59 protein-coding genes (2 of these 59 running past the window's edge) are annotated in these 56230 nt (G+C 64.2%); 17 read left to right on the top strand and 42 right to left on the bottom strand.

What is annotated here, in order from left to right:
• Positions 1-411: the 5' portion of an adenine phosphoribosyltransferase gene (locus tag K323_RS0103305; protein ID WP_022883864.1), read on the bottom strand. The gene continues 117 nt to the left of window position 1, outside the view; 411 of the gene's 528 nt are visible here — the first part of the coding sequence; the start codon lies at positions 409-411; its stop codon lies beyond the left edge, outside the window.
• 88 nt (positions 412-499) lie between these two features.
• Between K323_RS0103305 and K323_RS0103300 the strand changes: the two genes are divergently transcribed.
• Complete coding sequence (locus K323_RS0103300) at positions 500-886, top strand: RNA-binding S4 domain-containing protein (protein WP_026851167.1); 387 nt, start codon at positions 500-502, stop codon at positions 884-886.
• 132 nt (positions 887-1018) lie between these two features.
• On the opposite strand, the gene K323_RS0103295 is transcribed toward K323_RS0103300, so the two are convergent.
• The 34 genes from K323_RS0103295 to K323_RS24005 form a co-directional block, all read right to left on the bottom strand.
• Positions 1019-2413 carry a lipase maturation factor family protein gene (locus K323_RS0103295; protein WP_425402258.1) on the bottom strand — a complete coding sequence of 465 codons (1395 nt, stop codon included), beginning with the start codon at positions 2411-2413 and terminating at the stop codon, positions 1019-1021.
• Entirely contained in the window at positions 2334-2960 is a 627-nt protein-coding gene (locus tag K323_RS30815) for a DUF1877 family protein (protein WP_157509329.1), read from the bottom strand. The genes K323_RS0103295 and K323_RS30815 overlap by 80 nt, the downstream gene beginning before the upstream one ends.
• Before the next feature lie 146 nt (positions 2961-3106).
• On the bottom strand, positions 3107-3898 hold the full coding sequence (locus K323_RS0103285; protein WP_022883861.1) for an HNH endonuclease signature motif containing protein: 792 nt from the start codon (positions 3896-3898) through the stop codon (positions 3107-3109).
• 103 nt (positions 3899-4001) lie between these two features.
• Positions 4002-4472, bottom strand: a complete 471-nt coding sequence (locus K323_RS29995; protein WP_022883860.1) for a hypothetical protein — start codon at positions 4470-4472, stop codon at positions 4002-4004.
• Between the two features lie 255 nt (positions 4473-4727).
• A complete protein-coding gene (gene csrA, locus K323_RS0103275) occupies positions 4728-4964 on the bottom strand; it encodes a carbon storage regulator CsrA (RefSeq protein ID WP_022883859.1) in 237 nt (78 codons plus the stop codon).
• Positions 4964-5959, bottom strand: coding sequence for a hypothetical protein (locus tag K323_RS0103270; protein WP_157509327.1), 996 nt, complete (start codon positions 5957-5959; stop codon positions 4964-4966). Before K323_RS0103270 ends, csrA begins: the two co-directional genes overlap by 1 nt.
• The gene (locus K323_RS0103265; protein ID WP_022883857.1) at positions 5934-7979 is read right to left on the bottom strand and encodes a flagellar biosynthesis protein FlhA; all 2046 of its coding nucleotides are present in this window, start codon (positions 7977-7979) and stop codon (positions 5934-5936) included. Before K323_RS0103265 ends, K323_RS0103270 begins: the two co-directional genes overlap by 26 nt.
• 1 nt (position 7980) lies before the next feature.
• Positions 7981-9084 (bottom strand): EscU/YscU/HrcU family type III secretion system export apparatus switch protein, encoded by a 1104-nt coding sequence (locus K323_RS0103260; RefSeq protein ID WP_022883856.1) that lies wholly within the window; start codon positions 9082-9084, stop codon positions 7981-7983.
• Positions 9085-9843 (bottom strand): flagellar biosynthetic protein FliR, encoded by a 759-nt coding sequence (locus tag K323_RS0103255; protein WP_022883855.1) that lies wholly within the window; start codon positions 9841-9843, stop codon positions 9085-9087.
• 1 nt (position 9844) lies between these two features.
• Complete coding sequence (gene fliQ, locus K323_RS0103250) at positions 9845-10120, bottom strand: flagellar biosynthesis protein FliQ (protein ID WP_022883854.1); 276 nt, start codon at positions 10118-10120, stop codon at positions 9845-9847.
• On the bottom strand, positions 10120-10899 hold the full coding sequence (gene fliP, locus K323_RS0103245) for a flagellar type III secretion system pore protein FliP (RefSeq protein WP_084697014.1): 780 nt from the start codon (positions 10897-10899) through the stop codon (positions 10120-10122). The genes fliQ and fliP overlap by 1 nt, the downstream gene beginning before the upstream one ends.
• A 74-nt stretch (positions 10900-10973) precedes the next feature.
• Positions 10974-11411 carry a FliO/MopB family protein gene (locus K323_RS24035; RefSeq protein WP_022883852.1) on the bottom strand — a complete coding sequence of 146 codons (438 nt, stop codon included), beginning with the start codon at positions 11409-11411 and terminating at the stop codon, positions 10974-10976.
• A complete protein-coding gene (gene fliN / locus K323_RS0103235; RefSeq protein WP_022883851.1) occupies positions 11411-12115 on the bottom strand; it encodes a flagellar motor switch protein FliN in 705 nt (234 codons plus the stop codon). Before fliN ends, K323_RS24035 begins: the two co-directional genes overlap by 1 nt.
• A complete protein-coding gene (locus tag K323_RS24030; RefSeq protein WP_022883850.1) occupies positions 12115-13050 on the bottom strand; it encodes a flagellar motor switch protein FliM in 936 nt (311 codons plus the stop codon). Before K323_RS24030 ends, fliN begins: the two co-directional genes overlap by 1 nt.
• 58 nt (positions 13051-13108) lie before the next feature.
• Positions 13109-13924 carry an OmpA/MotB family protein gene (locus K323_RS0103225; protein WP_026851166.1) on the bottom strand — a complete coding sequence of 272 codons (816 nt, stop codon included), beginning with the start codon at positions 13922-13924 and terminating at the stop codon, positions 13109-13111.
• Positions 13921-14685, bottom strand: a complete 765-nt coding sequence (locus K323_RS24025) for a motility protein A (protein ID WP_022883848.1) — start codon at positions 14683-14685, stop codon at positions 13921-13923. The genes K323_RS0103225 and K323_RS24025 overlap by 4 nt, the downstream gene beginning before the upstream one ends.
• Entirely contained in the window at positions 14685-14918 is a 234-nt protein-coding gene (locus tag K323_RS0103215; RefSeq protein WP_022883847.1) for a flagellar FlbD family protein, read from the bottom strand. The genes K323_RS24025 and K323_RS0103215 overlap by 1 nt, the downstream gene beginning before the upstream one ends.
• Positions 14919-15024: 106 nt before the next feature.
• Positions 15025-16194, bottom strand: coding sequence for a flagellar hook protein FlgE (locus K323_RS0103210; RefSeq protein WP_022883846.1), 1170 nt, complete (start codon positions 16192-16194; stop codon positions 15025-15027).
• 29 nt (positions 16195-16223) lie between these two features.
• On the bottom strand, positions 16224-16682 hold the full coding sequence (locus tag K323_RS0103205; RefSeq protein ID WP_022883845.1) for a flagellar hook assembly protein FlgD: 459 nt from the start codon (positions 16680-16682) through the stop codon (positions 16224-16226).
• Between the two features lie 32 nt (positions 16683-16714).
• Complete coding sequence (locus K323_RS0103200; RefSeq protein WP_022883844.1) at positions 16715-18355, bottom strand: flagellar hook-length control protein FliK; 1641 nt, start codon at positions 18353-18355, stop codon at positions 16715-16717.
• Positions 18352-19065, bottom strand: coding sequence for a C40 family peptidase (locus K323_RS24020; RefSeq protein ID WP_051147173.1), 714 nt, complete (start codon positions 19063-19065; stop codon positions 18352-18354). Before K323_RS24020 ends, K323_RS0103200 begins: the two co-directional genes overlap by 4 nt.
• Positions 19062-19496, bottom strand: coding sequence for a flagellar export protein FliJ (locus K323_RS0103190; protein ID WP_026851165.1), 435 nt, complete (start codon positions 19494-19496; stop codon positions 19062-19064). The genes K323_RS24020 and K323_RS0103190 overlap by 4 nt, the downstream gene beginning before the upstream one ends.
• Positions 19496-20824, bottom strand: a complete 1329-nt coding sequence (locus K323_RS0103185; protein ID WP_084696996.1) for a FliI/YscN family ATPase — start codon at positions 20822-20824, stop codon at positions 19496-19498. The genes K323_RS0103190 and K323_RS0103185 overlap by 1 nt, the downstream gene beginning before the upstream one ends.
• A 2-nt stretch (positions 20825-20826) precedes the next feature.
• Positions 20827-21435 carry a FliH/SctL family protein gene (locus K323_RS28735; RefSeq protein ID WP_022883842.1) on the bottom strand — a complete coding sequence of 203 codons (609 nt, stop codon included), beginning with the start codon at positions 21433-21435 and terminating at the stop codon, positions 20827-20829.
• Positions 21425-22444, bottom strand: a complete 1020-nt coding sequence (fliG, locus tag K323_RS0103175) for a flagellar motor switch protein FliG (RefSeq protein WP_022883841.1) — start codon at positions 22442-22444, stop codon at positions 21425-21427. The genes K323_RS28735 and fliG overlap by 11 nt, the downstream gene beginning before the upstream one ends.
• Positions 22441-24036 carry a flagellar basal-body MS-ring/collar protein FliF gene (gene fliF, locus K323_RS0103170; protein WP_022883840.1) on the bottom strand — a complete coding sequence of 532 codons (1596 nt, stop codon included), beginning with the start codon at positions 24034-24036 and terminating at the stop codon, positions 22441-22443. Before fliF ends, fliG begins: the two co-directional genes overlap by 4 nt.
• Positions 24036-24341: a flagellar hook-basal body complex protein FliE gene (gene fliE / locus K323_RS0103165; RefSeq protein WP_022883839.1), complete on the bottom strand. Its 306-nt coding sequence runs from the start codon at positions 24339-24341 to the stop codon at positions 24036-24038. Before fliE ends, fliF begins: the two co-directional genes overlap by 1 nt.
• Positions 24341-24733, bottom strand: a complete 393-nt coding sequence (locus K323_RS0103160; protein WP_022883838.1) for a flagellar basal body rod protein FlgC — start codon at positions 24731-24733, stop codon at positions 24341-24343. Before K323_RS0103160 ends, fliE begins: the two co-directional genes overlap by 1 nt.
• Positions 24733-25074, bottom strand: a complete 342-nt coding sequence (locus tag K323_RS0103155; protein WP_022883837.1) for a flagellar basal body rod protein FlgB — start codon at positions 25072-25074, stop codon at positions 24733-24735. The genes K323_RS0103160 and K323_RS0103155 overlap by 1 nt, the downstream gene beginning before the upstream one ends.
• Positions 25075-25217: 143 nt before the next feature.
• Positions 25218-25538 (bottom strand): hypothetical protein, encoded by a 321-nt coding sequence (locus K323_RS28730; RefSeq protein WP_022883836.1) that lies wholly within the window; start codon positions 25536-25538, stop codon positions 25218-25220.
• The gene (gene fliS / locus K323_RS0103145) at positions 25531-25971 is read right to left on the bottom strand and encodes a flagellar export chaperone FliS (protein WP_022883835.1); all 441 of its coding nucleotides are present in this window, start codon (positions 25969-25971) and stop codon (positions 25531-25533) included. Before fliS ends, K323_RS28730 begins: the two co-directional genes overlap by 8 nt.
• Entirely contained in the window at positions 25968-27335 is a 1368-nt protein-coding gene (gene fliD, locus K323_RS0103140) for a flagellar filament capping protein FliD (RefSeq protein WP_022883834.1), read from the bottom strand. Before fliD ends, fliS begins: the two co-directional genes overlap by 4 nt.
• 138 nt (positions 27336-27473) lie before the next feature.
• Positions 27474-28637, bottom strand: a complete 1164-nt coding sequence (locus K323_RS0103135) for a flagellin N-terminal helical domain-containing protein (RefSeq protein ID WP_026851162.1) — start codon at positions 28635-28637, stop codon at positions 27474-27476.
• 125 nt (positions 28638-28762) lie between these two features.
• Positions 28763-29593, bottom strand: coding sequence for a sigma-70 family RNA polymerase sigma factor (locus K323_RS24005; protein WP_022883832.1), 831 nt, complete (start codon positions 29591-29593; stop codon positions 28763-28765).
• Between the two features lie 343 nt (positions 29594-29936).
• Between K323_RS24005 and K323_RS0103125 the strand changes: the two genes are divergently transcribed.
• The 5 genes from K323_RS0103125 to K323_RS28725 are packed head-to-tail and all read left to right on the top strand — an operon-like array spanning position 29937 to position 34454.
• Positions 29937-30422, top strand: coding sequence for a flagellar protein FlgN (locus K323_RS0103125; protein WP_022883831.1), 486 nt, complete (start codon positions 29937-29939; stop codon positions 30420-30422).
• 10 nt (positions 30423-30432) lie between these two features.
• The gene (flgK, locus tag K323_RS0103120) at positions 30433-31839 is read left to right on the top strand and encodes a flagellar hook-associated protein FlgK (RefSeq protein WP_022883830.1); all 1407 of its coding nucleotides are present in this window, start codon (positions 30433-30435) and stop codon (positions 31837-31839) included.
• Positions 31840-31842: 3 nt separating this feature from the next.
• A complete protein-coding gene (gene flgL / locus K323_RS0103115; RefSeq protein WP_022883829.1) occupies positions 31843-32742 on the top strand; it encodes a flagellar hook-associated protein FlgL in 900 nt (299 codons plus the stop codon).
• Entirely contained in the window at positions 32739-33122 is a 384-nt protein-coding gene (gene fliW / locus K323_RS0103110; protein ID WP_022883828.1) for a flagellar assembly protein FliW, read from the top strand. The genes flgL and fliW overlap by 4 nt, the downstream gene beginning before the upstream one ends.
• Before the next feature lie 45 nt (positions 33123-33167).
• Positions 33168-34454 carry a GAF domain-containing protein gene (locus K323_RS28725; RefSeq protein WP_084696994.1) on the top strand — a complete coding sequence of 429 codons (1287 nt, stop codon included), beginning with the start codon at positions 33168-33170 and terminating at the stop codon, positions 34452-34454.
• Positions 34455-34874: 420 nt separating this feature from the next.
• On the opposite strand, the gene K323_RS0103100 is transcribed toward K323_RS28725, so the two are convergent.
• The 4 genes from K323_RS0103100 to K323_RS0103080 form a co-directional block, all read right to left on the bottom strand.
• Complete coding sequence (locus K323_RS0103100) at positions 34875-37508, bottom strand: ATP-dependent Clp protease ATP-binding subunit (protein WP_022883826.1); 2634 nt, start codon at positions 37506-37508, stop codon at positions 34875-34877.
• Between the two features lie 161 nt (positions 37509-37669).
• On the bottom strand, positions 37670-37804 hold the full coding sequence (locus K323_RS30640; protein ID WP_022883825.1) for a hypothetical protein: 135 nt from the start codon (positions 37802-37804) through the stop codon (positions 37670-37672).
• Positions 37804-38157, bottom strand: coding sequence for a hypothetical protein (locus K323_RS0103090; protein ID WP_022883824.1), 354 nt, complete (start codon positions 38155-38157; stop codon positions 37804-37806). The genes K323_RS30640 and K323_RS0103090 overlap by 1 nt, the downstream gene beginning before the upstream one ends.
• Positions 38158-38514: 357 nt before the next feature.
• Positions 38515-41280 carry an AAA family ATPase gene (locus tag K323_RS0103080; protein WP_022883822.1) on the bottom strand — a complete coding sequence of 922 codons (2766 nt, stop codon included), beginning with the start codon at positions 41278-41280 and terminating at the stop codon, positions 38515-38517.
• 235 nt (positions 41281-41515) lie between these two features.
• Between K323_RS0103080 and K323_RS0103075 the strand changes: the two genes are divergently transcribed.
• The 5 genes from K323_RS0103075 (at position 41516) to K323_RS0103055 (ending at position 46260) form a co-directional block, all read left to right on the top strand.
• Complete coding sequence (locus tag K323_RS0103075; protein ID WP_026851160.1) at positions 41516-41923, top strand: hypothetical protein; 408 nt, start codon at positions 41516-41518, stop codon at positions 41921-41923.
• A gap of 99 nt (positions 41924-42022) precedes the next feature.
• Complete coding sequence (locus tag K323_RS0103070) at positions 42023-42790, top strand: ABC transporter ATP-binding protein (RefSeq protein ID WP_022883820.1); 768 nt, start codon at positions 42023-42025, stop codon at positions 42788-42790.
• Positions 42787-44607 carry a DUF6297 family protein gene (locus K323_RS0103065; protein WP_022883819.1) on the top strand — a complete coding sequence of 607 codons (1821 nt, stop codon included), beginning with the start codon at positions 42787-42789 and terminating at the stop codon, positions 44605-44607. Before K323_RS0103070 ends, K323_RS0103065 begins: the two co-directional genes overlap by 4 nt.
• 67 nt (positions 44608-44674) lie before the next feature.
• Positions 44675-45109 (top strand): hypothetical protein, encoded by a 435-nt coding sequence (locus tag K323_RS0103060; protein ID WP_022883818.1) that lies wholly within the window; start codon positions 44675-44677, stop codon positions 45107-45109.
• A gap of 98 nt (positions 45110-45207) precedes the next feature.
• Positions 45208-46260, top strand: a complete 1053-nt coding sequence (locus K323_RS0103055; protein ID WP_022883817.1) for an ATP-dependent DNA ligase — start codon at positions 45208-45210, stop codon at positions 46258-46260.
• A 67-nt stretch (positions 46261-46327) separates the two neighbouring features.
• Here the strand turns inward: K323_RS0103055 and ligD are convergent, their stop codons facing one another.
• Positions 46328-47350 (bottom strand): non-homologous end-joining DNA ligase, encoded by a 1023-nt coding sequence (gene ligD / locus K323_RS0103050; RefSeq protein ID WP_022883816.1) that lies wholly within the window; start codon positions 47348-47350, stop codon positions 46328-46330.
• Between the two features lie 136 nt (positions 47351-47486).
• On the opposite strand from ligD, the gene K323_RS23995 reads away from it, so the two are divergent.
• Both K323_RS23995 and K323_RS0103040 read left to right on the top strand, forming a co-directional pair.
• Complete coding sequence (locus K323_RS23995) at positions 47487-47813, top strand: helix-turn-helix domain-containing protein (RefSeq protein ID WP_022883815.1); 327 nt, start codon at positions 47487-47489, stop codon at positions 47811-47813.
• Between the two features lie 69 nt (positions 47814-47882).
• Positions 47883-49262 (top strand): MFS transporter, encoded by a 1380-nt coding sequence (locus K323_RS0103040; RefSeq protein WP_022883814.1) that lies wholly within the window; start codon positions 47883-47885, stop codon positions 49260-49262.
• Between the two features lie 20 nt (positions 49263-49282).
• Here the strand turns inward: K323_RS0103040 and K323_RS28720 are convergent, their stop codons facing one another.
• On the bottom strand, positions 49283-49783 hold the full coding sequence (locus tag K323_RS28720; RefSeq protein WP_022883813.1) for a cupin domain-containing protein: 501 nt from the start codon (positions 49781-49783) through the stop codon (positions 49283-49285).
• Between the two features lie 221 nt (positions 49784-50004).
• Between K323_RS28720 and K323_RS0103030 the strand changes: the two genes are divergently transcribed.
• Complete coding sequence (locus K323_RS0103030) at positions 50005-50598, top strand: PadR family transcriptional regulator (RefSeq protein ID WP_022883812.1); 594 nt, start codon at positions 50005-50007, stop codon at positions 50596-50598.
• Positions 50599-50680: 82 nt separating this feature from the next.
• Here K323_RS0103030 and K323_RS0103025 read toward each other — a convergent pair whose 3' ends face one another.
• Entirely contained in the window at positions 50681-52414 is a 1734-nt protein-coding gene (locus K323_RS0103025) for an L-aspartate oxidase (RefSeq protein ID WP_022883811.1), read from the bottom strand.
• A gap of 260 nt (positions 52415-52674) precedes the next feature.
• Between K323_RS0103025 and K323_RS0103020 the strand changes: the two genes are divergently transcribed.
• From K323_RS0103020 to K323_RS0103010, 3 genes are all read left to right on the top strand, one after another.
• A complete protein-coding gene (locus K323_RS0103020; protein ID WP_245570910.1) occupies positions 52675-53796 on the top strand; it encodes an N-acetyltransferase DgcN family protein in 1122 nt (373 codons plus the stop codon).
• The gene (locus K323_RS23985; protein ID WP_022883809.1) at positions 53793-54854 is read left to right on the top strand and encodes an alanine/ornithine racemase family PLP-dependent enzyme; all 1062 of its coding nucleotides are present in this window, start codon (positions 53793-53795) and stop codon (positions 54852-54854) included. The genes K323_RS0103020 and K323_RS23985 overlap by 4 nt, the downstream gene beginning before the upstream one ends.
• A gap of 188 nt (positions 54855-55042) precedes the next feature.
• On the top strand, positions 55043-56230 hold the 5' portion of the coding sequence (locus tag K323_RS0103010; protein WP_022883808.1) for an FAD-binding oxidoreductase. The gene runs 126 nt beyond the window's last position; the window shows 1188 of its 1314 coding nt (coding positions 1-1188); its start codon is at positions 55043-55045; its stop codon lies beyond the right edge, outside the window.

Raw genomic sequence — 56230 nt, 5'->3', positions numbered from 1 at the left:
CCGGGAGGTCGCGGCGATCGTGCCGCCCGTCGCAAGCACGTCGTCGACCACGAGCACCCGGGATCCCGGAGCCAGTTGCCCGATCTCGAGTTCGAGTCTGGCCGTGCCGTACTCCAGCTCGTATTCCTCTGCGAGCACGGCGCCAGGGAGCTTTCCGCCCTTGCGAACGGCGAGCACCGCGGCATCCGCTGAGTAGCCGATGGCTGCGGCCAGCAGGAACCCGCGCGCCTCGATGCCGGCGACAGCATCGAACCGCCCCCGGAAATGACCCGCGATGTCGTCGATGATCGCGCGGAAGGCTGCGGAATCGGCGAATACCGGGTTGAGGTCGCGGAACAGGATTCCGGGCTGCGGGAAGTCGGGATACGACGCGAGAAGGGCGTTGACCTGGGCAGCGGCGGGAGAAGTCACGGGTCAAGACTATGCGCCAGATCGGCCTGGCCGACGCACCGGGCCGCGCGCCAGCATCCAGAGAAGCAATGGGCCGTAGAGTCGAACCATGGATGCCGTCGCCACCGCCCGCGTGGACAGCTGGACCTGGGCGGTACGGCTGTTCAAGACCCGCTCGCTCGCCACCGCAGCCTGCCGGGCAGGACACGTGCGTGTCAACGGCGACCGGGCGAAGTCGGCGCAACCGGTGCACATCGGAGATGAAGTGCGGGTGCGGGTTGCCGGATTTGACCGAATCATGATCGTGTCGCGAATCGTCAGCAAGCGCGTCGGGGCGAGCGTGGCGGCCGAGTGCTTTGAAGACAACACCCCGCCTCCCCCTCCGCGCGAGGAAGTGGCCCTGCTCCCCGTGCGTGACCGCGGTGCCGGCCGCCCGACGAAGCGGGAACGCCGCGACATCGAGAAACTGCGCGGCCGCGCGGAAACCGAACACTGAAGCGGAGAGCGAACACTGAAGACGAGCACGGAAAGCGAGCAGCGCGAGCCCGTCGTGCAGGTCGCCCGCCTGCCGCGCAGTGCCGCCCAGTGCCACGCAGTGCCACGCAGTGCCACGCAGTGCCGCCCGATGCTAGCGCCGAGAGGACGAGAGAGAAGCCGGGCGCACCAGGTCGCCAACCTCGATGCGCACCCACCGGTCTCCGGTGGTGCGCTGCTCAGCACGGGTCGTGAACCGATAAAGGAAGACGCGGGCACGAATCCACTGTGGCGGCGCATCCGGGAAGGGGTTGTGCCGCAGCATCCGGAGCGTTCGCCGGTCGCCCTCGAGGAGCCGCACCAGGAAGGCTTCGAACCAGCCGGTGTCTGGTGAGCCCAGGGCGAGGAACCACATCAGCCAATCGAGTCGCAGGTGATACGGGGCAATCTGTGGCGGCATCCGTTGCACGTCGCCCGGTTTGCCCCTGAACTCGTATTCGACCCAGGCGGCTTCGCCGTTCGGTTCGTCAGCTCTGCTGCCTTCCACGATGACCTCGAAGCGTTCCTTGGTCACGGTGCCGAATGCGCCATAAGCGTTGACGAGGTGGTACCGGTTGAAGCTGGCGTTCATGAGTTGGTGCTTCGAGAACAGGTTGAGGAGCGGACGATAACTGAGTACCAGCAGGAAGGCCGTCACGGCCAGCACGAGGATCATCCACCACATCGGGTTGCTGTTGTCGGCCGCCGGGAGTGCCGGCCGACCGAAAACGGCACGAACAGTGGCGTCGTCGACGGCGGCGAATGCGAGAACGATGGTGATCCAGTTCAGCCAGGCGAAGTTGCCCGTGAACACCAGCCAAAGCTGGGTGAGGATGATCACCAGCGCGGCGACGGATGCGACCGGCTGCGGTGCGAAAAGGAAGAACGGCACCACCAATTGGGCGAAGTGGCTCCCGAGCACTTCTCCCCGGTGAAACCACGCCGGCAGTCGGTGCGCGAAGGCACTCACCGGATTCGGCATCGGCTGGGTCTCATGGTGGTACATGAGAGCGGTCAGATCGCGCCATTCGGTGCCGCCGCGCATCTTGATCATGCCGGCGCCGAACTCCAGCCGGAAGACCAGCCAGCGGATGAAGAAGATGACCACGATCGGAGGTGCGACCTCGTTCGAGCCGAGGAACGCGACGACAAAGCCGGACTCGACGAGCAGACTCTCCCAGCCGAAACCGTAGAAGGTCTGGCCGACGTTCACGATCGAGAGGTACCCGGCCCAGAGCAACAGGAAGACGACCATGGGCAGCCAGGGCGGGCCGATCTGGGGCAGGCCGACAACAACGGATGCCGCGAGCAGCGTGCCGCACCAGGCCAGTACCAGCAGCATCCGGTCTGAATATCGCCAGTGGAAGATGCTCGGCGATTGCCGGAACCTGACCCGGGAGACGAACCGCGGCACCGGGAGCAGTCCGCGTTCACCGAGCAGGGCAGGAAACTGGTTGATCGCGGAGAGGAAGGCGATCAGGTAGCAGGCGGCGATGCCGCGCTGCAGCACCTGCCGCGCCAGTTCGTACTCCCCTGCACCGAACCACTCCATCGCGTTTCCCACGGTACCCCCGCGGTGCCGATCGCGCCCAGCTGATCATGTAGATCAAGCCCCTGCCTTCGTGGGCCAGCTGCGTCACAAAGCGCTGGGCCTCTTCCAGGTACTGCTTCACATAATCGGCGGTATCGATCGATCTCGTCTCGTCGGTCCCGAAGTGTGCCAGCACGTCGTCGGCGTCGACGAGAACGAGGTCGCGCGCCACTTCGGACACCTGATCCGGATCGAGGACGCTGAGCCATGGGATCCAGCCATCGTAAGTGTGCGTAACTGATCCGTCGACAAGCATCAAAGACACGCGAGGCGGTTGTGCGTCGTGAGGGCCAAGCAGATGTTGCAATGCAGACCAACATTTGTCGAGGTAGAGCATCGGCGGTCGCAACTCTTCTGGACCCCAAGCGTCTGCAAGGGGATCAGAGGCCATGTACAACCGGGGGTCGGCTCTGGCCTGTTCGATGTCCACAGCGGCCACCGGGTATGCGTAATAGCGAATTCCCATGGTCGATAACTCTGCCGGAGAGTGAGGCTGCAGAGGCGTCAGAGCGATTCATCTGTGGAGACTCTCGCAACGTGAACGGCTGTGGAGGACCACAACTCGCGCGAACACACCAGCGATGATGCCAAAACCCTGCTGGGCGGAGTCTTTTAGGCGGCAGACCTGGGTGGTCTGATTTTGCCGCCGCGGCGGGGTTTCTGTTGGATGTCGATCGATGGTGGTGGGATGAACCAGGGCACGTTGTCGATGACTTTGATCGACCAGCCTTGGTTGTGGATCATGTGGTGATGGGACCAGCAGAGCAGTATCCCGTTGTCCAGGTCGGTGGGCCCGTTCTCGTACGTCCACCAGTGAATGTGGTGCGCTTCGGTATACACCGGCGGCCGGTCACACCCCAAATCCAACACCTCACTGTCACCACCGAGGACCACAGGGACCAGATCCGCGTCCGCCGCCAACCGGCGCGCCGTCCCGGCACTGATCGGCTGCTCCACCCCATCGATCTGTGCTTCGCCGAGCCCGGAGAGCAGGTCTTGGAGCTCCATCCGGACCACCATCGTCGAATGCGCCGACGGGCCCATGCCCTCCGGGTTGGAGAGCCCGAACCGGAGCAGGTCCACAACGGCGTCCGCGGCCATCTGGGTGATCGTGCGAGTCTCCAGGGTCTCGTGCCCGCCGTCACACCCATCCGCGTAGCCGTCGTCGTTCTCCGCGGTGCGGTTCTCCACGAACCGGGGCTTTCGCAGGTCGGCGCCGACGTGCCCATTCACCCACGCGTCCAAATACCCGGCCGTGACCGGGTCCGCATCGAGCACGTAGCGCACCATCCCGTCCCGCCGGTTGATCCGCGACAGCCCCCGCTTGGCCACCAACTCCTCTTCCCGCGGCTCCATACCATCGGTGTCGATACTGTCCCTGGTACGGATCGCGAGCTTCCGCACCAGATCCGGCGCATTCTCCCCCGCGAAACCACCAGGAACTCCTCCGCGACCATCAAATCCTCCGGGTCGGCGTTGTTCTTGGCCTGCTCCAGGTTCTACACGATCACATCCGCAGAATCCACCGGCAGTGTCCGGCGGCCAGCGCGTCGGCGACGGCCGGGTGCGGCACCGGGCGCCGCTCCCCCAGCAACGACACCGGCGCCGCCGTCGCGGTGCCCACGCGGACCAGCCGGGAAGCCTCGGCCATTGTGATCCGGCCCCGGTCAGCGAGCAACTGCGCGACATTCCGATTCCCGAACCGCTTCGCCAGACCATCTGCGCCGAGCGACGGACGAGACCGATGCTCCACCGTCGCTGCCAGCCGGGCCAGGAACGCATCCTGCTGACGACGCGCGGCGAACCCGGCCTCAATCAACCCCACCACCCGGTCATCATTCATCCCCGCCGCCTGCGCATCAGCATCTGCCTCGCCCCCATCCGCATCGGGGCCAGAGGCGATCCCGCACGCACCCTCCCACTCCTCGGCGAAGGTCCCCGTGCCGTTCAACAGCTGCTGCGTTGCGGTCGATGTCATAGCTCTAATTCTCCCACAAGTCGAACAGAACGACTAGGAAACTGCGCCTGGAATCATCGTTTGTCCGTAACAACATTCGAGAAAGTTGAATGGGTCGTGGATGGCGCCGAAAACCTGCTCTTCAGGAAGGCACGGAAGCCGGAGTGAACGTCAGCGGGCGCAGTGAACGGGGTCTCGCCCCTTCGGCAGGCTCAGGCGGGCAGGCTCAGGCGGGCAGACTCAGGCGGGCGCGCGCTCAGGCGGGCCGGCGCGCTCTCAGGAGGGCGGGAGCCCGAGTGAGGCCTTCAGCTGCTCCTCAGCGGACTGGTCGGCACGGGAAGCCGCAAGGTTGGCCTCCGCGATGGCCTGCACGACCTCTTCCCGCTGGATCCGCACCCCGCGCGGCGCCTCAACTCCGATCCGGATGCTGTCGCCGCGCGCGTCGAGAACGGTGATGACGATGTCGTCACCGAGGAGGATCTTCTCTCCCGGTTTGCGCGTGAGAACCAGCATCATCCCAGCCTACGCGACGCCGGGAAGCCGTCGTGTTGCGTCGTGGCCTGGTCGTCTTCCCAGCCGATCGGAGTGCCGATCTCGTTCACGGTCCCAGGAGAGTTGGTACTCGCGCTGCCGACAACGGCCAACGCGTCGATGTGCACGTACGCCTGCATGGCTCGCACCCAGTTCAGAGTGTCGTCTGCCTTGCGGCCGGCATCGACGACGCCCCAGATCTGATCGGCCCCTATCGTCGCGATCGCCTTGGCCCGAGCGCGCACGTCATCCCCAACGCCGGAGCCGAGCCCGAAGGCAACCAACAGCGAGTGCCCGCGCGCGACTCCTGCCGCTCGGCTGGCCAACACGCTCCTGCGGTCCCACGTGGGTTCCAGCCCTGGCCCCTCAAGAGCACCGGCCACTCGGATCTCCGCCGATCCCACGGCGGGCAGCATCGACTGCGCCAGGGTGACCGGGTCGTCATGCAGGCCGATGAGGACGATGAGGTCCCCGGCTCCGGAAAGCGGGTGCGGTGCGGCCAGGGGCGGCAAGGAACTTGTCGATTCGACAGTCCCGAACTCGAACTCGCGGTCATCACCGTGCTCTGGCCCATCCCCGTGCTCCCGCTCGCGCGGAGAAGCGACAGGCGGGAGCCCGGCGCTGAACGTCAACTCGTCCATCAAGGTCGCGAAGTCGGGTGAACTGGTGGACATCGCTTCGGTGCGCGGGCGGGCGTGGATTCGCGCTTCTGCGTCGTCCACCTCCTCGAGGAGGGCGGCGATGCCGAGCCTGGTCGGCAGATCAAGGCGCGAATGCGCCCCCCGGCGACGTTCGTCCGGGTTCGGCCCGATTTCCACCGTGACCTCGTAGTGCTGACGGGCGAAGAAGCCGCGGATGCCGCCGACCGTCACGCGTTCAGCGGCGACGATTCGTGCTTCAGTACCGTGCTCTGCGAGCACTCGGGTCTTCAGGTCGGCCAGATTGGGACCCTCAAGTTGAAATCGCGTCGGTTCCACGCACCACTCCCACCGTCTCAATGCTCACATTTGCCGAGGTGACCTCCTGATACGACAGGACGGGCAAGCCTCCGGCCTGTCCGGAGACCATGCGGCGAATGGCGGGCCGGAGCGTCGGCGCGCAGACGAGAACAGCTGTGTGATCCTGAGCCTCCACCGCGGCGACGGCCGTCCTCAGCGAGTTGAGCACGGCTTCGATCTGCGTCGGCTCGAGCAGGATCTGCATGCCCTGCTCGGACGGACGCATGGCCTCGAGCATCGATTGCTCGAGCACGGGGTCGATCATGATCACCCGCAGAAGGTTTTCGTCCAGGTATTGCGCGGTCAACGCGGGGCCGAGCGCCTGCCGCGCTGCCTCAACCAAGCCCTCTGGGTCCGTCGACACCTTCGCTCGCAACGACAGCGCCTCGTAGATTCGTGGCAGGTCGTTGATCGGGATCTGCTCGACCAGCAGCCCTTGGAGCACCCGCTGCAGTTCGGCGAGCGACAGCATCCCGGGAATGAGTTCGTCGACGGCGGCCGGGTTGACCTGTTTGACGCCCTCGGTGAGAATGCGCACATCCTCCCTGGTCAGCAGCCGTGCCGCGTGGTTCGTGATGATCGAGGAAAGGTGCGTCACGACGACCGAGATCCGGTCGATGACGGTCGCCCCGGTCATTTCAGCGCTGTGGCGCATTTCCGCCGGCACCCATTTGCCGGTCAGTCCGAAGACCGGCTCAACGGTCGCGGCGCCCGGCAGCGCGTCGAGGGCCTCGCCGAGGGCCAACACCTTCCCGCCAGGAGCCAGGCCTCGCCCAGCCTCCACTCCCGCGATACGGATGACATAGGTCGCCGGAGGCAAGTCGACGCTGTCCCTGGTACGCACCGGCGGCACCACGATCCCGAGGTCGAGGGCGATCTTGCGGCGCAGGGCCCGCACTCGTGCCAGCAGATCATCCGACGAACCGGAGACGATATCCACCAGGTCTGGGGCGAGCAGAATCTCGAGTGCGTGCACCCGCATCTGCTCGATCAGATCTTCCGGGGTGTCCGCCCGCGGAGGAGCCGCGACCTTCTCTGCGGCCTGCCCGGCGATATCCGCCGCCTTACCGGCCGCGATTCGCTGGGCGATCAACATCAGGGCCGCCCCGACGATGATGAACGGGATGATCGGCATGCCGGGGATGAGCGACATTCCGATAGCGGCGGCCCCTGCGATCATCAGAGCATTCCTGGATTGGGTGAGCTGAGCGGATGCTGTCGAGCCGATGTCGGATTCCGCGTTCGACCTGGTCACGATCATGCCGGTCGAGACCGCCATCAGGAGGGCAGGGATCTGCGTGACGAGGCCGTCGCCAATAGTCAGCAGAGCGTAGGTGTCGAGCGCTTCGCCGATCTCCATGCCGCGCTGGATCATGCCGATCGCGATCCCACCGACGATGTTGATGATGATGATGATGAGGCCGGCGATGGCGTCACCCTTGACGAACTTCGAGGCGCCGTCCATCGCACCGTAGAAGTCGGCCTCAGCCGAAACCTCCGCGCGCCGTTCCCTGGCCTGCGTGTCGGTGATCAGCCCGGAGTTCAGGTCTGCGTCGATCGCCATCTGCTTGCCGGGCATGGCGTCGAGGGTGAACCTGGCGCCGACCTCAGCAACGCGCTCAGCGCCCTTGGTGACGACGACGAACTGGATGACGACCAGGATCAGAAAGATCACGGCGCCGATGATCATCGACCCGCCGACGGCCACGTGGCCGAACGCCTCGATGACCTGGCCGGCGTAGCCTTCGCCGAGGACGAGGCGCGTCGACGCCACATTCAATCCCAGCCGGAACAGCGTTGCCACCAGCAGCAGAGAGGGGAACACCGAGAAGTCGAGCGGCTTCTTGACGAACATGGTGGTGAGCAGGATCACAAGCGCCAACAGGATGTTGACGATGATCAGCAGGTCGAGAAGGTACGCGGGCACAGGGACGACGAGGAGCAGGATGATGCCGACTACCCCGACCGGGACGGCGAATTGAAAGATTTTGCGACTCACGTCAGTGGCCTCCGGCTGTCATGGAAAGGTCTGTCATGGTGTGAACGCCCCCGGAGCTGCCGCGGGACTTCAGTGCCATCACAAAGGCGAGCACCCGTGCGACGGCGTTGTAGAGTTCGACCGGAATTTCCTGCCCGATCTCGCAGGCAGCGTGCAGCGCCCTCGCGAGTGGAACATCGCGCACAACGGGCACGCGTCCGGACTCCGCCCGTTCCCTGATGCGCACGGCGATGGCGCCTGCGCCCTTCGCGACGACGCGGGGAGCAGATTTGCCCGGTTCGTACTTCAGGGCGACGGCGAAGTGGGTGGGGTTGACCAGGACGACATCAGCGGATCCGACATTCGCGATCATCCGGTTCCTGCTCATGGCCAGTTGCCGCGAGCGGCGTTGCGACTTGATCAAAGGGTCACCGTCGGTGCTCTTGTTCTCGTCTTTGACTTCCTGCTTGGTCATCCTGGTCTTTTTCCGGTTGCGCCGCATGATGACGAACACGTCGGCGACGGCGAGGATCAATCCGGCGGCCACGGCTGATTGCAGCAGCGACGCCGAACTGGCGCCTGCCGCTTCGAGGAGAGCAGCGATCGGCAGCCCTCCAGCGGTCATCAAGACCGGTGCGAGTCCCTGCACCACAACGAAGAGGACCAGGCCGACGACCGCGGTCTTCATCAATGCTTTCGCACCCTGCCAGAGCGCCTGCACGCCGAACGTCCGCTTGGCGCCGGTGACGAGGTTGAACTGCTCGAACTTCCCGGTGAATTTCTTGAAATGGATGCCGCCTTGCGTTGCGGCGCCGAGCAGCACGACGACCAGAACCACCAGAAGGAGGGGGCCGATCGTCGTTGCGATCGATTCCAGTCCGGTGCCGAGCGCTTCGACAGCCAGCGCGGGCTCCGGGTCGGCGGCGAGGGTCTCAAACACGGCAGCCTGCACCCGACCGGCATCGGCGCCGGCCGCGATCGTAGCCGGCAGCATGGCGGCCGCCGCGCCGACACCGAGCCACGCGGTCACATCCTGAGATTTGGAGAGCTGGCCCTTGGACCTGACCTCCTTCATCCGTTTCTGAGTGGCCTGCTCTGTGCGTTCGCCCGAAGGTTCGTCTGGCACCTACCTCACCCCAGTCACGTGGTCGACGGCTTGATCGGTCAGCGAGGAGACGATCTGGGGCAATGCAACGAAAACCATGAATCCGAGAACGACAGTCAGCAGAATCTTCAGTGGAAAGCCCAGAGCGAAGGCATTCAGCGCCGGCGCCACCCTGGTGAGCAAGCCGAGGCCGGCGTCGGCCAAAAACAGGACAACGATCAGCGGACCGGCGATCTGGACGGATGCGACGAACATCTGCGTTACGCCGCCGACCATGACCTCCGCCGAGGCGCCAAGATCGATGCCCTCGCCAATCGGCAACGCTGTGAACGTGCGCATGAGGCCACCGATGATCAACTGGTACCCGCCCGACGCGAAGAGCAAAGCGATGGCCGTCATGTGGAAAAGTCGGGTGAACTGGGCGCCGTTGATCATCGACTGCGGGTCGAAACCCTGCGCGAGCTGGAATCCGCCGAACATGTCGATGAGGTTTCCAGCGGACTGCACAGCAGCGAAGACGAGCATCACCAGAAAGCCAAGCAAGCCACCGACCACGATCTCCGTGACAAGCGCGAGCAGGAAGCCGGCCGTGTCCGGCGACACATACCCGGGGACGACCTGCGGCGATACCGCGAGCGCGAATCCGATCCCGAGCATCGCCTTGATCCGCGCGGGAATGGCGTTATGCGAAAACGGGGGTGCGATCACGAGGAATGCGACCATGCGCACGGCGGCCAACATGGTTGCTTCAAGCCACTCGAAGCCCAGCGTGAGATTCATCTCAGCCCGTACCGAGGAGCGAAGGGATCATCTCGAACATATGGTGAGTGAATGAGACCATCTCCGAGATCATCCAGTGACCGCAGACCAGCAAAGCGATGGCGACGGCTGCCGCCTTCGGCACAAAGGAGAGGGTGACTTCCTGAATCTGCGTGATCGATTGCAGCAATGAAATGGCAAAACCGACGACCAGCGCCGTGATGAGCACCGGTGCCGAGAGTTTGGCCGCGATGAGTAGGCCCTGCAGCCCGATGTCGAGTACCGCGTTGGCGTCCATCAGCCGCCCCGGTAACTGGTGATCAGCGAGGTGATGATCAGGCCCCAGCCGTCGACCAGCACAAAGAGCAGGATCTTGAATGGAAGGGAGATCATCACGGGCGGCAGCATCATCATGCCCATCGACATCAGCGCGGCGGAGACCACGATGTCGATGACGAGGAACGGGATGAAAATGACGAAGCCGATGATGAACGCTGCTCTCAACTCTGAGATCATGAAGGCCGGAATCAGGGTCGTCAGTTCAACGTCTGCGGGGGTTGCGGGGTTCTCTCCTCCGCCGGCCCGTGTCATCAGGGCAATGTCTTCTTCCCTGGTGTGGGCGAGCATGAACGTTCTGAGGGGGTCTGATGCCGCTTCGAGCGCGGCGGTGAAGTCGATCTGCCCGTCGAGGTATGGCGTGACGGCGAGCAAGTTGATGTCAGTCAGCACCGGCGCCATGATGAACAGCGACAGGAACAGGGCCAGACCGGCGAGCACCTGGTTCGGGGGGATCGACGGCAGGGCGAGCGCGTTCCGCGTCATGGCGAGCACGACGAAGATCTTGGTGAACGAGGTCATCATCAGCAGCAGCGCCGGGGCCACAGAAAGGAGCGTGATCCCGATGAGCGTGACGATCGCCGAAGACGGCGAACCGTTCGGTCCGTTGATCTCGACGGTGAGCCCGCCTCCGCCAGGTGCGTTCGGGTCGGTGGGTGGCTGAGGGTCGGTTGGACCGATCGGGTCCTCCGGTGCCGCATACCCGGCTTGCGCACTCAGCATGACGAGTGCGGCGACCATCCCGAGTCCGAGAAGGATCAGGATGCCGGTCCTGGCGGCCCCCGCCAAGCGATTCGAGGATGCCGCTTCGGCGTTCACCGCCCCTGCCGCAGCACGGTTGCCGTCTGCTGCCAGGTCGTCGGAGATAGGATCGAGCCGCCCAACTTGCCTGGTGCGTGTCGTGGGCGTCTCGGGCGGAACGCGAGTGGAGGTTCGATACCGACCTGGTCCCGAGCGGCATCCTGCAATGATGCGGCGAAAGCGGAGGCGGTACTCTCATCGTCCGGCAACACGTTGCTGTGCAAAACGTTCACAGACGCTTCCGTCACGCCGAGAATGAAGCGCGATCCCTCGATGTCGACGACGACGACGGACGCCTTCTGGCCGATCCCCTGTCGGCCGACGACCGTCACGATGTTGGCCGCGGCACGCCGTCCGCCCTTCCGTGCCCATCGCCTCTGCACGTACCAGAGCAGTCCGAGCACGACGGCCAGCGATAGCGCGACCCGTAATGCGATGAAGACGACGTCCATCACACAATGCCCTCTGCAACGTCGAGAATCTTGGTGATCCGGACTGCATAGTCCTGGTCGACGACGACGATTTCACCGTGCGCGATGAGCCGGCCGTTCAGGAGGACGTCAGCGGGAGCTCCAGCCGACCTGTCGAGTTCGATGACCGCCCCGGTCTCCAACGCGAGGACATCGCGGATGGACATGCGGGTGCGGCCGATTTCAACGGTCAGAGCCATTTCGACGTTACTGATCCGACCGAGGTTGTTCGCGACGGAGTCCGAGCTCTGACGCGCCGCTGCGCCGAAGTTTCCGGCCTTTCTGAGGCGGATGGCGAACCAGCCGGCTACGGCGCTTTTGTCACTCAGTTCGAACACTGCGGTGTCCGGGTCGGCGAAGAGGGCTTCCGCGTCTTCGATGCGTGTGTCGCCGAGTACTCCGGCCCCGAGCACGGCGGTGGCAGCTTCGAGGGCTGGTTTCAGCACGTCGGCACTGGACACGAGAGGGGACTCCGTGCCGGCAGCTGCCCGCAGTATGCTCTCGTCGCGCACGACGACGGCGATGTCAGCGGACGACGAACCGACGAATGACGCGACAACGGCGGTACTGACGTGCTCCGCTCCCACGGCGGCGCTTGGCTTGGCCTTCAAAACGATGGCCGTTGGAAGCACCTGGACAAGCGCTTCAACGGCCTCGACGGGGAGAGTCTTGATCTGTGCAGGCATTACGGGGTCTCCTCGATGATGGTCTTTTCGTTCGGACAGACGACGCTGTTTGTGATGACGCAGGCCAGGCGAGAGCCGTTGGCACCCAGCGCGGCCTGAGCCAGAGATTGTCCCCCGACGGCGACATCAAGGGGACGGTGCTGCGGATGCGGGATCGGCAGGACGTCGCCGACGGCGAGATCGAGGATCGCTCTTGGCAGCACCATTGCCGGGGCAAGCTGGATGGATACCTCGACCGGCGCCCAGGCCACCTGGGCCTGAACCAGTTCCCGTGCATTGGCCGTGACGACCACGGGGTTTGCTTCACCCAATTGCGGCAGCAGAACATCAACGGGTATTGCGACGGTGGCCATTCCCGTTGCCTCGCCAACCCTCATGGCGAATGTGGCCACGATCATGAGGTCTGAGGTCGCGGCGGCCTGCGCGAATTGAGAGTTGTACTGAATCGCATTGACGGTGATGGGGACGACCAGGACCGTGCCGAGCGAGTACTTGAGATCTTCGAGGGCATCGTCCATCAGCTGCCGGACCAGGGCCTCCTCGATCTGGGTGAACTTTCGTTCGAGGGTGACCGCTGCACCGTTCCCGCCGAGCATGTAGTTCACCCAGGAGAGCGCGGACGACGTCGGGAACTGCAGGACGGCCTTTGCCTGCGATCCATCGAGGGTGCACAGCACCATGGCCGTTGTCGCTGGCAAGGACGCGGCGTACTCGTCATAGGTCTGCATGACGACGTGTTCGCAGGAGACGAGTGACACGACGCGGACCTTTGCGGTGAGCTGGGTGCCCCACTGCCTGGCAAAAGTTTCGAAGGCCAGTTCAAGCACTCTGGAGTGCTCGCGTGCCAAAGTGGTCGGCCGGCGGAAGTCATAGACTTCGATGGGCTTGGCCGATTTTGGGGGTGCACCAATGGTGCTGTGTTCCTGGACCTTCACATTCGGCACTATCGGCAGGCGGAACGGGGATGTTAGCCGGACTGGTCCACCCAGATCCCTAGTTGGGTGGCTCGTCGGCGACTATTGAAGGGATCAGGTTGCGCACATTCTCTGCTTCGTCGGAGAGTACAACGACGTCGACACGACGGTTCTTCGCCATGTCCGCCAGCGAAGAGCCGCTGGCGATCGGTCTGGCCGCACCGTAGCCCACTGCCCCTATGCGATCTGCGGCGACACCTCCGCCGTCGACCAGATGGCGCAGAACCCGTGCTGCTCGCCCTGCCGAGAGCTCCCAATCCGTTGGGAAATTCACCGTCTGCCCGTGATGATCGGCGTGTCCCTCGACGGAAACTTCTCGAGCGGTCGGAGCGAGTACAACGCTGATGGAGTCAAGAACGGCCTTGGCCATCTCGCTGAGGTCGGCCCTGTCCGGGGCGAAGTACGTCGCTGAGCCGACCAGTCCGACGGTGAGTCCCCGCTCGTCGAAGGTGAACTCAACCGTCTGAGAGAGACCGCGCTCGTGCAGGTTGGCGTCGATCGAATCTCTGAGAGCTTCGAGGTCGTCCAGCTCGAGCTCGGCGAGTTCGACGGCGCTGTACCCAGGGCCCTCAGGTTCGGCGATGGGAGGGAGCAGAACTGGTTCGACCAGTACAGCCTGCGCGGATGGCGCCCCGTCAACGATGCCAAATCCGGTGGCCAGGGATTGCCGCAAGGCTTCGAACTTCGCCTCATCGATGGAGGACATGGCGAACAGCACGATGAACATGCACATGAGTACAGTGACCATGTCCATATACGACGCCATCCAGCGTTCGTCTGGGTGTTCTTCGCCGCCGTCGTTGTTGAAGTTCCGACGACGAGGCCGAGGGCTCACGCCGCCTCTTTGATCGCCTCGGCCGGCAGCATGGCACGCAGTCGCTCACCGAGTAGTCTGGGCTGGCTTCCGGCTTGGATCGCCAGGACGCCTTCCATGAGAAGAATCATCCGCTCTGTCTCGAGTTCCGCCAGTCGACGCAGTCTGGCGCCGATCGGAAGCCACAAGAAGTTGGCGCTCAGCAACCCCCAGAGCGTCGCGACGAACGCGGTTGCGATCATCGGCCCGAGTTTTTCCGGCGAGCTGAGGTTCTCCAGCACATGGGTAAGCGAAACCACCGTGCCGATAATCCCGATCGTCGGAGCGTATCCGCCCATGCTCGTGTAGAACTTTGCGGCGTTTCGCTCCGTGCTCGCCTTCGTTGCGATTTCATCCTCAAGCAGGATGCGCAGTTCATCGCCGTCCGTGCCGTCTGCGATGTTTTGGAGTGCACGGCGCATGAACGGGTCTTCGATATCTTCGGCGGCCTGGTCCAGCGCGAGTAGTCCGTCGCGTCTGGCCGTCTCGGCCAGGGTCACGACCTGCTCGACGATCTCCGCAGGCGGAGTGCGCTTGCCGGTGAAGGCGCGCGGCAACGATTTCACAGCAACGAGGGCGTCGCGCAGGGTTCCCCCTGCAATGCCGACAGCGATCGTCGCACCGAAGACCAACAGCATCGGCGCCGGAAGCAGAATCGACGTGACATGGGCACCCTCGAGGGTGATCATGGCGAACAGTGCTCCGAAAGCGAGCAACAGTCCGATCAGGGTGGCGGGATCCATTAGGTATTCCTCGGGTGAATGGGGTGAACAGTGACCGGTAGATCGCGAGCCAGCGAGAGAACCTGCGCGCGATACGCGGCGATTTTCTCAATGACTTCCGCCATGGACTCCGTGACGATGTACTTTGCGCCATCGACCATGACCAACGTGGTGTCTGGGCTGGCGTGGATCCGTTCGATGAGATCGGGGTTGACTGCAAATTGGCTGTCGTTCAGCCGTGTCACAACGATCATCGAGTCGTCCCCTGTTCAAGCGGCTCTGCCAGCCGTCGACCGGTACTGTCGGCCAGTCAGGCCGCCCGGTAAGGAAGCGACCGGGTGGCCTGACGACTCGAGGTGACTATCGCTTCAAGTTGGTGAGCTCCTGCAGAATCTCGTCTGACGTGGTGATGATGCGGGCGTTCGCCTGGAAACCGCGCTGAGCGATGATCAGATTGGTGAACTCCTGAGAGAGGTCGACGTTCGACATCTCCAGGCTGCCGCTCGACAGCGAGCCGAACCCGCCGGTGTTGGCGGTACCGAGTTCCGCGACTCCGGAGTTGAACGTCGCGAGGTAAGAAGATCCGCCGGTCTTTTCGAGGCCGCCGGGGTTGGCGAACGTCGCCAACGCGACGCGACCGAGCGCCTCGGACGTACCGTTGCTGTACGACCCGACGAGGGTGCCGTCCTTCGCCATGCTGAATCCTTCCAGCACGCCGGCGTCGCGGCCGTTCTGACTCACGAACTCGAGGGTGGAGAGTTCGGCGTACCCCGTGAGCGACGCCACGTCGACGGTGATGGCGCCCGCAGTCAAAGGCGCCGTTGTGGTGAGCGACCCGTCCGCGGCGAATGTGATCGGTCCGATGTCGGTTGCCCCCTCGAACACATCCCATTCGCCGGCGTTTGCAGTCTTCGTGAACGTCAGTTCGAGCATGCTCGCGGTTCCGGCAGCATCGTAGACCTGGATGTCCTTGACGATCGTGTCCCCCACTGCGGCATCGTAGGGCAGGTTACCGCCGAGCGCGGCGTTGTCGGTGGCTTTCGCCGGCGCGACGGCATCGAGCGGGAGGGAGATGTTGCCGATCGTTCCCATCCCGTTGATCTCCCCATTGACGGCGTTCCAGCCCTGCACGATAGCGCCGTCCGCCGTCACCAGCCGGCCGTCGGCGTCGAAGTCGAAGGAACCGGCACGGGTGTAGCGGGTCTCCCCTGCCAGGCTGGTGACGAAGAAACCGTCGCCGTTGATCATCATGTCGGTCGCGCGACCGGTGGACTGTGCTGACCCCTGCACGAAGTTGGTCGAGATTCCGGCAACCTGCACGCCGAGGCCGACCTGGGCCGGGTTGGCGCCACCGATTCCGCCTTGTGGGGCAGCGGCGCCCTGCGACATCTGGGACAGTGTGTCTTGGAACCGCACCGCTGAACCTTTGAAGGCTGTGGTATTCACGTTGGCGATGTTGTTGCCGGTCACGTCAAGCATGGTCTGGTGGGAGCGGAGCCCGGAGATTCCGGAGTAAAGAGCACGAAGCATGGTTCTGCCTTTCGGTTGGAGGGATAGTACTAGCTGTTGGTGGGAGCTGTGGGCGTGGTCGGGTCGGTCGTGTTAGGCGGTGTGGTGACGCCTGAGATCGCGTCAAGAGGGATGTCTTCCTCACCGACAGTGACCATGGGCACCGGCCCCGCATAGGAGACCGAGGTGGCGATTCCGGTGACCGTGATGTCGTCCGGGCCCGTGTAGCTGACCTCCTGGCCGACGAGGGAAGCTGCTGCCATGCGCATTTGGAGGGAGAAGTTCTCGTTGCTGGTCATCGACATCTCGGTGAGCTTTTCCATCATGGCGAGCTGCGTCGTCTGAGAGATCATCTGATTGGTGTCCATGGGGGAACTCGGGTCCTGGTTGCGAAGCTGAGTCACCAGCAGCGACATGAAAACCTCGGAGTCCATGGTCTGTTTCGGCACCCTGGTAGGCGCCGTCGAGTACATCCCGGTCGGATTGGTGGCGACTGCGTCGATTGGCATAGTTCGTTTCTCCTCTTCGGCGGTGACGGTGTTCAGACGAGGACGTCGAGCGTCGACGCCGTCCCTGATGTGATAGTTCTGGAGGCATCCTGCACAGCAGGTTCTGGCGGGTGGCCTTCTGACGGGCCCTGTGTGTCGGCCGGCGTCCTGCCTTGCCGTTCGGTGCCAGGATCCGATGGGGTGTTCTGCGAGGACAGGCTGAGGTTGGCGTTCATTCCGGATCCGGCGAGATCGCGGCGCAGATCGGAGAGGATCGCTCTCAGCGCCTCACGCCCCACATCGTTTGGGGCGAACAACTCGACTCTGAACCCATCGGCGCCCAGGTGCGCGCGCACAGTTACAGGGCCGAGATTGTCTGGCGCGACGCTGATGGTCATCATGTGCTCGCCGGGCTTTGCGCCGGCGAGAGTGAAGATTGGTCCGGCAATCTGGGGTGTGAGCGGCAGCGATGCGGGAGGCGTGTGGTGCACGACCTGTGGAGCCGGCGTCGCAACGGTGGCCGCGACTTGGACGGAGGCGTTCTGCACGGGAACGGGCATGCCGCTTGAGCGGTCGTTTGAGCGGTCGGAGATGCCGAGCGCGGCCGGAATCGGTGTGCTGTTCTCTGCTGGGGCCACGGCGGTGGTTGCAGCAGTAGCGGCGGCGGCGGTGTGCGCGATTGGGACGGACGATGCGAACTGAGGCGAAGCAGAGGGTCCCGGGTTGGGCGCAGAAGTGGTTGCGGCTGCGGTGGCGGCTGCAGTGGCGGTAGCAGAACGTTCCGCCGATGCCGCTGGCGTCTTTGCGACGGGGGTCGGCTCAGCCTTCATAGCGTTGCTCGGCGGAAGGGTCGCCTGGGCCTGGGCCATACCTTGCGACTGAGCAGTGTTTTGCGACTGAGCAGTTGTTTGTGGCTGGGTGGCCAGTGTCGCTGCCGGAGGTCCCGATTGCGTCGTTGGCTGAATATTCGCCTGAGCCGAGGCCATCCCGGCGTGTGCGCCCGTGGAGTCCAATGATGCTGTATTCGTCGGCACAGCACCTGTCGGCACGGAACCTGTCGGCACCGCACCAGTCGCCACCGCCGTTGTCTGCACGGTCGTGCGCGGCACTCCGACTTCCAAAGCAATGGCGGCAGTACCACCGGCGCCGTTCGCCGGCGTGGGCACGGCCGCGCCGGCAGCCCCCGACCCTGCAACCGCCGTGCCTGCAACCGCCGTGCCTGCCGTGGTGTTCAGTGACGTTCCAACGGCTGCGACGTTCACCGTGGCTACCGCTGCTGGCGCAGCGGCGTTCGTGCCAGCAACGGCTGTGTGCGGCGGGAGGGGCTCCACTCCGGTTACCACTGGCTGGGTCACACCAGGCTCAGCGGCGTCGGGAGGAAGAACGTCAGCCGGAACAACATCAGTCGGAACGGCTGCGATGGCTGTCCCCGCCGAGCCGGTGTCGCATGATGCGACGGCCTGTGCTGCAGGAGAAAATCCTGTGGGAGCCGATTCGGAACCCATCGCGAACGACGGTCGTGTCGGATCCGCGGCAGCACCTGCCGGCCCGCGCCCGGAAGCAGCGCCCTGGTGCTCGTCGAGCACTTCGACCATGACTGCAGCGAATATTCCAGCTGCCTGGGCATCGCCGGAGCGGCGAACCACCCCGACCGCGGGCGTCGTCAATGCGAGAACTCCGAGCGAACTGTTCATCGCGCCACTCCCCCGTTGAAGCGAGCCAATGCCGCTGTCAGGACATCCGAGCTCGCGCCGAGATTCCCGAAACCACTGCCGCCAAAGCCACTGCCGCCCAATGCGCTGCCGCCCAAACCGGTGCCGCCGAGAATTGAAGACATCCTTGCGGCAGTGCTCGCTGCCGTGCTGCCTTCCGGGATCACCCGGCGGATCGTTACGATGTCGGCATCCGTCATATATGCGTTGACCAGGCTGACCGTCCTACCCTCGTACGGCGCGTGGATGACCTTGTTGTCTCCCGCGTAGATCAGAATGTGATCTCCTCCGGCTGTGACGATCAGATCACCAGGCTGCGCCTCGGCGAGCGAACCCACCTCGGTGCCGATGGTCATCTGACCAGAGACCAGCCGGGGAACCTCGATGCCGAGATCGGCATATACCCGCTGCACCAGGCCGGAGCAGTCCATTCCGCTGCTGTCTTCGCCCCCGAAGACGTAGGGAACGCCGAGATACTTCTTGGCTGCGGCGACCACGTCGGTTCCGCTCGCTCCACCGGGATTGGTCACGCCGGCATCCGGAATGCCGACGGTACCGACGTTGGCAAGCGCCTCAGCGAAGGCTCCGGCCGTCTTCGTGTCGGTGGCGATCACGGGCGGCTTGGGGTCTGCCATTCGGAGCAGAGTCGTTTGAATCTGCTCGATTCTCCCCAGTGCGTCGGTCATCGTCATTGCGGCGTCCCTTTCCGTTCGCGATGCCACGCGGTCGAGGCGATCTCATCGAGGACTATCTGTTCGGCGTGCAGGTCCTCGTTCACGACCGCCGCCGAATGACGGTCCTCCAGCTTCTCCAGAGCGCGTGACGTACGCAGGGCCGCGCTGAAGGCCAACTGGGCGTCGTGGGCGTTTGCCTCGTGCCGGCGCCCGAGGGAGTCGAGGTCGGAGATCATGCTTCGAGCAGATGCCCGCGCGGCCGCGATCGCGTAGATGGCTTCCGTGCTCGTCGCTTCGGTCGGTGTCCCGCCGAGTGCCCGGCGAACCCCGGATCGGCGGGCACTGTTCTCGCTCGCGCGGGCCAGAGCCTGAGCAAGTTCGCTTGCAGCCTGATCTTTTTGCAGCTGGCGGAGGCGGAGCAGCCCGGCCAACGCGAATGCACGCCCCATCAGTGACCGCCTCGCATGCCGGGCAACGCGACCAGCCGACTCAGCCGGTCCCAGGACTCTGCGGCTGGTGTCTGGTCGTCCATGCGCTGTCTCAGAAAAGAGTTGATTGCGCCATCGTGGTCGACGGCCGCATCCACTAAGGGATTGGTCCCCGGCTGATAGGCGCCAACATCGAGAAGGTCTTTCGCCGAGGCGCGCGCGGCGAGCACGGTTCGGAGGAAGTTGGCGAGGGCGGTCCGCTCCGGCGGGTTCACTCTGGAAGCGACCCGGGAGATCGATCCGAGAACGTCGATCGAGGGGAAATGCCCGACGATGGCGAGCTTCCGGTCGAGCACCACGTGTCCGTCGAGAATGGAGCGGGCGGAATCGGCGATCGGTTCGTTGTGGTCGTCACCGTCGACGAGCACCGTGTACACGCCCGTCACCGAACCGGTCCGCCCGGTGCCCGCGCGCTCGAGTAATTGCGCGAGCACGGAGAAGGTCGACGGCGGGTATCCCCGTGTTGCGGGCGGCTCCCCCACCGACAGCCCGATCTCCCGCTGCGCCATGGCAACGCGGGTGAGCGAATCCATCATCAGCATCACGTCGGCGCCGGCATCCCGGAAGGATTCCGCGATCCTGGTGGCGACGAAGGCCGCGCGCATCCGCATCAGCGCCGGTTCATCCGAGGTCGAGACCACGACAATGGAGCGGGCCAGGCCCTCTGGGCCGAGGTCGTCTTCGAGAAATTCGCGCACTTCGCGGCCGCGCTCGCCGACGAGGGCGATGACGGACACCTGCGCATCCGTGCCCCTGGCAATCATCGACAACAGCGAAGACTTACCGACCCCTGAACCGGCGAACAGCCCGAGTCGCTGCCCTTTTCCGACTGTGGTGAGCGTGTCGAGGGCTCGGACTCCGAGTTGCAATGCTGTGTCGATGCGGGCGCGGTGCATGGCCGATGGCGTTTCGTTGTGCAGCGGCACCATCGTGTCGATGTCGAGGGGTCCCTTGCCGTCGATCGGGCGCCCCAGCCCGTCCAGAACCCGGCCGAGCAGCCCACCGCCGGTTGGAACCAGCAGGGGTGCACCGGACGAACGCGCCGGCGCCCCGACGTTGACACCGGTCAGGCGTCCGAGTGGCATGCACCGGAGCCCCTCCCGCGTTGTGGCGACGACCTCGGCATCGATGCGGGGGTCGTCACCGATCGAGATGAGATCGCCGATAGCGGCGCGAACGCCGCTCACCTCGACTCCGAGGCCCACAATCGACGTCACGACGCCGACGCGCTCCGGGCGGGCGGCGGCACGCGCGGAGTCGAGTCGCAGCCGCATGCGGCTTCCCGTCATGGTCATTGGTTCGCCCCAAGCAGCGCGGCCTTTGCCCGGGCCAGGGCAGAGGCCAGGCGGGCATCGAGATAACCGTCTGGGAATTCCATGACGGCGTCTCCGCGCGCCAATGACGGGTCGGCGGACAGCTCGATGCCGGTCGTCGCACCGACGTTCGCTGCGAGCAGGCTGACGTCGTCCGGATGCATCCGCACGGTGTGCACGAGCCTTGGGTCGCCGGCGGCACACACCCGATCGAGTGCGGCGTGGGCCGCGGTTTCGTGGTCGGCCAATTCGTAACCGAGGACGGCTTCCGCCAGTTCGACGGCTGCCGCTGCAAGCTCCCGGCGCAGCTCCTCGAGTATGGGGAGCGTTCGCGAGTTGAGCGCCTCTGCCGCCCGGCCAAGTAGCGCGAGCGCGGAATCGGTTTGGCGCTGGGCCCGGACCTGACGCGCAGCATGGTCCGCTTCCAGCTCGGCTCTGCGGGCGTCGATCTCCGCCTGCGCCGCACGGAGCCCTTCGGTGTATCCGGCCGCGTGTCCCTGGGCGCGCGCGACCCGTTCGATCCGTCTCGTCTCGTCGTCGCCCAGCCGGGGAAAGGGTGTGGCGAGAAACGCGGCCTCAGTAGACATACTCGTCTTCATCTGTGCGCTGAACGGTGATCGTACCCTGGGCCTCGAGATCGCGGATGGCTCGAACGATGTCGGCACGTGCTTCCTCAACGTGGGACATGCGGACGGGTCCGATGTTCACGATCTCTTCGTCGAGAATGGTCCGGTTGCGCTCAGACAAGTTGGTCCTGATGACCTCGATGACGGATTCCGAGCTGCCCTTCATGGCGGTTGCCAGCACGAAGGTGTCAATTCCGCGCAGTACCTGCTGCACGTCACGGTGATCGAGTTTGACGATATCCGCGAAGGTCAACATGCGGGAGCGGATTTCGGCGGCAAGTTCTGGGTCTCGCAGTTCGAGTCCTTCGAGGAGGGCACGCTCTGTCGCCACGTTCGCCCGGTTGATGATCTCGACCAGGGGTTCGACCCCGCCGACAACCTCCAGCGATTCCCGGGACGAAACGACGGCTCCTGCGCGTCCCTTCAGAATCTCGGTGACTGTGCGAACTGCCTCAGGGGTTGCGCTGCCCATGGTGGCGATGCCCTGCGCCACATCGGTGCGCATGGTGTCGTCGAGCCCGGAAATCACCAGGGAGGCATGCTCTGGCCGCAGGTGCGCGAGCACCAGGGCAATGGTCTGCGGCAGTTCGCCGTCGAGAAGGGTCACCACCTGACCTGGTTCAGCTGAGTCGAGGAACTCGAAGGCCTTGCCGGCCATCGAAGAGGCGACCCGGTTCATGACCCCGGCCGCGCGGTCGGCACCGAACGACGCCTCGAGCAGGCCGACGGCGACGTCCCGGCCGCCGCGCGAGTTGATGGTCCCCGTCAGAGTGAGCTGGTGGTATTCATCGAGGGCACGCTCTGCGACGGCTGCGTCGACCCGCCGCATGCGCACGATCTCGGAAACGATCTCCTCCGCCTCGGCCTCTGTGAACTGTTTCATGACCAGCACCGCTCGTTCCTGATCCATATTCATCAGAACGACTGCCGCTTTTTGCGGTCCGGTGAGAAGGTCCAACGCGTCGGTCATACCGGCTGCCTGTCATCGGTGAGGCCGAGGAGGAACTGCGCGGCCTTTCGCGGGTCGCGCTCGGCGAGGGCGTCGATGTCCGCGCGTTTACGGTTGCCCGCGGCCGATTGGAAGTTCACGCTCGGACTCGGGTCGAGGCCGAGCGGCATTGTCGCAGCCCCGAGCTCGATCGGCATGGTGGCGGTTCCGAGAGCCGACCTGGTGCCGTTCAACTCGCCGATTTCGATGGTCTCCCTGCTCTGTCGCTTTGAGCGACGCGCGTAGAGGATCAGACCGAGCACGAACGGGACGACGATGCCTGCTGACATGATCACCGTCTGGATGATTCCGGCCGTCCGTTCGGCCGCCGCTGCCGCTTCGGCAGCGGCGAGGGCCTCCGCTGCGGTCGCCGCCCCAGTGCTATTGAACTCGACGACCTCGACGGTCACGTCGTCACCGCGGGCGATGTCGATGCCTGCGGCAGAAGCGACGAGCGCTGAGACGTCGTTGACGTTCAAGTTCGCAGCGGCTTCCTTGTCGACGGCGACGGAGATGCTTTGCCGATTGATGGCCCCGGCCGGGATGGTGCGCGACTCCGTCACCTTGTTGATGGCGTTGTTTCGGGTGGTGTCCTCAGAGGTGAAGGTTCCGTTTCCGCCGCCTGTCGCTGGGACTGCGATGTTGTCCGGGCCGAGGACTCCTGCCGCCCCTCCTCCGGTTCCCGTGTAGGTCTCGGTCTTGACAGCTTCGTTCAGAGCCGGACCCTGCTCCGGGGTCGTGAACGATTCCTCGGTGACCTGTGCGGTTTCATAACTCATGTCTGCAGCGACGGCGACCGTGGAGTTGCCGGGCCCCACGACCTTGTCGAGCATGGCCTGGACCGCTGTGGTGACCCTCTGTTCGTAGTCGGATGCTTGCTGATCCGCGCCGCCCGTGGCACCGACGCCAACGGCCGAGAGCACGATGCCCTGAGCATCGATCACAGCGACGTCCTGAGGCGACATGCCGTCGATCGACGCCGAGGTGAGGTGCACGACCGCCTGCACCTGGTCCGTGCTCAGGGTGACGCCGTTCTGGGTCTCGACGAAGACGGATGCCGTCGGGTCGCTCTTCTCAGCCGCGAAGACCGTCTCTTCGGGAATCGCCAGCCGGACCGAGGCCGCCTTGACGCCACTCATCGCCTGAATGGTCGAGGCCAATTCGCCCTCTAGGGCGCGCTTGTAGGTGACAGACTGCTGGAATTCGGAGGAGGTGACGCCCATCTTGTCCAACAGCGAATAGCCTTCGGTGCTGGAGGACGGCAGCCCGGCGGCGGCGGCCTTCAATCGCTGGTCGTAGACGACGCTTTCCGGAACCAGAATCGTCGCGCCGCCGTCACTGAGCTCATACTCCACACCGTCTGTACGCAGCTGATCCACGATGATGTTCGCGTCCGATCCGCTCAGCCCGGAGAACAATGGTGTGTACGACGGTTTCATGGCCCACATGGCAAGGGCTGCGATGCCGAGGACCAACACGGCGACGCCGATCAGAGCGACGGTGCGCTGCGCGATACTGAACTCGCGGATCGCCTGCGTGAATCGCCGCAGCGCTGAACTGACCTGTGCCGGCATTACGCCTGCATCCGCATGATGTCGTTAAAGGCTTCAATGCCCTTGTTCCGGATGGCTGCGACCACTTCCAGGGTGACCTGAGCCTGCGTTGACGCAATCGTGGCGGTGTGGATGTCCTGCAGGTCTCCCGTCACCGCCTTGATGGCCAATTCGTTTGACGTGGACTTCAGCTGCTGAACGTTGTCAACGGCACCGGTGAGAATCGACGCGAAGCCGGAGCCATCCGTTGGCTCGATGTTCTGGGGGCTGGGCAGATAACCGGTTGCGGTCGTTGCCTGCACCGGGTTGATCGCGAGGGGCGGCATTACGCACGACCAATCTGCAAAGCTGCTTCGTAGGTGGTCTTGGCACGGTCGACAACGGCAGCGTTAGCCTGGTACCCGCGTTGCGCCATGATCAGGGCGCCCATCTGCTCCGCCATGTCGATATCCGGGTACCGCACGTATCCGTTTTCGTCGGCGAGCGGGTGGTCTGGCTGGAAGGTGACTCGGCCATCCGCATCCCCCGCGGCGACGCCGGCCGCGTAGACGCCGGACGTTCCCTCGCCTTCCTGGGCGATGACGTATCTGGCTTGGAAGGCATCCCCGTCGGTCCCAGTGACGGTGTTGATGTTCGCGAGGTTGTCGGAGACGGCATCCAGCCATTTGCGGTGCAGGGTCAGGCCGGATGCCGCGATCCCGATTGCGTCGAAGGTCATCAGGTGGTCCTCAGCGCCGACCGCATGGCGGTAAACGGACCTTCAGCGGCTCGTGTCGCGAACTGGTACCGCAACACGGTGTCGATGTTGGAGAGCGTCTCTGTGTCGAGATTCACGTTGTTGCCGTTCAGCCGTGTCGGCTCCAGTGAGCGTTCGGTTGTGGCGGATACGTGGCCGTCGCCTTCTTGCACCGACTGGGCAAGGGCACCTTCGAAGATCACGCGTTTCGCGTGATAGTCGGGGGTGTTGACGTTGGCGATGTTGTTCGCAATCGTGCGTTGCCGTTCGGCAAGGCCGTCCAGGGCGCTGGAGACTGCGATAGAGGTCACGGAATCAAACACGACTACCCGATTTTCGTCGTCAAGAGGTCAGGGCGGCCCATCCGTGGCCTCTGCGTTGAGCGATCCGTGCTCGCCTGTATCTATCGGCCAATGCTCAGGATTCGTTAGCCACGATCTGCGAATCGTGGATTGTTTCGGGAGACTCAGCCCAGAACGTCGAGGTACACGGACCGGTCCGGGGAAGAACCTGATGGCACAGAGCGCAACGCGGTCAGGTGCCTGCCCGTTACCCGCTGTGCCTCTTCGAGGCGTTCACGTCGCTCACTCTGTGCGGCGAGCAACAGTCGGGCCCGCTCCTCGAGATCTTGCGGAATCGGGCCGAGCCGTCGCGGCGCCACCCAAACCGTCGTGTTTTGGTCTGCGACGTTGGAACCTGCCGCGTCTGGCGTCCGGATGCTGAGTTCAGCCTCGAGATCGGTGAGGATCCGGAGCCAGCCTTCCCTGTCTCCGGCCAGGCTAGGCAAAACCGAGTTCCCTGCCGGCAGGCACGACGGGGGGCGTCGCCTGCGCCAATTGGTCTGCGGCTTCGTGCCAGGTCGCCCGCAGCGGCTCGAGTAGAGCGATGCTCTCTCTGGTGCGGGCCACGTCACGGTGCACGTTGGCGCTGATCAGCGCGTTCGACACGTAGGCGTAGATGGCCATGAGGCCTTCGCCGCCGTCCCAGAGATCGACTTTGAGCGATGAGCTGAGTTCAGCGACTATCGCCTGGGCGTGCAGGAGGTTCTCCGAGGCGATCGACCAGTTCTCCTCCATCTGCGCTGCCTCTGCACGACCGAGATCAAGGAGTAGCCGGTCATACAGCATGGTGAGCAAGCGCACCGGGCTCGCAGAGAGCACCGCGTCGGTGTTATACCGCGAACGTGCGGCGGAAGCACCGCCCATTGGAGTGATCATCATGCACTCGGATTCAGCGAGCCGAGTTGGGAGCTCAGCCAGGAACCCTGTGACTCGAGGTTGCTCAGCTGCACTTCAAGCGATGCGTAAATGCGCTCAAGACTTGCCCTGCGCGATTCGAGACGCCGATCCCAGTCGCTGATCTGGTCGCCGAGGCTGTCGACCATTGACTCCTGGCCGGTGATGCGGCTGGTGATTTCGCCGTCGTACTTGTCCGAGATCTGCGCAGAGACGTCCGCGACTCTGGTGCCGAGTTCCTGCACGACGGTTGCCACATTGGCTGGGTCTTCGGACAACGCTTTCGCGAACTTCTCTGCGTCGAACTCGATCGTGCCCGTCTTGGTGATGCTGATGCCAATCTCGGACGGGGAATGCCCGTCGACCGGCAGGGAAGCTGCGGAGAGCACGCGCTGGTTGATGCTCTGAACGGAGGTGTCCCCCGTGAATACGCCCGAAGAGATCACAGGGTTGCCAGAGGCATCTGTGCTGTTGGTCACGGCGGACTTCGTCGAGATGATGGCGAAGACCTCGTTCAAAGCGCTGACGAAATCCTTGGCAATTTTGCTGACCGCTTCGTCGTCGCGGGCGACGGTGATGGACACCGGATCTGTCGATGCCTTCTTGACGGTGACATCGACGCCGGGGAGGAGGTTTGTGAAGGTGTTTGTCGATGAGGTGATGGTCTGCTCGGCCGTTGTCCCGGCCCACAGTGTCACAACGGCATCCGTCGCCTGCGTGATGACCGCCGCGCCGCTCGCCGGATCGAGTACGTCGGTGGCGGTGCCGGCCGTGACGTCTGCGCTGGTTCCGCGGTAAACCTCGAACGCGCCTGCCTCGCCGGTTTCGGATGCCGTGAGTTGCAGGCGGAAGGTGCCATCGCCAGCCGCGATCTTCATTGCGGTGACCCCGGCTTCTGCGCCGTTGATGGCCGCCGCCACATCGTCGAGCGAGGTTGACGTTGCCGTCACCTGCATGTGGCTGCCGTCGCTGCCGACGATCGTGAGTACCGGGGGGTCGTCCGGCCAAGCGGAGATCGCGGCAGAGACTGCGACGTGCGCCTGCGCAAGTGTGGTGACGACCACGTTGATCTGGCCGCTGCTGGCGCCGCTGGTGACGGCTGCGCTGACATCGGCAGAGCTGCTGGTCGCCTTGTACAGGTCGAGGGAGTCTGACTTGGCAGCCTTGGTCGCGAGTTCGGCAAGCGCCGCGATCTTGGTGTTGAGACCCTGCAGGGCGGTGATCCGGTCTTGTGCGCCGTCCACCCTGGTCTTCAGCAGGTTTTGCGGGATCGCCTCGAGCTGCATGAGCGAGTTGATCAGCTCAGTGGTGTTCAGGCCGCTGATCAGGCCGTCGACTGCGAGTCCCATGATCGTTCCTTCGCGATTAGTAGGGCATTACTGGTGGCCGGCCGGGAAACGCCAGGCGGCGAGGGAGAAAGAGGTCCAGATCTCGCTCCATCGCCGCCGGGCGTTGTTCTTGTGCCCAGTCCGGCTCAGAGGCCAGATCTAGCGGAGGAGCTGCAGGATTCCGCTGTTGGACTGGTTGGCCTGCGCCAGCATGGCCGTGCCGGCCTGCGAGAGCAAGTTGGCACGGGTGTAGTTGACCATCTCTTCTGCCATGTCGGTGTCGCGGATGCGCGACTCGGCAGCGGTGATGTTCTCCTTCGAGACGTTGAGCGTGTTGATCGCCGACTCGAACCGGTTCTGCACAGCACCGAGCTCGGCGCGTGCGGTGGAGATTGCCGTGATCTGCCCATCGATGAGCGTGATCGCGGCAGCAGCACCTGTTGCGCTGCTGAAGTCGAGCCCCGCGGGACCGGCTGCAGCAGCGGAGACGGAGACTCCAGTACCGGCGCTTGCGTCGGTACCGGCGGTAGCGCCACCCACGACAGAGCCGCCACTGAGTGCTGTCACCGTCAGCTCGTTGTCCGCATTCACACCGGCGACCAGCTTGCCGCTGAACGCGGTGTCGGCGTTCAGGATGTCGGCGAGCTGCTGAACCGTGGTGATGCTTCCGGCACCACCGACGGATGCGGTGGTCACGGTGCTCGTGCTCGCGTCAGCCTCGGTGATCGAGAACGTCATGGCGCCGGTGACATCGGTCGGCGTGAGAACGGCCGCCGTGGCGCCGCTGGATGCGTTGCCAAGCGTGGCCGCGACATCCGACACGTTGGCGTTGGCCAGGCTGACCTGGATCTGGCTGCTCGCATCCCCATCAGCACCGACCTGGAAGCTCAGCGAGCCTTCAGAGCCGTCGAGCAGCTGGATGCCGTTGAAGTTCGTCGACGACGAGATCCTCGAGAGCTCGGAGACCAGCGCATTCGCCTCGGTCGTGATCGCGCCGCGTGCCTCGTCGCTGTTCGAGTCGTTACCGGCCTGAACGGCGAGGTCGCGCATGCGCTGCAGGATCGAGTGAACCTCGGTGAGCGAACCTTCAACGGTCTGGATGACCGAGATGCCGTCCTGCGCGTTACGAGCGGCAACCGTGAGGCCACCGATCTGGGCGCGCAGGCCCTCCGAAATGGCGAGCCCTGCTGCGTCGTCCGCTGCACGGTTGATGCGGAGTCCACTGGAGAGCTTCTCCAGCGACTTCGACAGGTCGTTCTGCGTGCTGGACAGGTTGCGGTACGAGTTGAGTGCCGCGATGTTGGTGTTGATTTGCATACCCATGGTGTGTTCCTCCGTGATTGGGTCTGAGTTCACCGGCCCATCCATGGGCTGGCATTGTGACCTATCGGCCGGTCAGGCGTCGGCGTTAGGAAGAACCAGAGAATTGCCGGGCTAAGGACAGAAACCTAGGAGGCAGCCGTCCTGCGGAGCAGCACGCCGGCACCTTGAGGTGAGTGATGTATCCGGCTGTACGCAGGAGCATTCTCCGCGACACGCGAGAGGTACGCCTCCCGGCTCGCCTGGGCGATCCTCGACACCGGAACAACCGGGGCCGCGGCATCGTCGGCGTAGTGCGTTGCGAGTCCATCGCGAATCAAACGGATTGCCTCTGCCCGCTGCTGCGAGACAGCGGAATGCGTGGTTCCGAGTTCCTCGGCGAGTTCCTTGACGGTTCGATCACCGAAGTACACCTGATGGACGATGTACTGCATTCGCTCTGGGAGGGCCGCTACGGAGGCTCGCAGGTAGGCCAGTCGTTCCGCGGTCAGCACGGACTCCTCTGGGAGAGCGGTTTCTGCGACCAGGAATTCTGCGGTGGCATCGTCCAGATTCGACAGCGTGCGGGACGCATCAGCCATCCCGGCAGCTGCCGATTCTCTGTCAACCCCGAGCGAGGCCGCGACCTCGTCTATTGTTGGATTTCTCCCCAGCGCGGCAACGAGCGTCTCTTGCACGGCAACGGTCTCTTTGATCCGGCGGCGTGCTGAACGAGTTGCCCAGTCGCTTGAGCGCATCTCATCCGCGAACGCCCCGACGATCCTCCTGCGGGCAAAGGCGCCGAAGGGAATCCCCAAGCCAGGATTGAAGGCGTCTGCGGAGGTGACGAGCGCGAGTGCCCCTGAAGAAGCGAGATCCTCACGAGAGAGATGCCTAGCCTTCGCCCACACCTCGGAGACGAGGTAGCCGACGAGCGGTAGGTTGTCCGTGACGAGCTTGTTTCGCTCTGCACGATTCATGATGGACCCCTGTGCGACTTGAGTGCGGACCTTTTATTTGTTGCTGGGTAAGCACGGGTTCCTCTTACAAAGCTGAACGCGATCGACCGGGAACCCGACCGCATTCTGCTTCGGTTCAACGCTAACAACGCCCCGGACGCATCAAGTGATGTTGACTCCCCCATTTCGGGGCAGATGCCGTCCTCTCTTATGAGGACACGCCGCGCCTGGATGAGCGGCCGATTCCAAGCTCTCGTCACTAACATGAGGCTCGCCTAGGCCGATAGTTCTCCTCGAACAGAGCTGGAGCCCATACCCCCGGTATGAGCCCGCGCAAGATTCGGAAAGGGCGGTTGGAGGAACGATGGGGGCGAACGAACTCTCAGCTCTACTGTGGCGCGAACGGGAATTGCTCGACCTCCTGACCTTCAAGCTCGAAGAGGAGCAGCTGCTATTGACGGCAGGCAAGACCCGCTGGCTGCAGCACGCGACCAGGGAAGTCGAACAGGTCATGGTATTGCTGCGGGAGGCCGGCCTCGGGCGCACAGTTGAAGTCGCAGCCCTCGCAACGGAGTGGGGCACGGACCAGGATGCGACCCTGCGAGAACTCGTCGCCCACGCCCCAGACGGCCCGTGGGGAGAGATCTTCGACGCGCATCTCGATGCGATGACCAATCTCACCGCCGAGATCAAGAACCTGCGGGACGTGAATGAACGCTTCCTGCGTGCAGCGGCTCGTTCAACGCAGGAAACTCTGGCTGGTGTTGGTGGCGACTCCAGTACCTACGATGCCAAGGGTGTCTCTGACCGGTCGTCACAGAACGCACGACTTTTCGAAAAGAACTTGTGAGGACCGCTCCTTGAGCACATTCGGTGGATTGAACGTCGCGTATTCCGGACTGGTTGCGGCGCGCCGCGGGCTCGACGTTGTCGGGCAGAACATCGCAAACGCGAACACGCCCGGATACACCCGTCAACGGATCTCGACCTCGGCGATCAGCCCGATCGACGCTGGGCTCTTCACGACAGGTGCACGCCCCGGCGAGGGCGTTTCCATCGACGGAATCGCGCGTCTCGGCAACACCTACTTCGACGCCAGAGTACGTTCCACGGCGGCATCCGCTGGATACAGCGCCGTACGCGCCAACACCATGAGCTCGCTCGAAACATCGCTCCACGAGCCGGGCGAGAACGGGATCTCCGATCAGTTGCAGGACTTCTGGGCGGCCTGGCAGGATCTGTCGAACCGGGTCGGCGAGCCGTCATCGGCCGGCGTGCTCCTCGAAGAGGCCAGAGCGCTGACGGCGCAGATCGCCACGGGCTACGGCGAGGTCGAAAACCAGTGGTCGCAACTTCGGGTTCAGGTCGACGGCATGGCCGCCGAACTCAACTCGACAGCGGCACGCGTGGCCGAGCTCAACGCGAGCATCCGTTCAACACTCGCCGCGGGCGGTTCGGTGAATGAACTGCTTGACCAACGCGCCATGTACACCGCCACCATCGCCGCCCTCGCCGGCGGCACCGTGCAGGAACAGGCCGACGGCACGGTGAACGTTCTCATCGGCGGCAACGCGATTGTTTCCGGCGACACGTTCCGTACTGTGAAGGTCACCGGCTCCGACGACCTGGCGGGCCTCGGCGGCGGGAGCGTCACCATCGCCTGGGCAGGCGGCAGCACCGTCCCCGTCAACCTGGACGGCGGCGAGATCGCCGGTGCTCTGTCGATGCTGGCCAATGCGGACAACGGTGGGGCCCTCGCTCAGGCCGCCAAGTCGTACAACGACTTCGCTACCAACTTGGCTGAGCAAGTGAACGCAATTCATCGAGGCAGCGACCCCGCCAACCCTGGTCCCGACTTCTTCGGGCTCACACTCGGTGTTCCCCCGGTCCCCGCCGCCCAGGGCCTCACGGTCATCCCCACCGATGCAAGTGGAATCAACGCAGGGATCGGCGGAGCCGATGGCTCGATCGCCGACGCGATTTCCCAGCTCGGCGTCGGCGATGGCTCTCCGGACAGCATGTGGTCGACCATCGTCACCGGAATCGGCGTCGCCACCAGCGCCGAGATGCAGCATGCGACCCTGGCCGATCTGGCCGCCAGTTCGGCGCTGACCACTCAGTTGTCCGGCGCATCCGTTTCGCTGGACGAGGAGAACGTCAACCTGCTGATGTATCAGCATGCTTTCCAGGGTGCGGCACGGGTCATGACCGCCGTCGACGAGATGCTCGATACTCTGATCAATCGCACCGGAATCGTCGGGAGGTAGACGATGATCTCCAGAGTCACGAATCAGACGCTCATGCGCTCCGCCCAGCGCAATCTGCAGACCAACATGGCTCAGCTCGCGCAGTTGCAGGAGCAGGCATCGTCCCGCAAGGCGATCACGCGCCCCTCCGATGATCCAGGCGGCACCGCCAGCGCTTTGCGTGTTCGCGCCGAGTTGCGTGCGGCCGAACAGTACGGACGCAACATCGCCGACGGCGACGCCTGGCTGACAACTATTGACTCCGCCTTCTCCGCGACCAACGCTCTGATGAGAAAAGTGCGTGACCTCACTGTGCAGGGCGCGAACGAGGGGACGATGTCGCCGGCGGCGAAAGAAGCGATCGCTGTGGAGCTCGACGGTCTGAAGACTGAGCTGCTCGCCCAGGCGAATACCAAATACATGGGACGATCGGTGTTCGCCGGTAACTCCGACCAGCCGGCCGCTTTCACTGCCGATGCGGACGGCGATATAGTCCACGTCGGTTCCGATGGAACTGTCGAACGCCGGGTGAACGCGGAGTCCACAGTGCGCGTTGATGCGGACGGAGCAGCGGTTTTCGGCACCGGCGGAGATTCGGTGTTCGCCCTGATCGACACGATCGTCCAGGATCTGCGAGATCCTGCTGCTGAACCAATCAGTGCGCATTTGGATGCCATCGATGACCGGGTGAACGCTATCCTCGGACAACAGGCGTCTGCGGGGGCACGTCTGGCTCAGATTGAACGCGCGGAGGAAGCAAACGTGGAACAGGCAGGCGCATTGGAGATTCAGCGTTCGGGTATCGAAGACATCGATCTCGGTCGTGTCATTCTCGACTTGAAGATGCAGGAAGTGAGCTACCAGGCCGCGCTGGCGGTCACGGCTCGGGTTCTGCAACCAACGTTGATGGATTTCCTGAGATGAGAGGCCAGATCAGCTTCCTCGCTCCCCCGCCCGGACTTTCCCCACTTGTCGACTTTACGCTCCGCGAAATCGATGGCGCTGCGGGTCTCTTCGTGCTCGAGGCCGTCGAAAAGGACGGGGTCCGGCTTTTCGTTCTGGATGCCGGCACCTGTCTGCCGGACTACACGCCCGTCATTTCAGACGAGCAGAGCGCCGCGCTCGGTTTGGGCCAACCGGAGGATGCAGTTGTGCTTGTGGTCGCGAACGCTGGGCCGAGCGGCACAACAGTGAATCTGATGGCCCCGATCGTCGTGAACAAGTCAACCGGCGTCTGCGCGCAGGTTATTCTGGAGGGTCATGACTGGCCGCTCCAATTGCCTCTCGGGCAACGGGCCGCCTAGCGCGGCGCAGCAACCGTTGCAGCCGAACGGCGGACATCGGCGGACATGAGTTCAAGAAGGCAGCTGGTACTTGTGTGGGCCATCGTTCGACCCGCTCTCCGGCTGCTCGTGCGGTCCTGGCGCGCTCTCATCGAACTCCCCTTGGTCCCACGCCCGGACGACGCGCCCCACGCACACGCTTCGGGTCTTGACCCGCACCGAATTCTCGTTTTCGGCAGCGGGCCGGCCGTTGGCTATGGGGTGCGCAGTCACGAGTTGGCGCTGCCCGGCCACCTCGCTCGCGAATTATCCGCTCGCACCGGGCACGGAGCGAACGTCGACGTTCTCGCCGATCCCGGCCTGACGATCTCCTCGGCCGCCGTGTTGCTGGGCAACCGGGATCTGCGACAGTACGATGCCGTCATCGTCAGCGGCGGTGTGAACGATGTGATGCAACTCGTCGCGCCGTTGGTCTGGCGTGACGCTAGCAGCGCTCTCTTGCGCACCCTCCACGAGAGCTCCTCACCGTCGACGCTGATCGTCACACTCGGAATCCCGCCCATTCGGTCCATCCCTATTTATGACCACTGGATCGGATCTCTCGCGGATCGCCACGCCCACATCCTCAACAAGATCAGCCAACAGCTGTGCTCGAACGTGCGCGATGCACATACCAGCTTCCTTCGACTGCCGGAATTGACTGCTGTCGGCACCACTCGACATCGATCGCCAGAAGGCTACCGATTGTGGGCTGAAGCGCTCGCAGAGCACCTAAGCCCCAAGCTGAGCCGTGCACGCTCTGCGCTGGCCGGGTCGACCCAGAGCACAGCGGCTCCCCACGCTGAGGAGCTGAGCGCGAACGAGGTAGCCAGGCAAAAGGCGCTTGACGACGTGGGCATCGTCGACACGGCACCGGACGAGAGATTCGACAAAATCGTCGAACTCGCCAGATCCCTCTTCGGAACCCGGTACGCGGCCATCACGTTTATCGACAACGACCGGCAGTGGTACAAAGCGAGCGCAGGCATGAACAAAGCTGAAATTCCGCGGGTGAACTCTTTCTGTGACGTCACCATCCGTGAATCGAAGGCGCTGATCGTGCCGGATGCCGCCGCCGACGACCGGTTCGCGGGCGTGATGTCCCACGTCGATGGCGCACGCGTCCTGTTCTACGCCGGCTATCCGGTCGAATCTCCGGACGGCCAGCGGATCGGCGCGCTGTGCGTCTTCGACACTGAAGCCCGACAGGGCACGGCCATCGACGCCGCTCAGCTGCGCGATTTGGCCCTTCTCACCCAGCACGCCTTGTGGTCGCACGCTCAGGATGCCAAACGCGCGAAGAGGGACGGTTAGCCGGTTCGATCCGGTTGCGGCCGTCATGCTGGCCGTCTCGGTTCGGTTGTGTCAGCCTGGACGCATGTGGATCGGTTGGATCGAACTCGACATGCTGCTGGGCGATGTGCACTCGCTCAAGGAGAAGCGCGCTGCTTTTGCGTGGTGCTCCAGATGCCGTGACCGACACCTTTATTCGGTCACGTCTCGGCGCGACGCGAGTGCATTTCTACGGAGAACTCCCTTCCGGCAGCGACCTGCGCTCCATCCTGGCCCGCGCCTGAGCACGCACGCCAAAGTAGGAGGAAGTGCGCCCAACGTGTCGAAACGAGGACAAAGCGTGCGTTCTGCAACGCCTTTTCCTACCTTGGTGCAACGGGAGCTGAGGTCACATGTCGTGAGGAGGGGCGCCGACCGGCGCCCCTCCTCACGTGCCGTGCTCTACGCGGCCAGCGGCACGTGAATCTCCCGCGCCTGGACCAGCAGTACCCGCTCGTCGCCCTCGCCTTCAACGCTGACACTCACCTGCCCGCCGGCCCGCAGGTCGGTGGAGACCAGCAGATCGGCGATGCGATCGTCGAGTTCACGCTGGATGACGCGGCGCAGCGGCCTTGCACCGTACTCGGGCTCGTAGCCGCGAGTGGCGATCCACTCGACGGCTTCCTCGCTCACAGTGAGGCCGATGTCTTGCGAGGCAAGACGCACCTCGGTCTCGGCGAGCATCAGCCGCACGATCTGGTGCAGCTGCTCCTGGTCGAGCTTGCGGAACAACACGACCTCGTCGATGCGGTTGAGAAACTCCGGCCGCATGGCCTCACGCAGCTTGCCCATCACACGATCACGCAGCGCCTTCTCCGAGCCGAAACCGTTGCCGCTTCCGTCGGTGTCTGCGACGAATCCCAACGCACCACTCCTGCTCGCCAGGAACTCAGAACCGAGGTTCGAGGTCATGATGATCACCGTGTTGCGAAAGTCGACCGTGCGCCCCTGCCCATCGGTCAGGCGACCGTCGTCGAGCACCTGCAGCAGCAGGTTGAACACGTCAGGGTGCGCCTTTTCGATCTCGTCGAGCAGCACGACAGAGTACGGGTTGCGCCGCACACGTTCGGTGAGCTGGCCAGCCTCGTCGTACCCGACGTATCCGGGAGGAGCCCCGACCAGTCGCGACACGGTGTGCCGTTCTCCGAACTCGCTCATGTCGAAACGGATCATCGCGGTCTCGTCGCCGAACAGCGAGTGCGCCAGCGACTTGGCGAGCTCGGTCTTGCCGACACCCGTCGGTCCGAGGAACAGGAAGCTTCCGACTGGGCGGCGTGCGTCGCCCAGTCCGGTGCGGTTCCTCCGCACCGACTTCGCGATCACCGTCACCGCGTCGTCCTGGCCGACCACTCGCTCGTGCAGGTCGTCTTCCAGCCGGCCGAGGCGAACGCGATCTCCTTCGGTGAGACGGCTGGCCGGGATGCCGGTTGAGCGCGAAATGATCTCGGCGATCTCCTTCTCGTCCACGATGGCCGGAGTGCCGGTGGCGTCACCGGCGGCTGCGGCATCCGTCGTCTCAGCGCTGTTGAAGGTCTCAGCATTGTTGACAGTCTCAGCACTGTTGAAGGTCTCAGCCGCCCGGATCTTCTCCCGAACGGCCTCGATCTCGTCTCGCAGCTGCGACGCCTCTTCGTAGCGTTCTCCGGCGACCGCAGCGTCTTTCGACTCGTCGAGTTCTGCCACCTGAGCACGCAGCGCCGACACATCGACACCGATTCCGAGCTTCAGGCGCAGGCGCGCCCCTGCCTGGTCGATGAGGTCGATGGCCTTGTCCGGCAGGAACCGGTCTGGCACGTAGCGGGCCGACATCTCGACCGCGCTCCGGATCGCCGCATCGGTGTAGCGAACAGCGTGGTGCTCCTCGTATCGACCCTGCAGGCCGGCGAGGATGCGCACGGCATCCTCGATGTTCGGCTCACCAACCGTGACCGGCTGGAATCGCCGTTCAAAGGCCGGGTCCTTCTCGACCTTGCGGTACTCCTTGAGCGTTGTCGCTCCAACCACATGCAGGTCGCCGCGGGCAAGGCGTGGCTTCAGGATGTTGCCTGCGTCCATTCCGCCCTCACCGCTGCCGCCGGCGCCGATCACAGTGTGGAGTTCGTCGATGAAAACGATCACCTCGCCTGAGCGGGCCGCGATCTCGTCCATGGTCTTGGTGAGGCGCTCCTCGAAGTCGCCGCGGAACCGGGTTCCCGCGAGCATCCCGGGCAGATCGAGCGCAACGACGCGCTTGCCGCGCAGCTGCTCAGGCACTTGGCCGTCAACGATCGCCTGGGCGATACCGTCGACGATCGCGGTCTTGCCGACACCGGCCTCGCCGATCAGCACCGGGTTGTTCTTGGTGCGCCTCGACAGGATCTCGATGGTCTGCTCGATCTCGTCTGCCCGCCCGATGACCGGATCGAGCGCACCCTCGCGGGCTCGCGCGGTCAGATCGATGCCGTAGGTGTCGAGCATCGGGGTGTCTGAGTCGACGGATGCCGACGGCCGAGCCGTCGCGCTCTCCTGCGGCGAGCGTACCCCGGCTTGCAGCGATTCCGGAGTGACGCCGGCGGAAGCGAGCACCTGCCCGGCGGGCGAGTCCTGGTTCACGACGAACGCAAAGAAGAGATGCTCTGGGTCGATATACGTCGACCCGAAAGCGCGCGCGACCTGATGCGCGTCGAGCAGCGCACGCTGCGCAGACGGGGTGAGCGCTGGTGCGGTGTCCTGGCGGTCGTCAGACTTCTCCGGAAGCCGTTGCTCTGCCGCAGACGCGACGGCCGCCGGATCGGCACCAGTGCTCTTCACTGCGTCGATGATCGGCGAACGGTCGACCAGCACCCGGAGGATGTGCAGTGCGTCGACGTGCGTGTGCCCGTGTTCCACCGCGTACGTCGCTGCTCGCCCGAGCACCTCGTGCGTGCGACGACTGAGTAGTCGGGTGATGTCGATGGAGCGCCCGGACTGCGCAGCACGCTGGCCCTGCAGGTAGCGGGCAAGGAATTCGTCGAACGAGCCGTTGCCGGCATCTTCTGAACCGAAGTACGTAGGCATGTGACCTCCTGGTGTGCAAACTTGAGTGCCTTCGACTCAACTCAACGTCGTAGGGGTCACAGCATTCCCAAATCTGAAAATTCACTGCAGATTGTCGTGGCGATGGCATGGGCCGCGATCACGTCGAAAATCGACAGTCCTAGCCAAGTGGAGAATTGCGGTCAATGGTTCCCACCGTCCGCATCCGCCTTGAACTCGAAGGCGATCACCTGCGTAGAAACGCGAAGATTGTCGGGGTTTGGCGAATACATCGGGCCGCTGGGGACAACGATGGCCGGACTTACGTCAGCAGACATCACTTCGCTCCATACCCATTACGCGGAGGTCCGGGATCGATGAACCCTGTCCAGAGGAATGGCCCGGCAAGGCCCGTTGTAGCAGCAGACGAGGCAAAGTAGCTGAGGAACCGGTCTGACGGCGGGCCGGAACGCGGATCGCGACGTTGCTTTCGGTACGTCAGTCCCATCAGGAACTGGTCGAACATGAGGTCCCGCTGCGCTTCGGTCAGTCTCGCGAAGTTGTCGTCGTGAATCCGTTGCGTCTCGGCAGTGTCTGCAAGGCCAACGAGATATTCGTAGCGCTCGACCGCACGTTGATCGCGAGTTCGCCGCCGACGGTCCCGGCCCAAGACGGCATTGACGAAGCCCATCAGGCTGACACCTCGACGAGTCGATATCCGACGGCGCTCAAGGAGTTTGCCATGTGATCCGCATACCACCCTGCCCACTCGGTGTCGTAGGCTCCTCGAAGCTCCACGGCCTCATACGCTCCGTGTGCTTCTGCCGCAAGTCTCAGCACTGCGTGAATAAGGTCTGAATTGTCCTCGGGCGGGACTGACACTTGCAGTTTCAGGTCCATGGCTACTCTCCAGTTCGTGTGGTGATTCGGCGATTCTTTCTCCGTTCATCGTCGCCAAAGTTGGACCTCGTCGGACCCGTGTGAGTCCCCGGTCTATCCCCGGGTGCGGCCCGGGCTCTCCGGTCGACGCGACCAGACTTTGGGGCTTTTAGGCTCGCGCGAGAGCCGAAGGAAAACTGGCGAGAGTGTGCCGAAGTTCCCTCCGCGAAGCGATGCCAAGCTTCGGGTAGACCTTCCCGAGATGCCATTCGACGGTTCGAGAACTGAGAAACAGTTCCGCGGCGATCTCCGGGTTGGTGCGCCCTGCTGCGGCCAACGCCGCAATCTGTGCTTCCTGGGCGGTGAGGATGGGCTGTGAGAGTGGCGCGTGCGTGCGCACCCGTTCCCCCGTGGCCGCCAGCTCCCGTCTTGCACGCTCAACGTAGGCATCAGCGCCGAAAGCCGTGAACATCTCATGGGCGATCCGCAGGTTCTCTCTGGCGTCGGTCCGCCTGCCCATGCGGCGCAACCACTCCCCGTAGAGCAGATGTGCGCGAGCAAGTTCCATCCGCACGCGGGTCTTGCCGAGGCTCGCGATCGCCTCACGGTAGTGAGACTCTGCGACGTCGTCATTGCTCACCAGCGCTCGGCACCTGGCCTCGACACCGCGTGCCCAGGCAGTGCCGCTGGCCCCGGTGCTTTGTGTCAGGCGTTCCAGAGCGCCGACGGCGAGTGCGGGCTCTCCACTGCGGGAGGCTGCTTCGACGAGTTCGACGAGTGACCACGTGGCGTAACACAGGTCGTTACGGTGTGCCGCGCCGGATTCAGCTTCGACAAGCGCCTTTCGATAGTCTCCCAGACCGTTGTAGAGGACCGCCCCGGCGTACAGCATTATTACCGTCCCCAGCCCATCTCCACGCACAGAAGCGATATCGACGGCGGACAGCCTCAGCCTGGAGAAGAGCGCTTCGTTGCCCTGCCACGCAGCAACGGCGATCGCGCCGTACGGCGGTGTCGTCTTCCCAGTCACGGCCGTCACTTCGACGGCCTCCTTGACCATCACGCTGGCGATCGCGATCTCACCTGAGGCCACGTGCAACCCGATGCGCGTTGTCAGGGCAATGGGCAACGCACCGAGTGCTCCCATTTCCCTGGCTATCCGCACGTGGCGATTGGCGAGAATCTCCCAGCTCTCGTCGTCCCACACATCTCTGGCGGCGTGGGAGGCGAGCCACAGCCAGCGGATGCTTTGCGACGCCGGCAAGGCTTCGTCTCGAAAGGCCGTCAACGCTTGCTTGAGGAATGGGACTCCCTCCGCATAGCTCTCCGTGATCACCTTGGCGAACCCGTCCAGGAGGAAGTCGGTTGAATTCCCGCGTGCTGCCGGTGCTGCGCTCGCGGCCTCCGCTACCTCGAGAAGTCCAACGTCGGCGGCAAAGCGTCCGACCACGAGTCCCGCGGATACGGCGTCCAGGTACGCCTCGCGCGCGATCGCTCCGTCAAGCACTTGCAGTTGTTGGGCGGCTGCAATCAATAGAGGTGGAGCCTCGCGGCCACGGCTTGAGAAGAAGGCGATCTGTCCGCGCAACAGGCTCGACAGAGCAGCGCTGAGATCGTCGAGAGGCTCGGCCTCCGCAGCAGCCAGAAGCACGAGCGCTTCATCGCTTGCGCCAACGTGATATTTGGCCTGCGCCGCTGCCAGGGCTCTCTCCCCTCGACGAACTGGATCAACGGTCAATTCCGCCGCTGCCTGCAGGAACGCAGCGGAGGCAGCGAGACCCCCGCGTTCCTGGGCTCGCACTGCGCACCGAACCAGTTCGCTCGCCACCGATTCGTCCGGGCCTTCCGCCGCAAGCGCCCGATGCCATGCCTGCCGATCAGGATGCTGCTCGGTATTGGTCACAGAGGCCAAGACCCGATGCACCGTTCGCCGTGCTCGAGCATCCGATATCCGAATGACAGCGGATCGCACCAACGGATGCCTGAACCGCACCCGTGAGCTCAACTCCACCAAACCGGAGGCCTCGGCATCCCCAACATCATCCCTGCCAAGGCCGAGTTCCTCCGCCGCGTGCCACACGGTCGCGACGTCTCCCGTCGGCTCCAGAGCAGCCGCCAGGAGGAGCATCCGGGTTCGTTCTGGAAGTGACTCCAGCCGTCTCACATACGTTTCTTCCAATCCGCATATAAGCGGGACCGAAGCGGGAAGGCCGAAGGCGCCCGCCCGTTCTGCCGGAGTCAACCCGTTCGTAATCTCGATCAGCGCGAGCGGGCAGCCTCGACTGTCTGCGACTATTCGCTCCCGTATGGCCTCGTCCATGGGAACCTGCAGGAGCGAATCGAGGAGGGAATGTGCATCCGCATCCTGAAGTCGTCCGACCTGCAATTCGGGAAGCCTCATCAGTGCCTCGGTTCGCTGGCCAGGGAGTGCGGCGAAGATCAGCGCCACCGATTCGGCTCCAAGGCGCCGAGCGACGAAGGCGAGCACTTGCACTGACACCTCGTCTAGCCATTCAGTATCATCGATGAGGGCTATCAGGGGTCGTTCCTCAGCGACTGCGGCGAACAGGCTCAGTACCGCGAGTCCGACGAGGAAGCGATCAGGCGGACTTCCGAGATTGAGCCCGAATGCGGTGGAGAGTGCCACACGCTGAGGGGGCGGCAGGCGATCAAGGTGATCAAGCATCGGAAGGCACAACTGATGGAGGCCGGCAAAGGCGAGCTCCAGCTCGGACTCGATACCGACTGCACGCTCGACTCGACACCCTTCGGCGTGGTCAGCCACGTAATCAAGCAAGGTGGACTTCCCAATGCCTTGGGGACCGCGGAGCACGATCGTCTGACTTTCGCCGGTTCGCACGGCTCCCACTAGCCGAGTCAGAGTCGCATATTCCTTGTCGCGACCGAACAGCTGTATTCCACGCTCAACGCTCATCACAGCTGGGCTTCCCCCAAAGTCCATTCATCGGCATCCTTCGGCGATGTGGCTGAGCGTCGAGATACACTCAACCGGATTGGCTTGATCGTACCGGGGCCCCGTCCGGATAGACAGGGGGTGCGGCTCACTCCCAACGGATTCTCGATCAAGCCGGAGCTGTCGTCCTCACCCTGGCTGCTGTGGACGTCGCAGGGATCACAGCATTCCCAAATCTGAAAATTCACTGCTCGTGATGAAAATCCGGCGTGCTGGTAAATTGGTCACCCGACCCGGTTCCAGGAGGAACACCATCGGCACCACCGATTTCGACAAATACGGCCCATTCGGCATACGCCTGCTGAGCCTGTACGTCGGTTTCGGTGTCGGAGTCGGTGTCGCCTCGGCCATGGCAGGCGGCCTCTGGGGTCATTCGGGGTTCGCCTTCGGCCTGGCCGCGTTGTGTGTCGCCGGTGTCGCCGTTATGGCGCTGAGGTACGTCGCAAGCCGAGCGCTCAGCCCGATCGCCTCACCCGGCGATGGCTGGCGCACGACTGCTCCGCCTGGCTTTGGCGCAGCGCACGAGATCGTTGTGCAGAGTTCGCCCGGTATCCCCGGGCAGATCCGGTCACGAGCACCGGCGCGCTCCTTCGTGATCGCGTAGGGCTGCGACTCCCCCGCCCAGAGCCCACCGAGACCGGCAGAGCCGGCTTCCTCGCGATCAGATGGTTCCTCTTTCCCGCTGACCGCAAGGACCACGCTCGTGAACCTCTTTCGTACTCCTTCAACCACCTCTCTCCCACGCACCCCAGTCGTCGATTCCGACGTGCCGCTCCTCGACGTGCCGCTCCTTGACGTGAAGGGCCTCGACGTCGGTTACGGCGATCACCGTGTTGTTGCCGAGGTCTCGCTCTGCCTCGCCGCCGGTGACTCCCTCGCTGTGATCGGCACCAACGGCAGCGGCAAATCGACACTCCTGCGCTCGATCGCCGGATTGCTGCCCGCACTCGGCGGCACCATGCATCTGAACGGCGCCGGGGTCGACGAGCGAAGCGCGACCTTTCGCGCATCCGTCGCCACCGTCTTCGACGACGACGCGTACTTCCCTGGCTTGTCCGTCGGCGAGCATCTCATGCTCGTGGCAACCGCGCACAGTGTCACCTCGCCCGCCACCGCGGTGGCCGCTGAACTGGATTTCTTCGGACTGACCGAAGCAGAGGGATCGCTTCCGTCGAATCTGTCGTCCGGTCAGCGCAGACGGATGCTGCTGGCCGCGGCCTTCATCCGCCCGAGTGACCTCCTGGTGCTCGACGAACCCGAGCAGCGGCTCGACACAGTGATGCGCTCGCGGCTGCGTGATCGAATCCGCACCCTGGTCGACGGCGGGAACGCGGTGGTCTTTGCCACACATGACCCCGCATTCGTGACCCAGTGCGGCGACGCCGCTCTTCTTATCGGTAACTCGGCACGCAGTGACTCGGCACGCAGACTCACGCCGGCAGCAGGCGCGGCAGAGATGGAGGCGCTGTGACCGACAACACCGTGACAGACGACACTGTGACCGACAACACTGTGACGACCGCGCAGGACGTGCGCGCGTTCACCCGCGGTGCCCGTGCAGACCGTGGGTCCCGTCACCGTCACCGTCGCCGTACGCCGGAGGACCTGTACATCGTCGGCGCCTTTATCGTGCTGGCAGTCGTCGAAGCCGTTGGCCTCGTATCTGCACCAGGACATTCCGCGGCAGTGCTCGGTGGGCGGGCCACCGCGGAGTGGTTCCTGGCGGCCAGCGACCCGATCGGCGCAGTTGCCGCACTGCTCCTCGCCCTGTTCGCGACCCTGTTCACCCTCACCCAGCGGATCGGGCCGGTTGTGATGACACGAGCCCAGGTGCACTGGTGGCTGCCGCTGCCGGTTGATCGGCGTGGCGTTGTTCTCCCCGGATACCTGGCGTCGCTGCTGGTTCCGGTTGTTGTGCTCTCCGTGGGAACCGCGGTTGTCTTCACGGGCACCGGCGGCTTCTCAGCTGGTGTTGCCGACGGGATCGTGAAACTCATCCTGACCATGTCCTCCGTCGCGAGCCTCGCCGCGCTCACCCACTCGGCCGCGGCGTGGATACAGGTTCGACACGCGCCGCAGCATCGAAAAACGCAGCAGTCACAGCAAACACAGCAGTCTCAGCAAACACTGCAGTCTCAGCAAACACAGTGGCGACGGTGGCGAGCGTTCCGTTTCGATGGGGTGGAGCGCTTCATCCCCGTGGTGGTAATCCTTCTCGTGCTCGGTGCAACGCTCCTCAACGCGACAGTCTTCAACGCGACCGTGATCGGCGCGACAGGTCTGCCGGTTCCCCTCCTTGAATGGTTCATCTGGTTGCCGACCGGGTGGCCGCTCCTTGTCGCGGGCGGTGCGGTCTGGCCAGTCGCTGTGCTCGTGGCTGCCGCTCTGCTGGCAGTCGGCCTCGCCTATCGCGGATTGCCGTCGCTCACCCGGTTCAGCCTCAGCCGTAGTACCGAAGCCGGGTCACTCGCCTCCGAAGCGCTGCTCTCCATGGAACTCAAGGGACTCACGATAGGGCGGGGTGAGGATGCTGCGGCCTCCCAACGGGGACCAGGTTCCGAATCCATTGGCCGCAAGAGGACGCGGTCGAGCCGGGCACCGGCAACGGGTCCAACGCGCCGATTCATCTTCACGCAGTTCCGCGTGTGGCGGCGGCGGCGAGGCCAGGCGGCCGGATTCGTCTCTTCTGCGGTACTGCCTGTCGTCATTCTCGCCGTGCCATACCTGAACCTGGGCGCTGTCCTGGTCGCGATACTTGTCGTCTGCACCCTGCGGGCCGTGACCATCGCTGGATCGGTGGCCCGCACCATGTCGGAGCTTCCAGCCCTCGGCCGGCTGTTCCCTCTCGGCGAAGGCCCGCAGCGACGACTGCTGAGCGCACTGCCGGCTGCGGTATTGGTTCCGTGGTGCGTGCTGTGCTTCACACTGGTGATTGTCGTCGGGGCCGCGCCGGCGGCCTGGATTTGGTTCGCCGTACCGGTCGGGCTCGGGCTGGCAGGTGCCGCGGTGCGTTCCGGGTATCGCCCAGACACCAACTGGGAGACGCCGCTGATCTCGACACCGATGGGAGCGGTGTCGAGCGGCTGGGTGATGAATGCGTTGCACGGCCGAACTGCGACGATCGTTGTGCTCTACCCGGCACTGGTTGCCCTGGTGGGCGGTACCATGACGCCGCTTCTGGTTCTCCTGCAATGGGCCGTAGCCGCGACCGCCTGGTGGTGGTGCACCCGCGTGGCGGCCAGCGGATCGCTCTCCATATCCTGGGCACGCTGGATGACCCCCGGCTGAAGGTCGGCCCCGCTGAACATAGATTCGGCCGAACGTCGGCCCGGCCGAGCGCTGCCAGAATAGAGGCATGGCGTTTTGGAAAAGCAGCTCTGGTGACAGCGACCTCCCGAAGAACGATCGCGGGTCTGGCTCGCTCAATAATTACGCATATGACCTGATTCCGCGCTCGCGCAAGACAGCCATCCGTCTGGCGAGCAGCGACGCGCGACAGGACGAAATCCAACGGCTCCTCGATGACGGCGCCTCCGGCCTGGAGACGGCGGGAGGCCGTCGAACTGTCGAAGAGGAACGAACGGATGCCCCGCTGGAGGTGCGCCTGTTCACCGGCGGTCGGGTCAGCGGTGTGGTGGGTGTCGTTCCCCGCGGTCTCGAGTCGGCCATCGATGAGGCCATGACCAGGCTGGAGCGCGCGGGCAAGAAGGCGCGCATTCCCGCCGCCGTCGTGAAGACCCGGCACGGACTCCGCGTTGAACTCCAGATGGGCGCCACCAAATCTCCGTAGTAGCTGTAGTTGTAGTTGTAGTTGTAGTTGTAGACGTAGACGTAGTCGCAGCATTCGCTACTCTGGCGCCATAGCTCGGCCTGCGGCAGGATCAGTGCATGGAACTCTCCCCTGAATCCCCCGTCACGCCGATGCTGGCCAAAGCCATCGACGCTGTACCAGAGCCCGACAGCGTCGCCGGCGGCCTCAGCTACGAGCCGAAATGGGACGGCTTCCGTGCCATCATCTACTTCGACGGCAGGGAAGCCCAGATCGGCAGCCGTGGATCCAAGATGCTGACGCGATATTTCCCAGAGCTGACGGATGCCTTCGCTCGCCTACTGCCGACACCCTGCGTGCTCGACGGTGAAATTGTGGTTCGCAGCGGCACCATCGGCAGCGAAAGACTCGATTGGGAGGCACTTTCGCAGCGAATCCACCCGGCTGAAAGCCGCATCCGTTTGCTGGCGGACACGACGCCGGCGATGTTTGTCGCTTTCGATCTCGTCGCGCAGGGCGATGACAGCCTTCTTGACACGCCGTTCGCTGAACGCCGCGCGAAGCTTGAAGACCTGGCAGGCGCACTGGGCGATCCGATCCACCTGACCCGCACGACGACGGATGTCGAACTCGCCCGACGCTGGCTCGTCGACTTCGAGGGCGCTGGGCTTGATGGCGTCGTCGCAAAGCCGCTCGCGGCCGCGTACGCGCCGGGCAAGCGCCTGATGCTCAAGGTGAAGCACCATCGCACGGCGGATGTCGTGCTGCTCGGCTACCGCGTCCACAAGAGCGGCGCCGGGGTCGGTTCGCTGCTGCTCGGGCTCTACGACAACGAGGGCAACCTGCGAAACGTCGGCGGGGCATCCGCTTTCAGCAATGCTCGCAGGCTCGAGCTGGTCGACGAGCTCGAGCCACTCGTGATGCGCGATGACGAGGGCAAAGCGATCGCCGGCGAGACGGATCGCAGCCGCTTCTCATCTGGCAAGGACGTCTCATACGTGCGCCTGGACCCAACCAGGGTCATCGAGGTGCGCTATGACCAGATGGAGGGCATGCGCTTTCGGCACACCGCCCAGTTCTTTCGCTGGCGGCCAGACCGCGACGCGCGCTCGTGCACATTCGACCAGCTTGACCGTCCGATCGCGTACGACCTCAGCGAGGTGCTCACCTAACGGGTGCCGTCGACGCCAGCATCGACGAGCCCAACGCATGGTCCATTAGTGGTGAGCGCCAGCCCGCTCAGTCGCTCTTGCGCGCGCGACTCGGCTGCACGCGGGGCGGCTCGCCCGGCATCTTCGGGTAGTCGGGAGGAAACGGCAGTTCTCGGAGGCCGGCCGCGAGATCGCGTTCCCACCAGCCGAGGAGCTCGTCGATCGTGCCGGGGTTCTCCTGCAGCTTCGCCCAGGGGTCGCCGACCGTCTTCAGTCGCTCCGGCACGGTTTCGATCGTGAACGACTTCGGGTCCGCGTTCTCGAGTTCGCTCCATTCGAGCGGACACGAGACTGGAGCGTGTGCGAGAGCGCGCGGGCTGTATGCCCCGGCCATCGTGCGATCACGGTTCGCCTGGTTGAAGTCGGCGAAGATGCGCTCACCGCGCTCCTCCTTCCACCACGAGGTCGTGACCTTTTTCGGCATCCGTCGCTCAAGTTCCCGGGAGACCGCGATCACGGCGTGACGCACGTCGAGGAACTCGCGCACCGGCTCGATCGGTGCAAACACGTGGAGCCCGCGGTTGCCACTCGTCTTGACGAAAGCCGTCAGACCCGCCTCGTCCAGTACCTTCCTGAGTTCGAGGGCGGCCGGGATGGCATCGTCGAAATCGGTGCCGGGCTGCGGGTCGAGGTCTATACGCAGTTGGTCCGGGTTGTCTGAGTTCTCTGCCCTCGACGGCCACGGATGGAACACCACGGTGTTCATCTGTACCGCCCAGACCGCTGTCGCTGGTTCGTCGATGACGAGCTGCGGATGCGACCTCGCACTCGGGTAGACGACCGTCACCGACCGTACGAAGTCCGGTGCCCCCTTCGGCGGATTCTTCGAGAAGAACTGTTCCCCGTCGATCCCTTCCGGGAAGCGCTGCAGAGAAACCGGACGATCTCCGTTCGCTGCGACAAAAGCGTCACCGACGGCCACGATGTAGTTGGCGAGGTCGAGCTTGGTGATCCCCGGCTCCGGCCAGAGCACACGCGAGGGGCTGGAGATCCGCACCTCCCGTTGTCCGTGCGGTCCGTCGACGGGCAGGACTACTGCTTCGCGTGCCATGCACCCAAGCTACCTTGATTATGCTCTGGGCAGACAGGAAATCGGCATTGCCCGGCCCTTGTCGGCGTGCCGCGCAAACAGCGCATCTAGGCTGGGACTCAGGTAACAGCAGGGCGAAGAACTCCGGAGGAATCACATGCTCATACGCCACGCGATAGGGGCTGTCCTGCGGCGCCGCCGGCTCCAGCTGGGCAAGACACTGCGCCAGCTCGCCGAAGAGTCACGCGTCTCGTTGCCCTACCTCTCCGAGATCGAACGCGGCCGGAAGGAAGCTTCCTCGGAGATTCTCGCGACCGTCTGCGGCGTCCTCGACCTCTCGCTCACCGCCTTCCTCGCCGAAGTCGGCGGGGAGTTTGCGAGCGTTGGAGGCTCCGTCATTGAACTGCGATCCTCGATCGATACCCCCACCGAGTTCTCCGGTCGTTCTGATTCGCATCCGGCTGCCATGCTGCGGGCGGCTTAGAACACGTCGTTGAACCCCATTCGGGGCTGAATCTCACCGCGGGCAGCCGCTGGCCTCTATATTGGTGCCGTGACCTCCCTGACGAAACAGTCCCCGTCACGGCGCACCTGGACGATCGCGGCCCTCTGCTCTGGGACTGCCCTCAGCGGCCTCAACTCGGGCATGATCGCCGTCGCGCTGACGACGATCCGCGGTGACTTCAAACTCGATGTCGCATCGGTCATGTGGGTGATCACGGTCTTCTACCTCGCGATGGCCGTCCTGCAACCCCTGATGGGGCGCCTCGCAGACCGGTACGGTCCGCGTCGGCTGTTCGTCTTCGGCATGGTGGTCATTGCCCTCGCCGGAATACTGGCGCCACTGGGCGACTCGTTCATCATCGTCTGCATTGCGCGGGTATTGCTCGCAATCGGCACGTCGACGGCCTTCCCGGCTGCGGTGGCCATGCTGCACGGGATCGCGGAGACCACAGGAGGAAGCGCTCCAAAGATGATCGGCCGAATCCAGATGATCGACACCGGCGCAATGGCTGTCGGACCACTCGTCGGTGGTCTCCTGGTGACGCAACTGGGGTGGGAGTCGATCTTCCTAATCAATATCCCACTTGCCGCGATCGCCGCTGCCAGCACTCTGCTGCTGGCACCCAAAGACCCGGAACGGGAGAAATCACCGATTCGAACCACCCTGGTCGAATCGGACATCCCCGGTGTGCTGCTGTTCGGTGTCACGATCGTCGCACTGCTGATGTTCCTTCTCGATATCCCGACCGACCCGAACTGGTGGCTGATCCCCATTGTGGTTCTGGCCGGCGCCCTGTTCGCGTGGCGAGAGTTGCACTGCACGAAGCCCTTCATCGACCTCCGGCTTCTCGCTGCAAACACCGCCCTGATTCGGGTCTACGTGCTCTTCGGCCTGGTCAATATGGTCTTCTACGGTGCGCTGTTCGGTGTTCCACAGTATCTGGAAGACCAGGGCTTCCGCACCGACGCCGTCGGCCTGCTGGTGTTGCCGCTCGCCGCGGCCACCGTGTTGCTGACACCGCTCGTGGAACGACTCATCGATCGTCGGGGACTCAGGAACGCGCTCATCATCGGCGGGGTCGGATTCTTCGTTTCAGCGATGATCCTCGGGTTCCTTGCCCTCTCGACCGCACCGGTCGTGGTGCTTTTGGTCGCCGCGGCCATGGGCATCCCCTACGCCATTCTCACCATTTCGCTTACGCAGTCGCTCTACGTTGCGGCCAGGCCGGGAGAGACCGGCGAAGCGGCAGGGCTCTTCCAGACGGCGCGCTGCCTGGGTGGCATCTCGTCAACGGTCATCGTCGGAATCTCGTTCGCAAACGGCACCGGCCCCGTCGACTGGCTGGCCATTGCCGGCACGGTCACCGTACTCGCGTTCGGCTATCTGGTGCTCGCCTGGATTTGGCGGAAGGACAAAGCCCCGGCATAGGTCGATGCAACAGCCGCTCGTCAGTGGTCGCAGTTGGCCAGGTCGGTCTCGGAGAGCGGGTCGCCCTCTGGAGTCACGTAGGTGACCAGGAGAACGACGTCTTCTGTTCCCTCGTTCTTCCCTTCGTGAATGTAGTGTGCGCCCTCGATGATCGAGTCACCCGCTTCGTACTGGTGCACTCCAGTTGGATAGATCGGCGCGTAGTGGGTGAAAACCCCCTCGCTCACGACAGCGATCAGCTGGCCGTAGTGGCAGTGCAGGCCCGTCCCTGCGCCTGGCTTGATCGTGATCTTGCGGTAGGTGACCTCGGCTGGGCCGGCAACTTCGACGTCGACCGGAGTCTCCTGCGCACCCGCCCCGAGTTCGTCGACGACCACAGGGGGGACGGATGCAGGGGCGACGGATGCCGTCGCGCTCGGCGTTGGAACCGGCGATGAGCTTGCCGACAGGCTCGCGCATGAGGTCAGGGCAAGTGCCACGGCGGCAAGGCCAAGGGCTGTGATGATTCGCGGCGCGCGCATGACGCAACGCTAGGGCACCAGCACGATCGGCCGATACCAATGCGGCCGAACTGGGGGGGCTCACACTTGACAAACTCGACCTACCGATATATCGTTGGTCTATCGCTGAATAAGGGCGATAGTACACAGCTCAGTAACGCGACTGGTACTCAACACGGAAGCTCGCGGTCGAATCTCATTCAGGCCCGCTCCGAAACGAATCACACCTCAAAGGACATCACATGCATACCAATCAATTCACCGAAAACAGTTTCAACGAGAACAGCACGGATCCACAGCGACGCACTCGCGGACAGCGAGACTTCGGCCGCCGTGGCCCGCACGGCCACGGTCGTGGTGGCGGGTTCGAGCATGGCTTCGGACCACGCGGGCCAGGCCGGGCAAATCGAGGCGACATTCGTGCCGCCATCATCTCCCAGCTCGCCGAGGCGCCGTCCAACGGCTATGGCCTGATCAAGGCCATCGCCGAGAAGACGGGAGGCGCCTGGCGCCCCAGCCCCGGCTCCGTCTACCCCACGCTGCAGCAGCTGGTCGACGAGGAACTCATCACTCCCGTGGGTGAAGGCCGTAAGGTCCAATTCCATCTCACAGAGGCGGGCGAGACCTATGTCGCCGAACACCAGGAGGAGCTGGACAAGGCCTGGGCGGCAACGGCTGGTCGCTCGTCGGCAGATGCCGCCATGCATTCCAGCACCGCCAAACTGATGGGAGTCGTGCACCAGTTCCGGTTCGCGGCCACCGACGAACAACGCACGGCTGCCGCCGAGAAGCTTGACGAAGCGCGGCGCGCCCTCTACCTCATCCTCGCGGAGTAGGGATTATCGCTCCGTAGGGCGAGCAGCAGTCAGAACGGGCGGGACGAGTCATTCGTCCCGCCCGTTCGTTGTCGCCCGAGATCTATTCGACCAACTTGCCTTCCGTCGAGACCTCGCCGCCGATGAGGGTGGCGATTTCGTCGGGAATCGGCGGGATCTCCTCGCGCACAACGCCGGAGGTGGGAGACCAGACGAGGTTGACCTGGAGCGCCGGGTCGGTGTGGGGATAGTCGCTACGGTTGTGGGCGCCCCGGGTTTCCCGGCGCTCCAGCGCGGCCTCAAGGGTTGCCCGCGCGGCAAGCGCCGCCGACTTGAGGTCGAACGCGTGGGCGAGGTCCTGAAATCCGGCGATATCCGGATGGATACCGATGTCCGCCATTCGCGTTTCGATGTCTGCGAGCTCGGCGAGGCCGGCGCGCAACCCGACGTCATCACGAACGACACCGGCATGCTCGGTCATCGTGTCGCGGATCGCGCGTTGCAGGGCACGCACGTTCTCCCTACCGTCTGAGGCGAGAAGATCGTCCACCTCCGCGCGCGCCTGCTGAACAGCAGCCGGCGAGCGGCGCTGCGCTTCCAGTCCGGCCGAGTATTCGGCCGCTGCCTGCCCGACGATGCGGCCGAAGACGAGCAGCTCGATGAGGGAATTGCCGCCGAGACGGTTGGCACCGTGCAGTCCACTGGATGCCTCGCCGATAGCGTACAGGCCATCGACATCCGTTCCGTGATCCTCCGGACGCACCCAGACGCCGCCCATCGAGTAATGCGCCGTCGGGGCAATCTCGATCGGGTCCTTCGTGATGTCGAGCATCTGCAGTTCGAGCATGGTCTGGTACACCCGCGGAAGGCGGGTCATGATCGTCTCGCGCGGTAGGTGAGACACGTCGAGCCAGACACCCCCGTTCGGTGTTCCGCGGCCCTCCTTGATTTCGGTGTAACACGCGAGAGCCACTCGGTCTCGCGTGGACAGTTCCATGCGCTCTGGGTCGTATTTCGACATGAAGCGCTCGCCGAGCGCATTGCGCAGGATGCCGCCTTCACCGCGCGCAGCCTCGCTGATGAGCGTGCCCGCTGCGTTCTGGGGTTCGATGATGCCGCTCGGATGGAACTGCACAAGTTCAGGATCGCGAAGCCGAGCTCCTGCCTCGACGGCAAGACGGAACGAGTCGCCGGTGTTCTCGTCGCGCCGGGAGGATGAGCGGCGCCAGATTCGGTTGTGTCCACCAGCTGCGAGAATGACGGCGTCGGCGTGGATGAGGTAACGCGTGCCGTCATTGATATCGAACCCGTATGCGCCGAAGACGGTGTTGCCCTGCACCAGGATGCGGGTGACGTAGACACTGTCGAGGATCGGAATCTCGAGTTGAGCGGCCCGGTTGACGAGGGTCCGTTGAATCTCTAGGCCGGTGTAGTCGCCGGCGAAAGCGGTGCGCCGGTAAGTGTGCGCGCCGAAGAAACGCTGGGAGATGCGGCCGTCGTCTTCACGTTGGAACGGCATGCCGTACCGCTCGAGGTCTTCGATGCCGCGACGCGCGCCTTCTGTCACGATCTGCACCGTGTGCGGGTTCGCGAGAAAGTAGCTCTCCTTGATCGTGTCGGCCGCGTGCTGCTGCCAGCTGTCGTCGGCATCCATCGTGGCCAGTGCCGCATTGATACCTCCGGCTGCCAGCGACGTGTGTGCATCCGATTTCGGGCGCTTGCCGACCGCGAGCACATCGACGCCGTTCTCGGCGAGTTCGATCGCCGCGCGCAGCCCTGAGCCTCCTGTTCCGATGACAAGGACGGATGTTGAGATCCGTTGTTCGACATGACTCATAGGTGTTCTCCGTTTCAACCTGCAGTTCCACTCTTCACCAACTCAGACCGAACAGCGAGCCCGTTTGTGACATCTCCCCATCCGACCCCGTAGCAGAGGCTGGTATCATACGGATACCGGCAGCCGCCGGAAATCAGGGAAGACTTCTCGTTGACCGTTGGGCCCGCCAGGCTCGGCCACGATTCCGTCGCCTCCTCTGAACTATTCAGAGGAATGCAATGCAGCTGTCTGTCCCCAATTCTGATCTGTCCAATTCCGAAGTGCTCGATTCCGAACTCGTCACCATCCCGCTCCCCGTCGGCAGCACGGCCATTGTGTACTGCGAAGGCCAGTTCGGGGAACAGGACGGCAAGACCGCAAACGGTCTCGTGCGTCACTCCGAGAAGTACGAGATCCTCAGCGTCATCGACAGCACCCAGCGTGGCACCGACGCGGGCATGTTCCTCGACGGTGTCGCGAACGGCATCCCCGTGCTCGCCGACCTGGCCGAAGCCATCGCCCACGCCGGTCGGGTCCCCGACTACCTCATCTGTGGCGTTGCGCCTGCAGACGGTCTGCTCTCGCCTGCACAACGTGTGGTACTGCTCGACGGCATTGCGAGGGGCATGCACATCATCAACGGACTCCACGAGTTCCTCAATGATGACCTCGAATTCGCCGCCGCCAGCCTCCTCGCCGGCGTGACCATCACCGACGTTCGCCGCCCCAAAGAGAAGCGAGACCTCCACCTCTTCTCCGGTCGGATCTTCGACGTCCCCTGCCCGCGGATCGCCGTTCTCGGCACAGACGGAGCCATCGGCAAACGCACCACGGCCACACTTCTCGTTCAGTCTTTGAACGCCAGGGGCATCAAGGCTGTGCTGATCGGCACCGGTCAGACGACACTCATCCAGGGCGGCAAGTACGGCGTCGCGCTCGATGCACTCGTTCCCCAGTTCTGCTCCGGCGAGGTGGAGAACCAGGTCGTGGCCGCCTACGAAGGTGAGAACCCCGACATCATCATCGTCGAAGGCCAGGGCGCGCTCAGCCACCCGGCCTACCTGACGTCTGCGCACATCCTGCGCGGCAGCAGGCCGGCGGGCATCATCGTTCAGCACGCCCCGAAGCGCACGGTGCTCGGAGACTTCCCCATGGTAATGATGCCGACCGTGGCCAGCGAGATCGCCCTGATCGAAGCATTCGCCGACACCAGGGTCATCGGAGTCACGATCAATCATGAGCACATGAGCGACGACGAGATCGGCGCAGCCATCGACGAGTACGAACTGGACTTCGGCTTGCCGGCTACCGACCCGCTCACCCGCCCACTCGACCGCCTGGTCGAGATGGTGTTGCTTGCGTTCCCCACGCTTGAGGCCTCGCGCGCCTCGAGCGCCCGGTGACCGCACCCCGCCTCTGCATCGACCTCGGCGCGATCACCGCCAACACCAGGTTCCTCGTCGACCGGCTCTCCCCCTTGGGCATCAGCGTGACGGGGGTATCGAAGGCGACGTGCGGGTCGCCTTTGGTCGCCGCTGCGATGCTGAGCGGCGGGGCCACCGGTATTGGCGACTCGCGCATCGAGAACCTGGCTCGGTTGCGAGGCGATGCCATCGCCTCGCCCCTGACCCTGATCCGGTCGCCGATGCTGAGTCAGGTCGATCAGACGGTTCGGGATGCCGTCATCAGCCTGAATACGGAAAGCCTCGTTCTCGAGGCCCTCTCCAATGCCGCCATCCGACAGCACACCTCTCACGGAGTCGTCCTGATGGTGGAACTCGGCGACCTGCGAGAGGGTGTGGCCGTCGATGATGTCGTAGACCTGGCGCTGACCGTCATGAAACAACCCGGATTGACCCTTGCCGGACTCGGCACAAACCTGGCCTGCCACAGCGGCGTCGTGCCAGACCAGAGAAAGATGGACGAGCTCTCCCGCCTCGTCGAGAGCGTGGAGGCGGCCTGCCGCACGACTCTTTCGGTCGTCTCAGGAGGCAACTCCGCCAACCTCGAGTGGGCTCTCTCAACGAGCGACGTCGGCCGCAACAACGAACTGCGGCTCGGCGAGTCCATCCTGCTCGGCACCCAGCCGATGCACCGGCGCCCCATCGACGGGCTCCGCACCGACGCGTTCACCCTTGTTGCCGAAGTCATCGAAGCGAAGCGCAAACCGGCGATGCCCTGGGGTCAGATCGCGCAGGCATCCTTCGGCCACCAGCCTCCGCGCCGCGGAACCGGCACCATCAACCAGGCGATTCTCGCCCTCGGCCGCCAGGACACAGACCCCGACGGTCTCACCCCGCCGCCCGGAATCACCGTTCTCGGCATGAGCAGCGACCACCTGGTCATCGACGTCGGAGACCACAACGTGTCGGTCGGCGACGAGATCGCCTTTCAGCTCGACTACAGCGCCCTCGTTCGGGCGTCGACATCGCCCTTCGTGAGCACGGCCCTGGCTTCGTGAGCGCACCGCCGCGGTGACGAAGACCAGGGCGGCGTTGGTGGTTTGCACGCGCAGAGCGAACAAGAGGCACTTGCCTCTTGTTCACCGCAGTTCGCAGACGATCTAATGGAGGTCACGGCGATAACAGATGACACCAGTTGCCGATGACTCCAACAACGGAAACCAACAAACGCTCGGAAAGTACACGAATGCTCGACGGCTTCACGGGAGAGATCCTGACGGCGGATTCAACGGACTATGAGACCGCAGCAACCTCGTTCGGAACCGTCGGAAGCCCTCGGCTGGTGGTGCGGCCGACGACGACGGACGACGTCGCCAAAGCCGTGGGGTACGCCAAAGCCGAAGGTCTGGCGCTCTCCGTTCGCAGTGGTGGCCACACTCCGTTCAGCACCAACGAAGGCGGAATCATCGTCGACCTCGCCGGCATCCGCGACATTGAGGTCCTCGGTGGTGGCATGGTCCGCATCGGCAGCGGGGCAGTCTGGGGAGACGTCGCACAAGCCCTTCAGCCGCACGGCCTCGCGCTGTCATCCGGCGACACCTTCTCCGTCGGGGTCGGCGGGTTGACCATCGGCGGCGGAATCGGATGGATGGTGCGACAGAACGGTCTTGCACTTGACAGCCTGATCGAGGCCGAAGTGGTGCTCGCATCCGGTTCGATCGTTACCGCCAACACCTCGTCGGAGCCCGAGTTGTACTGGGCGCTGCGCGGCGGTGGCGGCAATTTCGGAGTCGTGACCAGATTCACGTTCCAGGCCCAGCCGTTGCCCGGAGTCGTTGCCGGTTCGATCCAGGTCGACCCTGGAGCCCTTGCGCAGAATCTTCGCCAGTGGCGCGACATCATGCGCGCCTCGCCAGAGCAGCTGGGCTCGACCTTCGCCGCGTTTCCCGCGTTCGGCCCGGAGATGCCCCCCACGTCGCAGCTCCTCGTCTGTTACGGAGACGACGACGTCGACGCAGCGATGGCGGCCATCCAACCACTGATCGAGATGCCGGGCGTGATCGGCCACGACATCAGGCCGAAGGCGTACGCCGATATGCTCGAGGATCCACCGCGACCCGGCAGGTCGATTACGGTGGTCGACAACAACACATTCGCCGACGACTTCACCGACGAGCTGATCGAGAACCTCAGCGCCGCCCACGCCGAGTTCGGTGCCGCGGTGCTCATGATCCGCTACCTCCGCGGGGCCCTCAACCGGGTGGCGACGGATGCCACGGCTTTCGCCCATCGAGGTGCTGAAGTCCTCATCATCTCGGCGGCGTTCCTGATGCCAGACGCCGATGCCGACGCCACAGCTGATGCCGAAGCGAAGATCCGGTCGCGCTGGGCCGAACTCGCCGTCCACACCACCGGCATCTACGGCAACTTCACA

The organism is Glaciibacter superstes DSM 21135, from assembly GCF_000421145.1.
Classification (GTDB): Bacteria; Actinomycetota; Actinomycetes; order Actinomycetales; family Microbacteriaceae; genus Cryobacterium; species Cryobacterium superstes.
Note: the sequence above shows the minus strand (reverse complement) of the source record. Positions and strands in the feature narration are given on the sequence as shown.

Bases quoted from the DNA above. Each gene is read 5' to 3' on its own strand.
- K323_RS28735 (WP_022883842.1), bottom strand. From the start codon at position 21,435: ATGTCTACTGAGGCCGCGTTTCTCGCCACACCCTTTCCCCGGCTGGGC.
- K323_RS0103210 (WP_022883846.1), bottom strand. From the start codon at position 16,194: ATGCTTCGTGCTCTTTACTCCGGAATCTCCGGGCTCCGCTCCCACCAG.
- K323_RS24020 (WP_051147173.1), bottom strand. From the start codon at position 19,065: ATGACGATGACCGACGCACTGGGGAGAATCGAGCAGATTCAAACGACT.
- K323_RS0103300 (WP_026851167.1), top strand. From the start codon at position 500: ATGGATGCCGTCGCCACCGCCCGCGTGGACAGCTGGACCTGGGCGGTA.
- fliS (WP_022883835.1), bottom strand. From the start codon at position 25,971: ATGATGATCACTCCAATGGGCGGTGCTTCCGCCGCACGTTCGCGGTAT.
- K323_RS0103215 (WP_022883847.1), bottom strand. From the start codon at position 14,918: ATGATCGTTGTGACACGGCTGAACGACAGCCAATTTGCAGTCAACCCC.
- fliN (WP_022883851.1), bottom strand. From the start codon at position 12,115: ATGCCTGCACAGATCAAGACTCTCCCCGTCGAGGCCGTTGAAGCGCTT.
- csrA (WP_022883859.1), bottom strand. From the start codon at position 4,964: ATGCTGGTTCTCACGCGCAAACCGGGAGAGAAGATCCTCCTCGGTGAC.
- K323_RS0103080 (WP_022883822.1), bottom strand. From the start codon at position 41,280: ATGAGCGTTGAGCGTGGAATACAGCTGTTCGGTCGCGACAAGGAATAT.
- K323_RS0103190 (WP_026851165.1), bottom strand. From the start codon at position 19,496: ATGGGGCGTGCATTCGCGTTGGCCGGGCTGCTCCGCCTCCGCCAGCTG.
- K323_RS0103255 (WP_022883855.1), bottom strand. From the start codon at position 9,843: ATGAATCTCACGCTGGGCTTCGAGTGGCTTGAAGCAACCATGTTGGCC.
- K323_RS30815 (WP_157509329.1), bottom strand. From the start codon at position 2,960: ATGGGAATTCGCTATTACGCATACCCGGTGGCCGCTGTGGACATCGAA.
- K323_RS0103185 (WP_084696996.1), bottom strand. From the start codon at position 20,824: ATGACGGGAAGCCGCATGCGGCTGCGACTCGACTCCGCGCGTGCCGCC.
- fliG (WP_022883841.1), bottom strand. From the start codon at position 22,444: ATGACCGACGCGTTGGACCTTCTCACCGGACCGCAAAAAGCGGCAGTC.
- ligD (WP_022883816.1), bottom strand. From the start codon at position 47,350: ATGGCACGCGAAGCAGTAGTCCTGCCCGTCGACGGACCGCACGGACAA.
- K323_RS0103100 (WP_022883826.1), bottom strand. From the start codon at position 37,508: ATGCCTACGTACTTCGGTTCAGAAGATGCCGGCAACGGCTCGTTCGAC.
- K323_RS28720 (WP_022883813.1), bottom strand. From the start codon at position 49,783: ATGCGCGCGCCGCGAATCATCACAGCCCTTGGCCTTGCCGCCGTGGCA.
- K323_RS24035 (WP_022883852.1), bottom strand. From the start codon at position 11,411: ATGGACGTCGTCTTCATCGCATTACGGGTCGCGCTATCGCTGGCCGTC.
- K323_RS29995 (WP_022883860.1), bottom strand. From the start codon at position 4,472: ATGACATCGACCGCAACGCAGCAGCTGTTGAACGGCACGGGGACCTTC.
- K323_RS0103075 (WP_026851160.1), top strand. From the start codon at position 41,516: ATGAAAATCCGGCGTGCTGGTAAATTGGTCACCCGACCCGGTTCCAGG.
- K323_RS24005 (WP_022883832.1), bottom strand. From the start codon at position 29,593: ATGAATCGTGCAGAGCGAAACAAGCTCGTCACGGACAACCTACCGCTC.
- K323_RS23995 (WP_022883815.1), top strand. From the start codon at position 47,487: ATGCTCATACGCCACGCGATAGGGGCTGTCCTGCGGCGCCGCCGGCTC.
- K323_RS28725 (WP_084696994.1), top strand. From the start codon at position 33,168: ATGAGTTCAAGAAGGCAGCTGGTACTTGTGTGGGCCATCGTTCGACCC.
- K323_RS0103205 (WP_022883845.1), bottom strand. From the start codon at position 16,682: ATGCCAATCGACGCAGTCGCCACCAATCCGACCGGGATGTACTCGACG.
- K323_RS0103200 (WP_022883844.1), bottom strand. From the start codon at position 18,355: ATGAACAGTTCGCTCGGAGTTCTCGCATTGACGACGCCCGCGGTCGGG.
- K323_RS0103030 (WP_022883812.1), top strand. From the start codon at position 50,005: ATGCATACCAATCAATTCACCGAAAACAGTTTCAACGAGAACAGCACG.
- K323_RS0103160 (WP_022883838.1), bottom strand. From the start codon at position 24,733: ATGACCTTCGACGCAATCGGGATCGCGGCATCCGGCCTGACCCTGCAC.
- K323_RS0103060 (WP_022883818.1), top strand. From the start codon at position 44,675: ATGGCGTTTTGGAAAAGCAGCTCTGGTGACAGCGACCTCCCGAAGAAC.
- K323_RS0103055 (WP_022883817.1), top strand. From the start codon at position 45,208: ATGGAACTCTCCCCTGAATCCCCCGTCACGCCGATGCTGGCCAAAGCC.
- K323_RS0103090 (WP_022883824.1), bottom strand. From the start codon at position 38,157: ATGGGCTTCGTCAATGCCGTCTTGGGCCGGGACCGTCGGCGGCGAACT.
- K323_RS0103125 (WP_022883831.1), top strand. From the start codon at position 29,937: ATGGGGGCGAACGAACTCTCAGCTCTACTGTGGCGCGAACGGGAATTG.
- K323_RS0103135 (WP_026851162.1), bottom strand. From the start codon at position 28,637: ATGGGTATGCAAATCAACACCAACATCGCGGCACTCAACTCGTACCGC.
- fliQ (WP_022883854.1), bottom strand. From the start codon at position 10,120: ATGGACGCCAACGCGGTACTCGACATCGGGCTGCAGGGCCTACTCATC.
- K323_RS0103025 (WP_022883811.1), bottom strand. From the start codon at position 52,414: ATGAGTCATGTCGAACAACGGATCTCAACATCCGTCCTTGTCATCGGA.
- K323_RS24025 (WP_022883848.1), bottom strand. From the start codon at position 14,685: ATGGATCCCGCCACCCTGATCGGACTGTTGCTCGCTTTCGGAGCACTG.
- fliD (WP_022883834.1), bottom strand. From the start codon at position 27,335: ATGGGACTCGCAGTCGACGGCCTGATCAGCGGCCTGAACACCACTGAG.
- K323_RS30640 (WP_022883825.1), bottom strand. From the start codon at position 37,804: ATGTCTGCTGACGTAAGTCCGGCCATCGTTGTCCCCAGCGGCCCGATG.
- fliP (WP_084697014.1), bottom strand. From the start codon at position 10,899: ATGGTCGCCGCACTCGTCATGCTGAGTGCGCAAGCCGGGTATGCGGCA.
- fliW (WP_022883828.1), top strand. From the start codon at position 32,739: ATGAGAGGCCAGATCAGCTTCCTCGCTCCCCCGCCCGGACTTTCCCCA.
- fliF (WP_022883840.1), bottom strand. From the start codon at position 24,036: ATGCCGGCACAGGTCAGTTCAGCGCTGCGGCGATTCACGCAGGCGATC.
- flgL (WP_022883829.1), top strand. From the start codon at position 31,843: ATGATCTCCAGAGTCACGAATCAGACGCTCATGCGCTCCGCCCAGCGC.
- fliE (WP_022883839.1), bottom strand. From the start codon at position 24,341: ATGCCGCCCCTCGCGATCAACCCGGTGCAGGCAACGACCGCAACCGGT.